Source organism: Pseudomonas sp. ACN5, from assembly GCF_002303975.1.
Taxonomy (GTDB): Bacteria; Pseudomonadota; Gammaproteobacteria; order Pseudomonadales; family Pseudomonadaceae; genus Aquipseudomonas; species Aquipseudomonas laurylsulfatiphila.
Window position 1 is genome coordinate 459,276 of record NZ_MRCP01000004.1, and the last position, 48,759, is coordinate 508,034.

Genomic DNA, 48,759 nt, shown 5'->3' on the forward strand with positions numbered 1-48,759 from the left:
GCGGATGGTTTCGCCGATGTCGATGCCGGCCCGACGGAAATAGTTCTGGTCGTAGTCGGTGGTGACTGCCTGAGCCGTCAGAATGTTGAATATCTGCTGCGAGATGTACTGGTTGGCGTGCTTTTCCATGGCATTGACATCAATGTTCTGGATATTGCCGTCATCGTTCTCTTCGGCGTAACGCATGATGTCGTTGGAAATCAGCATCATCGCGTTCCATGGGCGGATGCGACCCATGACGCTGGCTTCGCTGCTGTCTTCGTTGGCGAAGTTGTAGGAAAAATCCCACTCTTCCGACAGGTATTTGCACAGCAGGCGGCCGGCGTTGATGTGCAGCGCCTCGGACATTTCACTGCGGTGGTCGGAAATGTTCGGCAGTACACAGATGCCGCTGGTGAAGATCGGCTCGAAGACGAAGGAGTGGCCGCTCTTGCTGTCGTGCTCGTCCATCGGTTTGGTGTCGAACGTCTTGTTCATGTACGAGTGCTGCTGGGCCAGGCCGAATTCCGAGGCCATGCCGGAGCCGGTACCGCCGCCGGCACTGAAGATCGAGAAATACAGGCGCGACTGGTTGGCCTTGATGCCGCAGCTGTCGATCAGGTACGAGTGAATCATTTTCCAGTCAGGGCTGGAGAAACGCTGGGTGTCCTTGTTCAGGATGATCTTGGCCAGGTACTGGCCGAGGATCGGCGCGTTACCGGCGCCACCGGCGTGGACTTCCGACAGGTCCATGATTTTCATTTTGCTGTAGTCGCGCAGGAAACCGCTTTTCTCGCCCTTGCGCGAGAAGCGGATGCGTCCGGCGATGTCTTTGTCCAGGTCGCCAAGCATCACCAATGGCTCGACCAGAAACACCGGTTTGGTGTTCTTGTTCTGACCCAGGCGCAGGTTGTTGCGGATCCACTGGGCCGGGCTGTAGCCCTTTTCGGCAAAACGCTTGTCCGGTGACAGGCGATCTTCGTTGTTGAATTCGTTGAGGTAGAACTTGCGGGCGTTGTACACCAGTTCTGCCACGTCCAGCGCAATGTTCGAGCCGCAGCGGCCCAGGCCGATCAGGCACACCGAGGGGAATTCCTGGTCGCTGTGCTGCTCGCTGTCGCCTTCCAGATGCGGTGGACGCGGGAACACCATGTCGCGCAGGCCGTCGAGGTTGTCGAGGATGCGGTCGGTGTTGGTTTCGGTGAAGTAGAGGTATTGCTGGGTCGCCAACGGGCGGGATTGAATCAATGGCTTCGGTGATGACGGGCTGTTGGCCGCGGGGCTCAACGTCAGATCGGTTACCGCAGTGGCCGGGTTGTTTTTAGAAGTCATTGTTCGCCATCTACCTGGGCTGATTGGTTGGCCGACTGACTGTCGTCGAACCGTCACGGAATAGAGTCGCGTCTTTTTTCAGCGCGTACCTGGACCATGCCTTGGTCATTGACCTGAGCATTGCTCGGGGGGAATCCTTTCCCAAGTCATGATGAATCGGCCAGTATTTGGCGATCTTTAATCAAAAGGAGGCTAAATGATGTCAACGCTACCTTCACTAGGGTTTGCCGGGATCGGCCTGATGGGGTTGCCGATGTGCCGGCGGCTGCTGGCCGCGGGTTATCCGCTGGCGGTATGGAATCGCAATCCGGACAAGTGCAAACCACTGGTCGAGGCTGGCGCACGCCAGGTCGCCAGCCCGGCCGAACTGTGCCAGCACGCTGACGTGGTGATGATGTGCCTGGCGGATACGGCGGTCGTTCGCGAGGTAGTGTTTGGTCCGGCAGGCATTGTCGAGGGGGCAAAAAAAGGCCAGCTGCTGGTGGACTTTTCCAGCCTGGAGCCTAACGCCACGCGGGAGATGGCCGCAGACCTCGCCGGTAGAGCCGGCATGGGCTGGCTCGATACGCCGGTGTCCGGTGGCGTGGTCGGTGCAGAAGCTGGAAGCCTGGCGATCATGGTCGGCGGTGACGCACAGGATCTGGAACGGGTCCGGCCTGTCTTGTTGAACCTGGGGCAGCGTGTGACACACATGGGCGGTGTCGGGGCAGGGCAGGTGACCAAGGCGTGCAATCAGATGATCGTCGCCTGCAATGCATTGGTGATCGCCGAAGTGGTCGCGCTGGCGGAACGCTCCGGGGTTGATGCAAGCCTGATCGCCGAAGCGCTGGCCGGCGGTTTCGCCGATTCCAAACCCCTGCAGTTCCTGGCCCCGCAGATGGCTGAAAACCGTTTCGAACCGGTCAAGTGGCACGTGCGTACCTTGCTCAAGGATCTGGATGCCGCGGTGAAGTTTTCCCGTGAGCAGGGCTCGGCGACACCGATCAGCGGTCTGGCGGCGCAGTTGATGCGCCTGCACGGGAGTCAGGGTTTCCTTGAAAAAGATCCGTCTACATTAGTGCAGATGTACCGTGAGCCAGACCCAGCGCCGTGACCGTGTAGGCGTGCTTGCGCTGGTTGATTTCGTTCAGCACCGGGAGTAACTCGGTCAGCGGTACCGGCCGACTGAGCAAATAGCCCTGAACGAAGTCACAGCCATGGTCTTCCAGGAACTGGTATTGCTCGAAGGTTTCGACCCCTTCGGTGACCACTTGCAGTTGCAGGGTATGGGCCATGACGATAATGGCCTGGACAATTTCCATGTCCTGGGTCGCCTTGGGAATGTCCTGGATGAAGGAGCGGTCGATTTTCAGGGTGTTGAGCGGTAGGCGCTTGAGGTAGGCCAGGGATGAATAGCCGGTGCCGAAGTCATCGATAGACAGCGATACGCCGAGGGCGCGTATCTGCCGCAGCAACACCAGTGTGTTGGCAATATTGCCCATCAAGGCGTTTTCCGTGACTTCCAGCTCCAGCCGATGGGGCTCCACACCGGCGGCCCGCAACGCGCACTCGATCTCATCGGCCAGTTCTTCGCGCGCCAGGTTCAGGGGTGAACAATTCACGGCGATCTTGAGGTCTTCACAGCCTTGGCGCGACAGCTCGCCCAGATCCTCGCAGGCTTTGCGCAGCACCCAGTTATCCAGCTCGGCGATCAGGCCGTTGGCCTCGGCGATTGCGATAAAACGATCCGGTACGAGGAAGCCGTGGACCGGGTGTTGCCAGCGGATCAAGGCTTCGAGCTTGCTGACCTGACCGGTCTTGAGGTCATAGATCGGCTGGTAATAGAGCATCAGGCCGGTGTCTTCACGCAACGCGTGGCGCAACTCCTCTTCCAGTTGCAGCTCAAGCGTTGCGCGGGTTTTCAGGTTGGCACTGAAAAAACTCAACCCGTTGCGGCCGCTGCCCTTGGACTGATACAGCGCGAGGTCGGCGTTCTTCAACAGTTCCTCACACGTCTTGCCGTCCTCCGGAAACAGGCTGATACCGATGCTGGTGGTCATCACCATGCGCCTGCCGGCCAGTTCGATGGGCTCCTTCATTTTCAGCATGATGCGTTGGGCCAACTTTAGCGCTTCGTCACGATCATGCAGGTCGATGAGCAGGCAGAACTCGTCGCCGCCAAAGCGTGCGACCACATCCTCGTGACTGCGAACCGAGCTCTTGATGTGCGCGGCAAGCACTTTGAGCAGTTCGTCTCCGGCATCGTGGCCAAGGCTGTCGTTGATCCGCTTGAAATGGTCGATGTCCAGGAACAGGACTGCCAGCATCCCGCCCTCGTTGGTTTTCTCGATGAGTTTTTCGGCGAAGATCTGGTTGAACCCGCGACGGTTGATCAGGTTGGTCAACGCGTCGTAGTGCGCCACCTGTTGCAGCGACATGCGCGCCTGATCCAGTTGGCTGAGCAGGGAGTTGACCCGCTGCAGGTCGTGGTCCTTGTGTTGCAGTTTCTTGTCCGCCAGTGCCGCGCTGATGCTGCTCCCGATGATCAGCAAGGCGATGACTGTCACGGTCAGCGCCAGTTGCAGGTGGCTGTGTTCGCCGGTTTGCGCTGGCAGGCTGTCGCTGGGCAACACCAGATTGAAGGCGGCCATGGCCGTGAGGTGCATGCTCAGGATGCCTGCCCCAAGCAGCAGGCTGGCGCCGTATTTGAAGAGCTGATGCAGCATCCCGGCGCCGTTGCGCAGATACCATGCCAGCAACAAGGCTGCCAGCGCGGCACCGATCGCGATCGCGATGGAAAGGGCAAACAGGCCCGGATGGTAGTAGACAGAAGCGCTGGAGTGCATGGCCGTCATGCCCACGTAATGCATGGTCGCGATACCCAGGCCGATCCCGATCGATGCCTTGAGGCACTGTCGAAAACTCAGCTCGGGAAGGCTTAGGGTATGCATGGCCAGCCACGCGGCGAGCAGCGCGATGGTTAGCGAGAACACCGTGACGGGCAGTTGGTAGTGAAGGTCGACAGGCGCCTGGAATGCCAGCATCCCGACGAAGTGCATGGCCCAGATACCGCCCGCCAGGCAGCCGCTGCCCACCCAGCGCCAGCGCGTTTGGGACGCGGTTTTTTCAGCGTGGGCCACCCGTTCGGCCATGTCCAGTGTCGCGAAACAGCCGACACAGGCGACCAGATAAGCCAGCAGCACCAGAAAAGGGTCATGTGTGCAATTGAGTATGACCAGCCCACTCTCTGGTAGCTCGGTAATGAAATGCAGACCAAGCCACTCCATAGCACGCCCCATCGTTATTACTCAGGCCGGAGCAAGAGCGCCAGCGAATGTCATGGAGTATAGAGGGCATGGATGGAGTGCAAGGGGTGGTGGCATATCGATATCAAATATTTTGACATTAACCTGATAGCGATTGGTGCTATTACTCAGGCCATTTGCTTCTGAGGCGTCTCGAACACCGGTTGCAGGGCCGGCAAGCCGAATGCGGCACGGGCCGCGTCGCAATCGGGATTGGCCTGACCATCGACCCATGAAGCCTCGAACTCGCGGCAGGTGCTGGAGCGTTTTTCGTAAATCGAGCACTGCACCGTACTGCCCACGTCTCCGACCAGGCTGGTGCAGCGCACGGGTTTGCAGCCGGTGCCGATCATCGCGACCCGGCTGGGGCTGATCTGCTCGACAAGCTCATCGGGTACCGTTCCCCCGGAGGAGGCGCACTCACCCCAGAAGAATGACACGCGAAAATGAGAACAGCAGGCACCGCAGTTCAGACACGGACTGGCTTCGGACATGGGCGATTATCGTGAGGAGGAGTGGAGACACAGGGGGGAATCAAGGCCGCTATTCTAGGCTTCGGCAACGGCTTGGGAAGGGGGGGTGAGAGGTATTTTTCATCGACCGGACGAGCTGCGAAATACCCGCCTTGCGAAAGCTCCTACGGGTTGCCTCCCATGGGCAGGTATCAGCCTGGCGAATAATGAAAGACAGGTGCGTCCAGCCTGTCTAGATTGCAAAGTCCGGGGGCAGTGACGCCCCAAAAACAATAAAAGAGACGGACCCATGCAGAACTCGACCCAAGCGGCCAATGCCTGGCGCATCCTGTTCCTGTTGTTCCTGGCCAACCTGTTCAATTTTTTTGACCGCACCATCCCGGCCATCATCATCGAGCCCATTCGCATGGAATGGCACCTCAGTGATTTCCAGTTGGGGATCATCGGTACGGCATTCACCATCGTCTACGCCATTGCCGGCTTGCCGCTGGGGCGCATGGCCGATACAGGCTCGCGCAGCAAGCTGATGGGCTGGGGACTCGCGGTGTGGAGCGGGTTGACAGCCGTCAACGGCATGGTGGGCAGTTTCTGGAGCTTCCTGATCGTGCGCATGGGCGTCGGCATCGGCGAAGCCAGTTACGCGCCAGCCGCCAACTCGTTGATCGGCGATTTGTTTCCGGCTCACCGCCGGGCACGGGCCATGGGCATCTTCATGCTGGGACTGCCGTTGGGGCTGTTGCTGGCGTTCTTCACCATCGGCGCGATGGTCAAGGCCTTCGATAGCTGGCGCGCGCCGTTCTTTATCGCGGCGGTGCCCGGGCTGGTCCTGGCGATCTTCATGTTTTTCATCAGGGAGCCGAAACGCGGCGCCGCCGAGAGCGTTCAGGTTTCGCAGGAAAAGATCGATCGACCGATCCGTCGTGTACTGGCTGTCCCAACCTTCCTGTGGCTGGTGATGGCCGGCCTCTGTTTCAACTTCGCCACCTATGCCTGCAATTCGTTTCTGGTGCCGATGCTGCAACGCTACTTCCTCATGCCGTTGCAGGAAGCCGCAGTGGCGACCGGGGTTATTGTCGGTGTGACCGGCTTGGTCGGCCTGACCCTCGGTGGCTGGATCGCGGACAAGATTCACCAGCGGGTCGCTAACGGGCGGCTATTGTTTGCCGCCTTCAGCCTGGTGATTTCGACTGTCTGCACCGCGTGGGCGCTGCATTCCGGGCGAATCGAGATCGGTGTGTTCGTGGCCGTATTCAGTGTTGGCTGGCTGTTCGCCTACAACTTCTACACCTGCGTGTACACGGCGATTCAGGACGTGGTCGAACCGCGCTTGCGGGCGACGGCAATGGCGCTGTTCTTTGCCGGGCTGTACCTGTTGGGCGGTGGCCTGGGGCCGGTGGTGGTCGGGGCCTTGTCCGATCACTTTGCCCACACGGCGATGCTTGCCGCGGGTGCCGAGCAGATGACCGAAGCGTTCAAGGCGGTTGGCCTGCATGACGCGATGTACCTGATTCCGGTGGCGCTGTTGCTTACCGTGGTGTTTCTGTTCCTGGCTTCGCGGTGTTTTGTGCGCGATGCCAAGCGGATGAAGGAAGGGTTGGTGGCGGTGGGTGAGCCTGAAGGTTCTGTGGTGACTGCCTGATCGCTTTCGCGGGCAAGCCCGCTCCCACAGGTTTAGTGTTGTTCACGAGATTTGTATTCGACACTAACAATTGTGGGAGCGGGCTTGCCCGCGAAGAGGCCATTAGCAGCACTACTGAAATTGAAGTAAACAAAAAGGCCCGCATCGCTGCGGGCCTTCTTTATTTGTGAGTCGGGGAGGGGATTAACCCGCCACCAACACCCGAATCGCTTCCAGTCGCAACGCAGCCTTGTCGAGCATGGCCAGGCCTTGCTCGCGTTGTTTGCGCAGGGCCACCAGTTCGCTGTCGCGTACGGTCGGGTTGACCGCTTGCAGCGCGGTCAGACGTGCCAGTTCTTCTTCGGTATCGGCAGCCAGGCGACGCTGCGCCTCGGCGACACGTTCAGTGTGGCGCGGCAGGATCTTCGCCTCACCGGCGTTGATTCGCGGCGTCAGTTGGTCACGCTGGGCCTGGATGAACTTGTTGGCGCTGGCACGGGGCACGCTTTCGAGCTGATCGTTCAAGGTTTCGAACGACACGCGGGCCGACAGGTCGTTGCCGTTGGTATCGAGCAGGCAGCGCAGGGCGGCCGGCGGCAGGTAGCGGCCCAGTTGCAGCGAGCGCGGGGCAACCACTTCGCTGACATACAACAGTTCCAGCAACACGGTGCCCGGCTTCAGCGCCTTGTTCTTGATCAGCGCCACGGCGGTGTTGCCCATGGAGCCGGACAGCACCAGATCCATGCCGCCCTGCACCATCGGGTGCTCCCAGGTAATGAATTGCATGTCTTCGCGAGACAGCGCCTGGTTGCGGTCGTAAGTGATGGTCACGCCTTCGTCGTCACCCAGCGGGAAGCTGGCGTCGAGCATTTTTTCGCTCGGCTTGAGGATCAGGGCGTTTTCCGAATGGTCTTCGCTGTCGATGCCGAAGGCGTCAAACAGGGTTTCCATGTAGATCGGCAGCGCGAACTGGTCGTCCTGCTCAAGGATATCTTCCACCAATGCATCGCCTTCGCCCGCGCCACCGGAGTTCAACTCCAGCAAGCGGTCACGACCGGTGTGCAGCTCGGCTTCCAGGCGCTCACGCTCGGTGCGGGCTTCGTCGATCAGCGCTTGCCACTCGCCATCGTCGGCTTCTTCGAGCAGCGGCAGCAGGCGCGGGCCGAACTGGTGCTGCAAGGCGTTGCCGGTCGGGCAGGTGTTGAGGAATGCGTTCAGCGCTTCGTGGTACCACTGGAACAGGCGCTCTTGCGGGCTGGTTTCCAGGTATGGCACGTGCAATTCGATGATGTGCTTCTGGCCGATCCGGTCCAGTCGACCGATACGTTGTTCCAGCAGGTCCGGGTGGGACGGCAGGTCGAACAGCACCAGGTGATGGGAGAACTGGAAGTTGCGACCTTCACTGCCGATTTCCGAGCAGATCAGCACTTGCGCACCAAACTCTTCGTCGGCGAAGTAGGCGGCGGCGCGGTCACGCTCGAGGATGTTCATGCCTTCGTGGAACACCGTGGCCGGGATGCCGGAACGCACGCGCAGGGCGTCTTCCAGGTCCATGGCGGTTTCGGCGTGGGCGCAGATCACCAGCACTTTGGTGCGCTTGAGCATCTTCAACTGGTCGATCAGCCATTCGACGCGAGGGTCGAACTTCCACCAGCGCTCTTCTTCGCTGGCGTCCGGCTGGGCCTGGAAGCTGACTTCCGGGTACAGCTCGGCGTGATCGCCCAGCGGCAGTTCGAGGTATTCGTCCGGGCACGGCAGCGGATACGGGTGCAGCTTGCGTTCCGGGAAGCCTTGCACGGCGGCGCGAGTGTTGCGGAACAGTACGCGGCCGGTGCCGTGACGGTCGAGCAATTCGCGCACCAGGCGCGCGCTGGCTTCTGTGTCGCCATCGTTGACGGCGGCCAGCAGGGCTTCGCCTTCGTTGCCGAGGAAACCGTGGATGGTCTTGTGGGCTTGCGGCGACAGGCGTCCCTGATCCAGCAACTCCTGAACGGCTTCGGCCACCGGGCGATAGTTTTCGCTCTCGGCGCGGAAGGCTTGCAGGTCATGGAAACGGTTCGGGTCGAGCAGGCGCAGACGGGCGAAGTGGCTGTCCTGGCCCAGTTGTTCCGGGGTGGCGGTCAACAGCAGTACGCCAGGAATGGTTTCGGCGAGTTGCTCGACCAGCGAATATTCAGGACTGACCTGATCTTCGTGCCACACCAGGTGGTGCGCCTCGTCGACCACCAGCAAGTCCCAGCCTGCCGCGAACAGCGCATCCTGGGCTTTCTCGTCGTCCACCAGCCACTCAAGCGCGACCAGCGCGAGTTGGGTGTCTTCGAACGGGTTGCTGGCATCGCTTTCGATGAAACGCTCTTCGTCGAACAGCGCGACCTGCAGGTTGAAACGACGACGCATCTCGACCAGCCACTGGTGCTGCAGGTTCTCCGGAACCAGGATCAGCACACGGCTGGCGCGGCCCGAGAGCAACTGGCGATGGATCACCAGGCCGGCTTCGATGGTTTTACCCAGGCCCACTTCGTCGGCCAGCAGAACCCGCGGCGCGATACGGTCGGCGACTTCGCGGGCAATGTGCAACTGGTGCGCGATCGGTTGCGCACGCACGCCGCCCAGGCCCCAAAGGGAGGACTGCAACTGACGGCTGGTGTGTTCCAGGGTGTGATAACGCAGGGAGAACCAGGCCAGCGGGTCGATCTGGCCGGCGAATAGACGGTCGCTGGCCAGGCGGAACTGGATGAAGTTCGACAGCTGGGTTTCCGGCAGGGTGACCACTTCGTTCTGCCCGTTGAGGCCGTGGTAAACCAGCAGGCCATCGATGTCATCGACTTCGCGGACGGTCAGCTTCCAGCCTTCGAAGTGAGTGATAGAGTCACCCGGCGAAAATCGCACGCGGGTCAGAGGCGCATTCCGTAGCGCGTACTGGCGGGTGTCGCCAGTGGCCGGGTAGAGCACGGTCAACAAGCGGCCGTCCTGTGCCAGAACGGTGCCTAAACCCAGCTCGGCTTCGCTGTCACTGATCCAGCGTTGCCCCGGTTGATACTGCTGCGCCATGCTGCCTGACTCCCACCTTGAAAAAGCCGGCTATCTTAACGGAATGAGGGCTTCAGGGCCAAAGGACTCTCAGAAAAACTCACAGTCAAACGTTAGCCCACCTGTGCATGACGCGCCGCTCAGTGCACTAATGAGTGCCAATTGGGTCACAGTTTGCGACCGATGGCTCAAGTCGCCATCCCCGCAGCCGACAGCCTGCTGACAGGAGACCGAAAACCATGCTGCCACCGATGCTTCCCTTGAGTGCCGTGCCGATCACTTCACAGACTGATCCGATCCGCCAGCGCCCGGATATTCCACCGGTGGTGCCGGTGCAGGAAAGCTCCAGTGAAAGCACCATCGACCTGCAAAAGCGCAATCCTGAAGAGGACGGGCTGGTGCTGCGCGAGGAGCAGCGGCGCAGGCAGGAGCAGGAACGGCGTCGCCACGAGGCTGATAATGATCCCGAGGCACACCTGGCGATTCCCGGCGATGAACTCAATGCCGACAACACCGTGCCGGTGGCGCCGCTGATGGAAGATCAGCCGCGGCAGGGGTTGTGGGTCGACATCGAGATTTGAGTACACGGCTGGTCAGCGCGGTCGTCAGGCCGCATTATTGGCGCAGGGTTGCCGAACGCTACGGTGGCTGAAACTCATTTCAAGCGATGCACTGACTGCCATGAGCCAAGACGACAAACTGATTGACCTCAACGCGGAACGCGCCAAGCGTGTTCATGACCTCAATGACAAACGACTCAATGAAGTTCGCCAGGCGTTCGAACAAGCCATGCCGTTGGGCAAGGTGAAGAAAAAGCCGAAAAACAAACCGAAAAAACGCTGACCCTCCTCCCCCGCATTCATTGATGCGGGTCAAACCTTTCCCTTCCTCTTGCCCAGTCTCGGGCGACATTGATCCCGGTCAATATTCTCTCCTGCCCGTTTGGTTAACTTAGCCCTATCGCAACAGGGCAAGTGCAGGAGACGCGTCATGTTTTTCGACAACGTGGTGATCGCCGGAGTGCTGACTGTCAGCCTCATGTTTGTATTTTTTGCAGGTTTCGGACTTTTTATCTGGAAGGATTCGCACAAGCGGAAATAACCGTGGTTCTTTCTGGATGTAATGAGCACGCAAGGCATTTTGGGCAACTTCGGTTGCCCTTTTTTTTGCCTGTAAAACTCTATCGATACACGCAAACCCTGTGGGAGCGAGCTTGCTCGCGATGAGGCCATAACATTCAGCATCTATATTGACTGCAAGGCCGCTATCGCGAGCAAGCTCGCTCCCACAATGATTTGTGGTGTGGCGACAATTATGGCAATAAAAAAGGCGCGTTCCTTGCGGAGCGCGCCTTTTTCGTTTGGCTGCTTATCAGCTGCCAAGTGCCTTCGAGGCCAGCCAGAACAACCCGGCCGACAGGGCCACGGTGGCTGGCAGGGTCAATACCCAGGCCAGCAGGATGGTTCTGACGGTGCCGCCTTGCAGGCCGCTTTTATTGGCGACCATGGTGCCTGCCACGCCAGAGGACAGCACGTGGGTGGTGGAAACCGGCAGGCTGAAGATGTTCGCCATGCCGATCAGGCTGGCGGTGGTGATCTGCGCCGACATGCCTTGGGAGTAAGTCATGCCTTGCTTGCCGATCTTCTCGCCAATGGTCAGTACCACGCGTTTCCAGCCGACCATGGTGCCCAGGCCCAGGGCCAGTGCAACCGCCAGAATCACCCAGAACGGGGCGTATTCGGTGGTAGTGGTCAGGTCTTTGCGCAACTTGTCCAGGTCAGCCTTTTCACGGGCCCCGAGAGTTGGCAACTTGCTGACTTTCTTCGCTGTATCGTCCAGGCAGAGCAGGTAGCGACGGACTTCGATACGGCTTTCCGCCGACAGCGAATGGTAGTCGGCTACACCCTTGAGGGTGCCGAGCAGGGCGGTGATGGTCGGTTCGGTCTGTTGCGGGTTGCAACGGAATTTCTCCGGCAGATCGCCATCCAGGCTCTTGCCCAGGGCCAGGAATTCACCCAGGGTTTCGGAATTGCGCTGGTAGAACTGGCTCAGGTGCAGGGTCGCGTCGCGAGTCCGCTCGATCTGATAGGTCGTGCTGTTCAGGTCGAGGACGAACTGGGCCGGCACGATACCGATCAGGACCAGCATGATCAGGCCGATACCTTTCTGGCCATCGTTGGAACCGTGCACGAAACTCACGGCCATGGCCGAGATCACCAGTACCAGGCGATTCCAGAACGGCGGGTGTTTCTTGTCGTCGATCTTGCGGCGCTGTTCCGGTGTCTTGTGCATCTTCGACAGCGGGCGCCACCATTTAAGGCCGATCAGGATCAGCGCGGCGATCAGGAAGCCGGCCATTGGCGAGAACACCAGTGACATGCCGATATCGATCGCCTTTTGCCAGTTCACCCCGTCGGCCAACGGAATTTCGTTGATCAGGGCGTTGGCCAGGCCGACACCGAGGATCGAACCGATCAGCGTGTGGGAACTGGAAGCGGGAATACCGAAGTACCAGGTGCCCAGGTTCCAGGTAATGGCGGCGGCGAGCAATGAGAACACCATGGCCAGTCCGTGACCGGTGTTCACATTGATCAGCAGTTCTACCGGCAGCAGGTGGACAATGGCATACGCCACGCCGACCCCGCCCAGCAGCACGCCGAGGAAGTTGAACACCCCGGAGAAAAACACCGCCAGGTGAGGCGGCATGGCTTTGGTGTAGATAACGGTGGCCACCGCGTTAGCGGTGTCATGAAAGCCGTTGATGAACTCGAAGGCGAGGACAAAGGCCAGGGCGAGCAAGAGGCTCACAAGCACCCAAGCATCCAGTCCGCTGAATAAATCGATCATGAAGGTTTTCTGACCCGGTCATAAGGGGGCGCGATTATGCCAGAAAAGACTGCTAATCAATGCACTAGCTGCTCATCGGTAACATTCTTCAACGAATTTTTTTGCCGCGGCACCCAAAACCCAAGGGTTTTGCTGTGTTTTTTAACTTATTGATTTTGCTAGAAAAGATCGCCATAGCAAGGGAGGCGCACGGCTGAAGGATGGGGTCGAATGCCTGTGCGAAATATCTGAGAAATACATCAGATATCAAAATCTGCCTTCATCCGGGGAGGGCAGTGGCCGCTGCCCGCTCGTAGCGGGCGCGCAAGGCGACCTCCATACATCCCGCTTTTAACAGGTGCAGAGGCAGGTCCTTGTAAGGATCAGGCCGAAGCAGTCATGGCTCTTCGGCTTTGAGTTCCTTTTCCATTTTTTCAAGTTCTTGCTGGAAAACCTGATCCTGAACGGTGGCGCGTTTACGCCAGGGTTTGCGTTCCGGTTCGGGTTGAGCGGCGTAAGTGGTGACTTCTCCGCCGTAAACTTCCTTGTAGCGTTGTTCCTGGCGCTCTAGTTCCGCGCGCAGTTCGTCTTTCGTCACAGTGCTACCTGATTGAGTTGAGATAAATTCTGGTGAAAACGCGCTGCATCAAATCGATTGATCACGTCCGTCGAATGACAATGCCCGTCAAGGCATCGTTTTGGCAACAACCGGGATCAATACTTCCATGTCACAGGCGGCCACGGCACCAGAGATAAATAGCTGACGTAGCTTCAGTTTCCTGTTTCAGCAAGCGCACGGGCAAGGCGGTGCAATGCAGATCTGGCGCTTGCAACGAGCAACGGCGATGGAACATCGCATTGCCGGGCAGCAGCTCCGGCAAGTAAAAAAACCGGAGCGCTACTGAATTGTATTATAGCGGCCTATTTGAAGAACACTATATCCAAAGAGTTAAAAGCGGGTCTTGGGCGGGGCAGTTTTGTTGTGCGAAACTTTACATTCCACTAGAACGTCGACTGATCCCTGATTGCTGCGATGCCTTTCTGACGCCATTAAGTCGAACAAGTTACGGTATTTAGAATGCCTCATTAAGGCCTTGGGGCGATCGGCTGTAAACGCGTTCGTGATTCAGCGAAAAACAGATATCAGCGCACCCGGTGATTGATACGGTAGATTGCGATTATCGGTCGAGCGTTCGATAATCGCCCGGAGTTGGCGGGCCGGGCTTGAGCGTCAGGCGGTAGCCCTTTGTAATAGTCGCTGATCCGAGTGGGTAAAAGGACCTTGTATGAACGATCAAATGCGTAATTCCTTCGCTTCAGTGGCTCCCCCCATCGTTGCCTCACCGGCCAAACGGATCCAGGCACTGACCGGCGACCCGGATTTCATGACGTCCCTGGCCCGTGGCCTGGCTGTGGTGCAGGCGTTCCAGGAGCGCAAACGGCACCTGACCATCGCCCAGATCAGCCACCGCACGGAAATTCCCCGCGCCGCCGTGCGCCGTTGCCTGCACACCCTGATCAAACTCGGCTACGCCACCACCGACGGCCGCACCTATTCGTTGCTGCCCAAAGTACTGACCCTCGGCCATGCCTATGTGTCATCAACGCCGCTGGCGGTGTCCGCCCAGCCTTATCTGGACCGCATGAGCGAACAGCTGCACGAGGCCTGCAACATGGCCACGCTGGAAGGTGATGACATTCTGTACATCGCCCGCTCCGCGACCACCCAGCGCCTGATTTCGGTGGACCTGTCGGTGGGTGGGCGCCTGCCGGCCTATTGCACGTCGATGGGACGGATCCTGCTGGCCGCGCTGGATGACACGTCGCTGGGCGAATACCTGGAGCACGCCGAACTGCAGGCCAAGACGAGTCGCACGATTCACACCCCCGAGGCATTGCTCGAATGCCTGCAAGAGGTGCGACAGCAAGGCTGGTGCATCGTCGACCAGGAGCTTGAGCAGGGGCTGCGCTCGATTGCCGTCCCGGTGTACGACGCCTCCGGCCAGGTGGTCGCGGCCCTCAATGTCAGCACCCACGCCGGGCGAGTCAGTCGTAACGAGCTGGAACAACGCTTCCTGCCCGGCCTGCTGAGTGCCAGCCGCGACCTCAGTACCCAACTGTTCACCTAAGCTGTTCGATAAACGCACAGAGTTGCGTCTGGCGAATTGACGCTGTTTCCTGTGGATCATTACTGTCGCGTCTGCGTCAGCCTCCGCTGGCCCCTTTTCGACTGTGATCCACGGAATAAAAATAATGAACCAGCCCCAGTCTGCTGTAGGAAACTGCCTTGACGTGCAGTCCTTCATCAATGCTCAACCCATTTCGCGCTACCAGTGGCGTGTAGTCATCCTGTGTTTCCTGATTGTCTTTCTCGATGGCCTCGATACCGCGGCCATGGGGTTCATTGCGCCGGCTCTGTCGCAGGATTGGGGAATCGATCGCGCCAGCCTCGGCCCGGTGATGAGCGCGGCTCTGATCGGCATGGTCTTTGGTGCACTGGGCTCCGGGCCATTGGCTGACCGCTTTGGGCGAAAAGTCGTACTGGTCGGGGCGGTGTTGTTGTTCGGTGCCTTCAGCCTGGCTTCGGCCTACAGCACCAACGTCGAGCAATTGCTGGTATTGCGCTTTTTAACCGGGTTGGGCCTGGGCGCCGGCATGCCGAACGCCACGACTCTGCTGTCGGAGTACACCCCGGAGCGTAAGAAGTCCCTGCTGGTGACCAGCATGTTCTGTGGTTTCAACCTCGGCATGGCCGGTGGCGGATTTATTTCGGCCAAACTCATTCCGGCCTTTGGCTGGCACAGCCTGCTGCTGATCGGCGGAGTCCTGCCGCTCATCCTCGCCGTCGTTTTGCTGTTCTGGCTGCCGGAGTCGGCGCGTTACCTGGTGGTGCGTAACCGCGGTACGGATAAAGTGCGCAAGGCACTGGCGCCTATTGACCCGACGATGGTGGCCCAGGCGTCCAGTTTCAGCGTGCCGGAACAGAAAACCGTGAAGGCGCGCAATGTGTTTGCGGTGATCTTCTCCGGTACCTACAGCGTCGGCACCTTGCTGCTGTGGCTGACCTACTTCATGGGCCTGGTGATCGTCTACCTGCTGACCAGCTGGCTGCCGACGCTGATGCGTGACAGTGGCGCGAGCATGGAGCAGGCCGCCTTCATCGGCGCGCTGTTCCAGTTCGGTGGCGTGCTCAGTGCAGTGGGCGTGGGCTGGGCGATGGACCGGTTCAATCCGCACAAGGTCATCGGTACTTTCTACCTGCTGGCCGGGGTGTTTGCCTACGCGGTGGGGCAGAGCCTGGGCAACATCACAATACTGGCAACGCTGGTGCTGGTGGCGGGGATGTGTGTCAACGGTGCGCAATCGGCAATGCCGTCACTGGCGGCACGGTTTTACCCGACTCAGGGGCGGGCCACCGGCGTGTCGTGGATGCTCGGGATCGGCCGCTTCGGCGCCATTCTCGGGGCGTGGATGGGCGCGACGCTGCTGGGGTTGGGCTGGAACTTCGAGCAAGTGCTGACGGCGCTGGTGATTCCGGCGGCGCTGGCGACTGCGGCCGTTGTGATCAAGGGCATGGTCAGTCATGCGGATGCGACATGACCGCCTGATCTGGAATCTCGTGTTGGTTTGAGGACCCATTCGCGGGCAAGCCCGCTCCCACAGGGATACGCGGTCACCTGTGGGAGCGGGCTTGCTCGCGAAGCTTTTGATCTGGATTGTTAGTCGAGCAACAATATGTTCGATTATCGAACGGTTACTCGATTATCGGATTGTTTGGTGTTTTGCACAGGCTTAACCTTCAGTCATTCCGGCGCTGCGCATCGGCGCCTTCTTCCACTGTCGGTTAACAACAAACGGGAGCCTGCCCCAATGGCTGAAATTCTTTCGCTGCACGACGCGGTGAAGCAATTCGTGAACGACGGCGATACGGTCGCACTCGAAGGCTTTACCCATCTGATCCCGACTGCCGCGGGCCACGAAATCATTCGCCAGGGCAAGAAAGACCTGACCCTGGTGCGGATGACCCCTGACTTGATCTACGACCAGTTGATCGGTGCCGGTTGTGCCCGCAAGCTGATTTTCTCCTGGGGCGGCAACCCGGGTGTCGGCTCCCTGCATCGCCTGCGTGACGCCGTCGAGAAACAGTGGCCACACCCGCTGGAAATCGAAGAGCACAGTCACGCCGACCTGGCCAATGCCTACGTCGCCGGTGCTTCCGGCCTGCCGTTCGCGGTGCTGCGAGCCTACGCCGGTTCCGACCTGCCGAAGGTCAACCCGCTGATCAAGTCCGTTACCTGCCCGTTCACCGGCGAAGTGCTCGCCGCCGTGCCTTCGGTGCGCCCGGACATCACCGTGATCCATGCACAGAAAGCCGATCGCAAAGGCAACGTGCTGCTCTGGGGCATTCTCGGGGTGCAGAAAGAAGCCGCACTGGCCGCCAAGCGTTGCATTGTCACCGTTGAAGAGATCGTCGACGACCTCAATGCACCGATGAACGCCTGCGTGCTGCCGACCTGGGCCTTGAGCGCGGTTTGCCACGTACCTGGCGGTGCGCATCCGTCCTACGCCCACGGTTACACCGAACGCGACAACCGTTTCTACCAGGCCTGGGACCCGATTGCCCGCGACCGTGAAACCTTCACCGCGTGGATCAACGAATACATCCACGGCAGCGCTGACTTCAGCGAGTTCCAGGCCAAACTGGCCGCCGCTTCGGAGGCGAAGTAATGACTTACACCACCAATGAAATGATGACCGTCGCCGCCGCTCGCCGCTTGAAGAACGGTTCTGTGTGCTTCGTTGGCATCGGCCTGCCGTCGAAAGCGGCCAACCTGGCGCGCCTGACGTCTTCGCCTGATGTGGTATTGATCTACGAATCGGGTCCGATCGGTGCCAAGCCGAGCGTATTGCCGCTGTCGATCGGTGACGGTGAATTGGCGGAAACCGCCGACACCGTGGTCCCGACCGGCGAGATTTTCCGCTACTGGCTGCAGGGCGGACGCATCGACGTCGGTTTCCTCGGCGCGGCGCAGGTTGACCGTTTCGGCAACATCAACACCACAGTGGTCGGCGATTACCACGCGCCGAAAGTGCGTCTGCCAGGCGCCGGTGGCGCGCCGGAGATTGCCGGTTCCGCCAAGAGCGTGTTGATTATCCTCAAGCAGTCGGCGCGCTCCTTTGTCGACAAACTCGACTTCATTACCTCGGTCGGCCACGGCGAGGGTGGCGATTCGCGCAAGCGTCTCGGCCTGCCAGGCGCCGGTCCGGTGGGAATCATTACTGATCTGTGCATCATGGAGCCGGAAGCCGGCACCCATGAGTTCGTGGTCACTGCACTGCACCCGGGCGTGACCCGCGAGCAAGTGGTCGCCGCCACCGGTTGGGCAATCCGTTTTGCCGACAACGTTGAGCAAACCGCCGAGCCGACCGACGTCGAGCTGACCGCGCTGCGCGATCTCGAAGCCCGTACCGCAGCGGCCCACGGCCAAGCCCCCGGAGAAGCGTGATGCGTGACGTTTTTATCTGCGACGCGATTCGTACCCCCATCGGCCGTTTCGGCGGTGGTCTGTCGACGGTGCGTGCCGACGACCTGGCCGCCGTGCCGATCAAGGCCTTGATGGAGCGCAACCCGTCGGTGGACTGGAGCGCCGTGGACGAGGTGTTCCTCGGCTGCGCCAACCAGGCCGGCGAAGACAACCGCAACGTCGCGCGCATGGCGCTGCTGTTGGCGGGGCTTCCGCAAAGCATTCCCGGCGTGACCCTCAACCGCCTCTGCGCTTCGGGCATGGATGCCATCGGCACCGCGTTCCGCGCGATCGCCAGCGGCGAGATGGAGCTGGCGATTGCCGGCGGCGTCGAGTCGATGTCCCGCGCACCGTTCGTGATGGGCAAGGCCGACGCGGCGTTCTCGCGCAACATGAAACTCGAAGACACCACCATCGGCTGGCGCTTCATCAACCCGCTGATGAAAGCCCAGTACGGCGTGGACGCGATGCCGCAGACTGCCGACAACGTCGCTGACGATTACAAAGTCTCCCGCGAAGACCAGGACGCCTTTGCACTACGCAGCCAGCAGCGCACCGCCGTCGCGCAAGCCGCCGGGTACTTCGCCGAAGAAATCGTCGAAGTTCGGATTGCCCACAAGAAGGGTGAAACCGTGGTCAGCCAGGACGAGCATCCTCGCGCCGACACCACCCTGGAAGCCCTGACCAGACTGAAACCGGTCAACGGCCCCGATAAAACCGTCACCGCCGGCAATGCCTCGGGTGTGAACGACGGGGCCGCCGCGTTGATCCTGGCCTCGGCCGAAGCCGTGAAGAAACACGGCCTGACCGCCCGCGCCAAAGTGCTGGGCATGGCCAGCGCCGGTGTTGCACCGCGGGTGATGGGCATCGGCCCGGTGCCCGCGGTGCGCAAACTGACCGAGCGCCTCGGCGTGGCAGTCAGCGATTTCGATGTGATCGAACTCAACGAAGCCTTCGCCAGCCAGGGCCTGGCGGTTCTGCGTGAACTGGGGATCGCCGACGATGCCGCCCAGGTCAACCCGAACGGTGGCGCTATTGCCTTGGGCCATCCGTTGGGCATGAGTGGTGCGCGTCTGGTACTGACGGCGTTGCATCAGCTGGAAAAGACCGGCGGCAAGAAAGGACTGGCGACCATGTGCGTCGGTGTCGGCCAGGGTCTGGCTTTGGCAATCGAACGGGTCTGACACACCCTGTCGGCTAACAAGAACTGAGGAAAGAGTAATGACTGACAAGCCTGGTTACCGTCGCCCGCAGGAGGGTACTCAGCCGGAGTACCTGCATCCGACCTATCAATCCACCAACCTGCGCTCGCCGTCCAAGCCGTTGGTGTTTCTGCCCCATTCGTTGTCGGAAATCACCGGGCCAACCGTCGGCGCCGAGCGCGTCAACGAGAAGGACAATGACCTCACCGCTCAGCACGAAGGTCAGCCACAGGGCGAGCGCATCATCATTCACGGCCGCGTGCTGGACGAAAACGGTCTGCCGGTTCCGGGGATTCTGGTGGAGATCTGGCAGGCCAACGCCGCCGGTCGCTATGCCCATGCCCGTGACCTGCACGATGCGCCGCTGGACCCGAATTTCACCGGCACCGGCCGTACCGTGACCGACGCCGATGGCTGGTACCAGTTCCAGACCATCAAGCCCGGTGCGTATCCGTGGGGCAACCACCACAACGCCTGGCGCCCGGCACACATCCATTTCTCGCTGTTCGGGCCGAGCATCCTGACGCGCCTGGTGACGCAAATGTATTTCCCGGGCGACCCGCTGCTGGCGTACGACCCGATCTACAACTGCGTGCCCGATACCCGCGCCAAAGAGCGCTTGATCGCCTCGTTCGACCTGGAAAAAACCATCCCGTCCTATGCCCTCGGTTATCGCTGGGACATCGTTTTGCGCGGCCGCGACGCCACGCCGATGGAGAAATAAGATGACGCTGACTGCGACCACGTCCCACACCGTCGGGCCGTACTACCACATCGGCCTGACCTGGCTGAACCGCGAAGACCTGACCGTCGAACAAACCCTGGGCGAGCGCGTGGCGATCACCGGGCAAGTGCTCGACGGCAATGGCGACATCGTCAACGACGCAATGCTGGAAGTCTGGCAGGCCAACGCCGCGGGCAAGTATGACCATCCGGAGGACGACCAGGAAAAACCCCTGGACCCGAATTTCGAAGGCTTTGGCCGGGTGCCGGTGGATGCCGAAGGGCGTTTTCGTTTCACGACCATCAAGCCGGGAACGGTCGAGGGGCTCAAAGGCACGACTCAGGCACCGCACCTGGTGGTACTGGTGTTTGCCCGTGGTCTGGTGAAGCACCTGCTGACACGGATCTACTTTGATGGAGAGGTGGCCAACGTGAACGATCCGCTGCTGGAATGCGTGCCGGCCGAGCGTCGCGGTACCTTGCTGGCCCGGAAGGATGCGTCGGGTGTGTATCAGTGGAATGTGATTCTGCAAGGCACTGATGCGGAGACGGTGTTCTTCGATTATTGAATGAACACCGCAAAATCTGTGGGAGCGGGATTGCTCGCGAAAGCGGTATGTCAGGCAACATTTTTATCGACTGACACTACGCCTTCGCGAGCAAGTCGAATCGTCGCACCGCCGCTCCCACAGTGGATTTGTGTTGCCGAACTATCTGTGGAACGGGGCTGTTACGAGGCGTGTCTAGACTCTGACTGTCCCCATTGAGTGAAAAACAATGACAACGACCAGCGCTATACACCGGTGAGGAGCGCAGCAAGTGGATCTTCGCCATCGTCGGTGCCTCGTCCGGCAATCTGGTCGAATGGTTCGACTTCTTGCCCAAACAGGCGAAGTATCTGCATCACGATCTTTGATCTTCATGCGCGGGTCGCAAAGGCCCGCGCCTTCAGGAACTGCTTATGAACCAGCGACCGGGCAATCAATTGTTCGATGCCTATTTCACTACCCGCGATATGCGTGAAGTGTTCTGCGATCAGGGCCGGGTCCAGGCCATGCTCGATTTCGAAGCAGCACTGTCCCGGGCACAAGCGCGAGTCGGCTTGATACCATCGAGTGCAGTCGCGCCGATTGAGGCGGCTTGTAGCGTCGGGCTCTACGACTTTGCGGCGTTGGGTGAGGCGATTGCCACGGCGGGTAACTCGGCGATTCCGTTGGTCAAGGCGCTGGGCAAGCAGATCGCTGCGCAGAATGCCGAGGCCGAGCGTTACGTACATCTGGGCGCGACCAGCCAGGATGTGATGGACAGCGGCCTGGTGCTGCAATTGCGTCGTGCGCTGGAGCTGATCGAAAGCGATCTGGCGCAGCTGGGGCAGGTCCTCGCGTCCCAGGCCCGGCAATACGCGACCACACCATTGGCCGGGCGCACCTGGTTGCAGCATGCGACGCCGGTGACCCTCGGCATGAAAATCGCCGGTTGGCTGGGGGCGGTGACCCGCAGTCGCCAACGCCTGGCTGAATTGAAACCGCGTTTGCTGGTGCTGCAATTCGGTGGTGCGTCCGGCACCCTCGCGGCACTTGGCGAGCAGGCCATGCCCATTGCCCAGGCGCTGGCCGAAGAACTGCAACTGACCTTGCCCGAGCAACCCTGGCACACCCAGCGCGATCGTGTGGTGGAGTTCGGCGCGGTGCTCGGGTTGATCGCCGGCAGTCTTGGCAAACTCGGTCGCGACGTCAGCCTGCTGATGCAAACCGAAGCCGCCGAAGTGTTCGAACCTTCTGCGCCGGGCAAGGGCGGTTCCTCAACCATGCCGCACAAGCGCAATCCGGTGGGCGCGGCGGTGTTGATCGGCGCGGCGACGCGTGTACCCGGTTTGCTCTCGACACTGTTCAGCGCCATGCCCCAGGAACACGAGCGCAGTCTCGGACTGTGGCATGCCGAGTGGGAAACCCTGCCGGAGATTTGCTGCCTGGTGTCGGGCAGCCTGCAGCAAGCGTTGCTGATCGCCCAGGGACTGGAAGTGGATGCCGGGCGCATGGCGCACAACCTCGATCTGACCCAGGGCCTTGTGCTCGCCGAAGCGGTGAGCATCGTCCTCGCCCAACGGGTCGGCCGCGATACCGCACACCATCTGCTCGAACGCTGCTGCAAACGCGCGGTGGCCGAACAGCGTCACCTGCGTGCGGTGCTCGGCGACGAACCGCAAGTGACAGCCGAGCTGTCGGCGGCTGAACTCGATCATCTACTGGACCCTGCCCATTACCTCGGCCAGGCCCAAACCTGGGTCGAGCGGGCGGTGGCCGAACATTCTGCATTGACTGCCTGAAGGAGAATTGCTGTGGCTTTTGTACAACTCGCCGAGGGCGAACTGCATTATCAACTGGATGGACCGGTCGATGCGCCGGTGCTGGTACTGTCCAACTCTTTGGGCACCGACCTGCACATGTGGGACACGCAAATCCCGGCGTTCTCCAAGCATTTTCGCGTGTTGCGTTTTGATACTCGCGGCCATGGCCAGTCATTGGTCACGCCGGGGCCTTACAGCATCGAGCAACTGGGCCACGACGTGCTCGCCTTGCTGGATGCCTTGCACATCGAGCGCGCGCACTTCTGTGGCTTGTCCATGGGCGGACTGATTGGCCAGTGGCTGGGGATCAATGCCGGCGAGCGCCTGAACAAGCTGATCGTGTGCAACACTGCGGCGAAAATCGGCGATCCGTCAGTGTGGAATCCGCGTATCGAAATGGTCCTGCGTGATGGTCAGACGGCCATGGTTGCCTTGCGCGATGCCTCGATTGCCCGCTGGTTCACTCCGGACTTCTCTGCCGCCAACCCGGCGGCGGCCAAGCAGATTACCGACATGCTCGCGGCCACTTCGCCCGAAGGCTATGCGGCCAATTGCGCGGCGGTGCGTGATGCCGATTTCCGCGATCGGTTGTCCTCGATCAAGGCGCCGTTGCTGGTGATTGCCGGGACCGAAGACGCAGTGACGCCGCCATCCGGTGGGCATTTCATTCAGGAGCATGTGCGCGGGGCCGAGTACGCCGAGTTCTATGCCGCGCATTTGTCCAACGTCCAGGCAGGCGATGCGTTCAGCGAGCGCGTGCTGGCGTTTCTGTCGGCTGATTGAGGGGATTCTCGTGGACGAAAAACAACGTTATGACGAGGGCATGAAGGTCCGTCGCGCGGTCCTTGGAGACGCGCATGTCGACCGCAGCCTGACGACCCTGACCGAGTTCAACTCGGAGTTTCAGGAGATGATCACCCGCCACGCCTGGGGCGACATCTGGACCCGCCCGGGCCTGCCGCGCCATACCCGCAGCCTGATCACCATCGCCATGCTGATCGGCATGAACCGCGAGGGCGAACTCAAACTGCACCTGCGCGCTGCCGCCAACAACGGCGTGAGCCGTGGCGAGATCAAGGAAGTGATCATGCAGAGCGCCATCTACTGCGGCATTCCGGCAGCCAATGCGACCTTCCACCTGGCCGAGTCGGTGTGGGATGAGTTGGGGGTTGAGTCGCGGGAGTGATCCCGGCGACTTGCATTAACTGAACTGATGTCTTCGCGAGCAAGCCCGCTCCCACATTAGACCGTGTTTGCCATTGCGACTCGGTCAACTGTGGGAGCGGGCTTGCTCGCGAAGGCGATCGTTAGGTCTAGAGCAAACTGATCGGATAGCTGATGATCAACCGGTTCTCATCGAACTCGTTATTGCTGTAATCCCGGCGCATGGTCGAGTTGCGCCATTTCAGATTCAAGTCTTTCAGCACGCCGCTCTGCACGGTGTAGCCCAGTTCCGATTCACGTCCCCATTCCTTGCCGTCGGTGATGTTGCCGGTGTGCACATTGTCGCCGCTGATATAGCGGTTCATCAGGGTCAGGCCCGGTACGCCAAGGGCGGCGAAGTTGTAGTCGTGGCGTACTTGCCAGGATTTCTCCCGGGCATTGTCGTAGCTGGAGTTGTAGCTGTCGTTGGCCAGGGTGCCGCCGCTGGTACCGTTGACCCGCATCCAGGGGCTGTCGCCGGTGAGTTTCTGCAGGCCGACGTAGAAGGTGTTGCCGCCGTATTTGGCCGAGAACAAACCGTACAGGGTTTTGTTGTCCAGCTCGCCGGCCCGGGCGCTGCCGTCATCCTTGCCGTAGAAGAAACCCAGGTTGGCGCCCAGGGTCCAGTCGCCAAGCGGTTGGCTGTGGATCAGGTTGACGAATTGCTGGCTGTAGATGTCCTTGAGCTCGGCGTTCCACAGACCAATCTGGGTGCGCTTGTCATTGAACACGTACTCACCGCCCTGGAAGTTAAAGCGGTCGGAGGTGAACGCAGCTTTGCCGGTCATCGACATGTCGCTCATGCTGCTGTCGTCGCGCGGGCTGTTCTGACGGAACTGGCCACCATAGAGCGTCAGGCCATCGATTTCCTTCGACGTGATCTGACCGCCACGGAAGGTTTGCGGCAGCGAACGACCATCGTCCGAACGCAGGATCGGCAGCACCGGCATCCATTCGCCAACCTTCACTTCTGTCTGGGACAGCTTCGCTTTGAACGCCACGTTGGTGCGGCCGAAGTTGTCCGCCGGGCGGCCGTCATGGTCCAGCGGCAGCAGTTGCGTACCGCCGGTGCCTTTGCCGCCGTCGAGCTTCACCGAATACAAACCCAGCACATCCATGCCGAAGCCGACAGTGCCCTGGGTGAACCCGGATTTGGCATCGAGGATGAAACTCTGCGTCCACTCCTCAGCTTTGCCCTGGGCCTTGGTCGGGTTGGTGAAGTTGCGATTGATGTAGAAGTTACGCAGGTTCAGGTTGACCTTGGCGCCCTCGACAAAACCCGATTCCTCGGCGCTGGCGGGCAGGGCCGCGCAGGCCAGGGCAATGGCAATCAGGCTGGGAACGAAGTACGGCGCGGGAGTAGGCGTCATGGGCTCGGGTCTCTCTAATTCTTGGGGATGAAACGCGGTGATGCCGCAACCCGGGGGTTGCTGACGAACAGTCGAAATCATGAAAAGCGAAGCGAATCAGCCGGGGAGGGCAGGGCGCGGGGGCATGGTGTCGAACCTGTTGTTATTGGTCTTGTGCGACGAATGGTGCGGGGAATGTACTGGATGGTTCAATCAGCGAAAGCAGGTTTTGGGCGATTATCGAACGAAAGAATGAGCATTCGCGCAGGTGTGCTTTCGATTTGGCTAATAAGGGCGTGCAAGGGATTAAACGGAATGTTCTGACTTTGGCGTATGTCAGCCTAGTAGTTCTGATAGTTGTATAGGGGAAGGTTGTGGCATAGGTTTAAAGTGTTGTTTGGTTGTTAATGATCGCTTGAGATAAGGGTTGCTTATGGACGCCTTAAAGAAGAAGTCAAAGAAAAAGATAGTTGTTAAAGAAAATAATGGGCGGGTAGATGTTGAAGGCGGAAAAATTGCCGTGCTGAATATCCCCGCTGTGCGAGGGGTGATAAACGGAACTCTTAAAATTGACGATGGGGATGTTATCGGTATTGAGTTTCGCGGGGATAGTGAGCGCGAAGAGCTATATTTTTATTGGCAAAGTGAACCTCATTATTTTACTTTGCTCGCCAAGAAGGGCGGTCCATATACGGAATTGGCTTTTTGGGGGGATGAATTAAAGGTTGGCCGTCATCAAATAGGATGGGGCGAAAATGAGGTGCATGTAGAGTTTTTTAGGCACGGCAGTACAGGCTATCCTCAGTCGGAATTGCGTGGTTCGCTTACTGTTTTGTCCATTGAAGAGCAAGGTGAGTTGGATGTTGTTGAGGGGTATTTTAGTTTTGATTATATAGATAGCAGCGAGGATAAGCCGCGGAAGGTGGTTTTCTCAAGTCCGATTTTTCGATTGAGGGTTCCGAAGAAAAAACATTTGGAAGGGCGTGGCTAGGTGTGACAAGTGCGTGATGTGGTTGTGCTAAAGCTCTGTTCGAAAACCCATGTCATGGAGCACGGACATGGGTTTTTTCTTACTTGTGAAACAGAACCTCTTACACGCTATGACGAGGCTTTTACATCGGCTCGTTCGTCACCGTCTGGTGCTTATCGTACGTACGGCGGCATTACCGGCTTTTGCACGCTGTTCCTCAAGTTCGAATCGCAGAACCCCGGCGGTTCGATCAAAGACCGTATCGGCCTGGCGATAATCGACACCGCCGAACGCGAAGATCTCGCTCTGGTCGGCCGCGACCAGGCGCTGGCTCGAGTTTGACGTCAGGTCTGTACGCGATGCCTTTGGGACAGGCATAAAAAATCCGGAATCCTTTATGGGATTCCGGATTTTCGTGAGCCTCAAGGATCAGTCAATCATCCTTGTGAACGCATGCCGATCAGAACATCTTCATCTTCGGCGCTTCTTCTTTCAACGGCTCGTTCTTCGCCGTCTGCTCGTTCCAGCCACCACCCAGTGCCTTGTACAGGTTGACCTGACTGATCAGCTGCGCCAGGCGATCGGTGATCAGATTCTGTTCGGAGTTGAACAGCTGACGCTGTGCATCGAGGAACGTCAGGTTGCTGTCGACACCGATGCGATAACGACGCTCGGCCAGGCGGTAGTAGTCCTGGTTGGCGCTGACCAGATTACGCTGTGCCTGTACCTGGTCGGTATAGGTCCCGCGTGCGGCCAGGCCGTCGGCGACTTCCTGGAAGGCCGTTTGAATGGACTTCTCGTAGTTCGCCACACCAATGTCTTTCTGGATCTTCGAGTAATCCAGGCTGGCGCGCAGGCTGCCGGCGTTGAAGATCGGCAGGTTGATCTGTGGCTGGAACAGCCAGGTACCCGAACCGCCCTTGAACAGGCCGGACAGGTCCGGGCTCAGGGTCCCGGCGTTGGCGGTCAGGCTGATGCTCGGGAAGAACGCTGCCCGTGCCGCGCCGATGTTGGCGTTGGCCGCCTTGAGGTTGTGCTCGGCCTGGAGGATGTCCGGACGACGTTGCAGCAAGTCCGACGGCAGGCCGGCCGGTACTTCGGCCAACAGATCGTCGTTCAACGGTTTGGCCGCTGGCAGGTTGGCCGGGACGCCGGTACCCAACAGCAGTACCAGGCTGTTTTCATCCTGGGCGACCTGGCGGGTGTAACGGGCCAGTTGCGCACGGGCGTTTTCCACCGAGGTCCGCGACTGCGCCAGGTCCAGGGCCGAGGCGACTCCCACTTCGTTGCTGCGCGCGGTGAGCTTGTAGCTCTCTTCGAACGCGGCGAGGGTGTCCTGGGTGACTTTCAGCAGTTCCTTGTCGGCCTGCCAGGTCAGGTAGGCGTTGGCGACGCTGGCCACCAGGCTGAGCTGCGTGCTGCGCCGGCCTTCTTCGGTGGCGAAGTACTTCTGCAACGCTTCCTCGTTCAGGCTGCGAACCCGACCGAACAGGTCGAGTTCGTAGGCGTTGACGCCAACCGTTGCCGAGTAGGAACTGGTGATGCCGGCTTCGCCGGTCTGCGACGCGTTAGCCGGAAGGCGCTGACGGCTGCCGGTGCCGTTGGCCGAAACGGCCGGGAACAGATCGGCACGGGAGATGCGGTACTGAGCCGCAAAGGCGTCGATGTTCAGGGCCGCGACACGCAGGTCACGGTTGTTTTCCAGGGCGACCTGGATCAGCTGTTGCAGCGCCGGGTCGTGGAAAAACTGCTTCCAGCCCTGCTCGGCAGCGGCTTGCGCCGGTGCCTGGGCCGGCGAATACGCCGGGCCCTGCGGGTATTGCCCCGCCACCGGTGCTTCGGGCTGCTGATAATCAGGTATCAGCGAGCAGCCACCGAGCACGAAGGCGGCGACTGCCAGGGAGAGTAGCGACTTGCTCATTAGCCAGCCTCTTTAGGAGTTTCAGTAGCGTCATCCTGGTCGGCAATCTTACGCTGGCCAATGGACGACACGGTGACGAAGAACAGCGGGACCCAGAAGATCGCCAGCACAGTGGCCGTGATCATACCGCCGATCACGCCGGTACCGATCGCATGCTGGCTACCCGAACCTGCGCCCGTGGATATCGCCAGTGGTACCACGCCCAGAACGAAGGCGAGGGAGGTCATGATGATCGGTCGCAGACGCATGCGGCAGGCTTCGATTGCCGCGTCGCGCAGGCTACGCCCCTGTTCGTGCAGTTCCTTGGCAAATTCGACAATCAGAATGGCGTTTTTCGCCGCCAGACCGATAGTCGTCAACAGGCCTACCTGGAAGTACACGTCGTTGGACAAACCGCGCAGGCTGGTGGCCATCAGTGCACCGATGATCCCCAGCGGCACCACCAACATCACCGCGATCGGAATCGACCAGCTTTCATACAGCGCCGCCAGGCACAGGAACACCATCAGCAGCGACAGGGCGTACAGCGCCGGCGCTTGCGAACCGGACAGACGTTCCTCGTACGACAGGCCGGTCCAGGAAATACCGACACCGGCCGGCAGTTTCCTGGCAATGGCTTCGACTTCGAGCATGGCTTCACCGGTGGAGTAACCCGGTGCCGGGGCGCCGAGGATTTCCATCGCTTCCACGCCGTTGTAGCGGGCCAGTTTCGGCGAACCGTAGATCCACTCGCCCTTGGCGAATGCCGAGAACGGCACCATGGTTCCCTGGGCGTTGCGCACGTACCACTTCTGCAAGTCTTCAGGGCCCATTCGAGAGCCTGGCTGGCCTTGCACGTAAACCTTCTTCACCCGACCACGGTCGATGAAGTCGTTGACGTAGCTACTGCCCAGGGCAATCGACAGGGTGTTGTTGATGTCGGCGATCGTAATGCCCAGGGCACTGGCCTTCTCGTCATCGATTTCCAGTTGGTATTGCGGTTCGTCGTTCAGGCCGTTCGGACGCACCTGAGACAGGATCTTGCTTTGTGCGGCCATGCCAAGGAACTGGTTGCGCGCTTCCATCAGTTTTTCGTGGCCGATACCGGCGCGGTCCTGCAGGAACACGTCGAAACCGGTGGCGTTACCCAACTCCAGTACCGCCGGTGGTGCAAAGGCGAACACCATGGCATCGCGGAAGGTGAAGAAGTGCTGCTGGGCACGGGCCGCCACCTTGAACACGTTGTTGTCGGCGTTACGTTCGTCCCACGGACGCAGCATGATGAACGCCATACCCGAACTCTGGCCACGGCCGGCGAAGTTGAAACCGGTCACGGTAAACACCGAGTTCACCGCATCGCCTTCGCCGCCATCCTTGCCCGGGCGCAGCAGGAATTCACGCATTTCATCCACGACCACCTGGGTACGCTGGGCTGTGGAGCCGGCCGGGGTTTGCACCTGGGCGAACAATACACCCTGGTCTTCTTCCGGCAGGAACGCCGTTGGAATGCGGGTGAACAGCCAGATCATGCCCACCACGATCAGCAGGTACGCCAGCAGGTACGGGATCTTGCGCTGCAGGATATTGCCGACACCACGTTCGTAGCCGCGCACGCCGCGGTCGAAATTGCGGTTGAACCAGCCAAAGAAACCGCGCTTGGGTACGCCGTGCTCGCCTTTCGGAATCGGCTTGAGCATGGTGGCGCAAAGCGCCGGGGTGAAGATCAGCGCAACCAGTACCGACAGGGCCATGGCCGAAACGATGGTGATCGAGAACTGCTTGTAGATCACACCGGTGGAACCGCTGAAGAACGCCATTGGCAGCAGAACCGCCGACAGCACCAGGGCGATACCGACCAGTGCGCCCTGGATCTGACCCATGGACTTCTTGGTGGCTTCCTTCGGTGACAGGCCTTCTTCGCTCATCACCCGTTCGACGTTTTCCACCACGACGATGGCGTCGTCCACCAGCAAGCCGATGGCCAGCACCATACCGAACATGGTCAGGGTGTTGATGCTGAAACCGGCGGCCGCGAGGATCCCGAATGTACCGAGCAATACCACCGGCACGGTCATCGTGGTGATCACGGTGGCGCGGAAGTTTTGCAGGAACAGGAACATCACCAGGAACACCAGCGCGATCGCTTCGACCAGGGTGTGAACCACACCTTTGATCGACTCGGTCACCACCGGCGTGGTGTCGTACGGGAACACCACTTCCATCCCTTGCGGGAAGAACGGCTTGAGGCTGTCGATGGTCGTGCGCAGGGCCTTGGCGGTATCGAGCGCGTTGGCACCGGTGGCCAGTTTCACCGCCAGGCCGGAAGCCGGGGCGCCGTTGAACTGGGCGTTGATGCTGTAGTTCTCACCCCCCAGGCCGACTTCGGCAACATCTTTGAGGCGAACCTGGGATCCGTCCTTGTTGACCTTGAGCAGGATCTTGTCGAATTGCTCCGCGGTCTGCAGGCGGGTCTTGCCGATGATCGTCGCGTTCAACTGGGTGCCGGGCAGGGCAGGCAGGCCGCCGAGCTGACCGGACGAGACCTGGACGTTTTGCGCCGCGATGGCGGTCTTGACGTCGATCGGGGTCAGGTTGTAGTTGTTCAACTTAGCCGGGTCGAGCCAGATACGCATGGCGTACTGCGAACCGAACACCTGGAAGTCGCCGACACCGGCGGTCCGCGAGATCGGGTCTTGCATGTTCGACACGATGTAGTTGGACAGGTCGTCCTTGGTCATGCTGCCGTCACGGGACACCACGCCGATCACCAGCAGGAAGTTCTTCACCGCCTTGGTGACGCGGATACCTTGCTGTTGCACTTCCTGCGGCAGCAGCGGGGTGGCCAGGTTCAGCTTGTTCTGCACCTGAACCTGCGCGGTGTCGGAGTTGGTGCCTTGCTCGAAGGTCGCGGTAATGGTCATGGTGCCGTCGGAGTTACTTTCCGACGAGACATAACGCAGGTTGTCGATACCGTTGAGCTGTTGCTCGATCACCTGAACCACGGTGTCCTGTACCGTTTGTGCCGAAGCACCCGGGTAGGTCACGGAAATGGCGATCGCCGGAGGCGCAATGCTCGGGTACTGGTTGATCGGCAACCGCAGGATCGATAGTGCCCCGACCAACATGATCACCAGGGCAATCACCCAGGCGAAAATCGGACGGTCGATAAAAAATCTCGACATGGTTTACTCCCCTTTTCCGCCAGAGGCTTTATCAGCTGTCTGAGCGGGGGCCGGGCTCTTTACGGCTACGTTGGTCGCTTCACTGGCCTTGACTTCGATGCCGGGTTTGACGAATTGCAGACCTTCGGTGATCAGGCGATCGCCGGCCTTCAGGCCGTCTTCGATCAGCCACTGGTTGCCGACGGTGCGGTTGGCCTTGAGTTGACGCAGTTCGACCTTGTTGTCCGGGCCGACAACCAGAGCGGTCGGGGTACCCTTGAGGTCGCGGGTCACGCCTTGCTGCGGGGCCAGGATCGCCGCGCTGTTCACACCGGCCAGCAACTTGGCGTGCACGAACATGCCAGGCAGAAGGGTGTGGTCAGGGTTCGGGAAAATGGCGCGCAGGGTGACGGAACCGGTGGTCTGGTCAACCGAGATTTCGGAGAACTCCAGCTTGCCGTCCAGCTTGTACTCGCTGCCGTCTTCCAGGGTCAGCTTGACCGAGGCCGCGTTGTCGCCGGCCTTTTGCAGGCGACCGCTTTCCAGCTCGCGGCGCAGTTGCAGCAGCTCGACCGAGGATTGCGTCACGTCGACGTAGATCGGGTCGATTTGCTGAATCACTGCCATCGCATCGACCTGGGCATTGCTGACCAGCGCGCCTTCGGTCACCGAGGAGCGGCCGATGCGGCCGGTCAGCGGGGCATAGACCTTGGTGTAGCGCACGTTGATCTGTGCGGTTTGCAGTGCGGCTTCCGATTGCAGGCGGTTGGCCACGGCGGTGTCGTATTCCTGACGGCTTACAGCCTGCTCGTCGACCAGTTGCTTGTAGCGGTCGGAAATCGACTTGGTCGAGCGCAGGTTGGCTTCGGCGCTTTTCAATGTCGCTTCATAGACCGACGGATCGATCTGATAGAGCTGCTGGCCGGCCTTGACGTCGCTGCCTTCCTTGAACAGGCGCTTGAGAATGATGCCGTTGACCTGAGGACGGACTTCGGCAATGCGGAACGCACTGGTACGGCCAGGCAGATCGGAGGTCAGGGTGAATGATTGCGGTTGCAGAGTCACGACGCCGACCTGAGGCGGTGGGGCGGCCGGCGCAGCCTCTTCCTTTTTGCATCCGCTGAGTAGCGATGCCAGGGCGACGGCGGCGACCAGAGCGGTAACAGCTGGCTTGAATTGCATGAAAATCCTCGGGTCAGGCGCGCAACGTGCGCACTAGAAAGGTGGAAGGTTGAAATATGGTTGCCGAGTGGATAAGTAGCTTGCTAAGTAATATACTTACGTACATGGCTGTTTGTAAATACCCAGGCTGCGTATCAACGTCGTTACAAAAGCCGTTACACAAGCCGTTGAAAGGTTGGAATTGTAGGCCGGGGACGAACCCCCAGAACGTTCGCCCCACTTTTATTCAGCTGATGTTCAGACATCGCTGAAGCACCCTGATTGAGGTTGTACTGCCATGGTCCGTCGTACCAAAGAGGAAGCTCAGGAAACCCGCGCGCAAATTCTCGTGGCGGCCGAAAAGGCCTTTTACGAGCGAGGCGTGGCGCGTACGACCCTGGCGGATATCGCCACCCTGGCCGGCGTCACTCGTGGGGCCATTTACTGGCATTTCAGCAACAAGGCGGATCTGGTGCAGGCCATGCTCGACACCTTGCATGAACCGCTGGAAGAAATGGCCAAGGCCAGCGAGAGTGAAGACGAACTCGATCCCCTGGGCTGCATGCGCAAGCTGCTGATTCATTTGTTTCATCAAATTGCGCTGGACCCGAAAACCCGACGCATCAATGAGATTCTTTTTCATAAGTGCGAATTCACCGATGAAATGTGCGATCTGCGCCAACAGCGTGTGTCAGCCAGCCTCGAATGCAACGTGCGAATCGGTCTGGCCCTGAGCAATGCCGTCAATCGAGGGCAGTTGCCGGAAAACCTCGACACCGCTCGCGCCGCGATCAGCTTGCATGCCTATATTGACGGCATCCTGTACCAGTGGTTGCTGGCCCCCGACAGTTTTGAATTGCACACCGAAGCGGAACGATGGGTCGATACCGGGCTGGACATGCTGCGCTTGAGCCCCAGCCTGCGCAAATGAAACAAAATGAAAAACTGGCTCCCGGCAAGTCAACCGTTGAAATCCCCCCGAGGATCATTTTGCCTCATGCGCCTTTTTGTAATGGGGTGCTTTTATATATGGGCTCGTGTCAGGTTGACAGCTATCAAGCTACATAATTTGTAGGGATTTTGTATCGAGCTTGCATGGGGCATGAACTTCGAACGGATACCACCGCTCGTGAAAAAGAACCCCGGCTTTGCGAGTCGGGGTCTGGAATGTGGCGAAAAAAGACATCAGTAAGCTGGTCTGATACATTTTTTCATCGGCGTATTTTTTGTCTGATCGATATTAACCGACTATCAGGTCGACGCTAAAACTGAAGGGCGCCTCTTCATTCTTTTTCGCGATGTTGGCCGTGACTTTATATGGGCTGCTGCTGTTTCCGGATCGCGTTATTGTTTTTGTCCAGATTGGATTCAGGGTTGGATGCAGGAATCCGTAACCCACTGAAACTGTCAGCTGAATAGCTAACGTGCAAATTAATCCATCTTCGGTGATGTAAGAGAACTCTTGCAGGATCGGAGGGAACTTCCTTTTTTTGTAATGAATTCCATTACTGGAGAAGTCCCGAAAGTATGGAAGTTCGAGAGTTTGCTCATCGTTCATTTCGATTTCGAAGTCTGACAGCGACGTTCCGGTCAAATCCCAGCCTGCTTTCAAGAGCCGGATCGGGCCATTTGTGTTGTTGGAGATGTTGATGGTCATTACGGTGTACTTTTTAGGGAATGTGCTGGCTGAGGCAGAAAAGCTGAAATCTCCAGATTCATATTCTGTTTGTGCAATGATTTGGGGCGCATGTATCGGGCCGTTGTTGTCCATGCTGTTAATCCTTTAAAGTTTTTTAGGGGCTTTCCATAGCGCTCGATATGTTGTGACGAGGCGTTGTGAAGTATTAAATTGTTTTTTTGAGTTTGTCTGGGTTTTAGTTGTAAGTTTGTATGCAAGTGGGTGTGGGTGTGGGTGTGATACTGGTTTGAATGGCAGGTAAGTTGTCAGGGGTTTAAGTCTGGCAAGCGGGTTTTAGCTTATTTAAAGCAAAAAAAGCCCGGCGTCCGAAACGCCGGGCTTTTTGAGTTTGCGCAGTCTTACAATGTTGGATAGTCGATGTAACCAACCGGGCCCTTGGCATAGAACAGCTCCGGGCGTGCTTCGTTAAGCGGTGCATCGGCCTTCAAGCGTGCCGGCAGGTCAGGGTTGGCAATGAAGGGTACGCCGAAGGCGACTGCATCGGCCTTGCCGCTGGTGAGCAACGCGTTGGCGCTGTCCTTGGTGAAACGCTCGTTGGCAATGTAGGGGCCGCCGAAGGCTTCCTTGAGTTGTGGGCCGAGGCTGTCGGCACCTTCTTTCTCGCGCGAGCAGATGAAGGCGATGCCACGCTTGCCCAATTCGCTAGCAACGTAGGTGAAGGTTTCGGCCAGGTTGTCGTCGCCCATGTCATGCAGGTCAGCGCGTGGCGACAGGTGCACACCTACACGGCCGGCGCCCCAGACTTCGATGGCGGCGTCAGTCACTTCCAACAGCAGGCGGGCACGGTTTTCCAGGGAGCCGCCATAGTTGTCGGTGCGCTGGTTGGTGCTGCTTTGCAGGAATTGGTCGAGCAGGTATCCGTTGGCGGCGTGGATTTCCACACCGTCGAAGCCGGCGGCCTTGGCGTTCTCGGCACCGACGCGGTAAGCGTCGACGATGTCAGCGATTTCAGCGGTTTCCAGGGCGCGCGGCACCGGGAAGTCGGCCAGCGGACGAACCAGGCTGACGTGGCCCTTGGGCTGGATGGCACTCGGGGCGACCGGGGCTTCATCGTTCAGGTACAAACCGTGGGAAATACGACCCACGTGCCACAACTGCAGGAAGATCTTGCCGCCCGCGCCATGAATGGCCTTGGTCACGTTGGACCAGCCACGTACCTGATCGATGGACCAGATGCCCGGGGTGTCCGGGTAGCCGACGCCCATCGGTGTCACCGAAGTGGCCTCGCTGAGGATCAACCCGGCGGACGCACGCTGCACGTAGTACTCGGCCATCAGCGCATTGGGTACGCGGCCTTCGTCGGCGCGGCAGCGGGTCAGCGGTGCCATGATGATGCGGTTGGCCAGCTCGAGGTCGCCCAGTTTGATTGGATCGAAAATAGTCGTCATGAAGTACAACCCTCGTGAGGTTTCAGGTGATTAGTGGGTAGCAGGAGCCAGATCGGGATTGCCGCTCTGGCGGAAAGTAATCAGGGTCACCAGCAGGGCGAGTACCGCCAGTACGGCTGCCGCGAGCGGCACGCTGGTCAGGCCGAAGCCGTGGGCGATCACACTGCCGCCGACCCAGGCACCCAGGGCGTTGCCGATGTTGAAAGCGCCGATGTTCAGGGTCGACACCAGGTTCGGTGCGGCTTTACCGAACGTCACCACGTTCACTTGCAGCGCCGGTACGGCGGCGAAGCACGCGGTGGCCCAGAGGAACAGGGTGATTTCGGTCGGGATCAGCGCGACGCTGGTCCAGGTCAGCACGGTGGACACCACGGCCATGGTCACGAACACACCGATCAGGGTCGCGGCCATGCCTTTGTCGGCCAGCTTGCCGCCGATGATGTTGCCCACCGTCAGGCCCAGGCCGATGAGCATCAGGGTCCAGGTCACGCCACGGGGCGAGACCCCAGTGACTTCGCCCAGCAGCGGTGCGACGTAGGTGAACAGGGTGAACACCGACGCGGCGAACAGTGCCGTCATGCTCAGGGACAGCCAGATGCCAGCGCCCTTGAGCGCGGCCAGTTCGGCGCGCATGTCGAGTTTTTCTTCATCGCGCTTGGCCGGCAGGAAGCGGATCAGACCGATCAGCGCAATCACACCAATCACGGTCACGGCCCAGAAGGTCGAACGCCAGCCGGCTTCCTGACCGAGGGCGGTGCCTAGCGGTACGCCGAGGACGTTGGCCAGGGTCAGGCCGGTGAACATCAGGGCCACGGCCGAGGCACGTTTGTTCGCAGGCACCAGGCCGGCAGCCACCACCGAACCGATGCCGAAGAAGGCACCGTGGCACAGGGCGGTGACCACACGGGCAAACATCAGCACGTTGTAGTCGCCGGCCACTGCGCAGAGCAGGTTGCCGATAATGAAGATGCCCATCAACGCCACCAGGGCGGCCTTGCGCGGCAGCCTGGCGGTGGCCAGCGCCATGAACGGCGCGCCGATGGCCACGCCCAGGGCGTAACCGGTCACCAGCCAGCCGGCACCGGGAATCGACACACCGAGGTCGGCCGCCACGTTGGGCAGCAGGCCCATGATGACGAACTCGGTGGTGCCGATGGCGAAAGCGCTCAAGGCCAGGATGAGTAGCGAGAGGGGCATTGTTTAATTCCTTTTGGCTGACTGACGTGGGGGGCGTTCTCAATTGGTTTTCCCGGCGTTATGTGAAAATCAATTGAGAACGCCCCCACAGGGTCAGAGCTCTTTACTGAAGGTTTTGAGGAACTCCTGAATGGTTTCCTCATTGCGTTTGAAAAAATGCCACTGGCCGACTTTGCGGCTGCTGATCAGGCCGGCGCGTTGCAGGGTCGCCAGGTGTGCCGACACCGTGGACTGCGACAGGCCGCAACGTTGATCGATCTGCCCGGCGCAAACGCCGTGCTCGTTGCTGTGGGACTGGTCGGGAAATTCGACGGTCGGGTCCTTGAGCCAGTGCAGGATTTCTCGCCGTACTGGGTGTGCCAGGGCTTTTATTATTTCGTCGAGATTGATGGTCATGATGTGGGCTCGTGATGTTTAAAACGCTATATCGCGATGAGGCGAACTTTAAATCGGTATTTCGCGATATACAAATATGATTTGGCTCTGACCCGCTCACATTTCGGTATATCGAGTTATAACGATACGTCGAGTGTAACAAGACAAGGGGGCAGTGCTAAGCTGCGCCCATGAACTATCTCGCACATCTTCACCTCGGTGGCCAGCGTCCCGGCCAATTGCTCGGCAGTCTGTATGGCGATTTCGTCAAGGGGCGGCTGCAAGGGCAGTTCGCTCCGGACATCGAAGGGGCTATCCAGTTGCACCGCAGCATCGACGTGTTCACCGATCGCCATCCGCAGGTGGATGTCGCGTTGTCGCGTTTCTCCCTGACCCGTCGTCGCTATGCGGGGATCGTGCTCGACGTGTTTTTCGATCATTGCCTGGCCCGGGACTGGAGGCTGTATGCCGACCGGCCGCTGGAGCTGTTCACCTCGGACGTGTATCGCGTGCTGTCCAGCGAGCGGCAACTGCCGGAGCGGCTGGCGAAAATTGCGCCGCACATGGTGGCCAATGACTGGTTGGGCTCGTATCAGGAATTTGAAGTGCTGGAGCAGGTGTTGCGCGGGATCTCGCGGCGCCTGACCCGGCCGGAGGAACTGGCGGCGGCGATGCAGGAGTTGCGACGGTTGTATGAACCGTTGAGCGAGGACTTTCGGTTGTTCTATCCGCAGTTGCAGGATTTTGCGCGGAACTATCCAACACCCTAAAACCCCTGTGGGAGCGGCGGTTCGGCGCTCCGACTTGCTCGCGAAGGCGTAGTGTCAGGCGACATTGATATCGGCTGACACTACGCCTTCGCGAGCAAGCCCGCTCCCACATGGGATCTGTGTTTATGCTGCGATAGCAGGGCGCATCGGTGCTCGCTGAGGTTCAACGACAGTCCCAAACAACGCCTTCTGCACCGCCTGCTGCGCCTCGAACGCCAGTGCCGCGCGCTCCCGACCTTCACAGGCGATTGGCTTGAGCAGATGAATCTCCACGCCGCCACGGTCATTGGCGAACAGACGCATCAGGTGCGAGAGCAGATCATCGTCGCCAATGAACGGTGCCAGCGCGCAAGGCTGGCCGTCACGCACATAACGGATCGCCACCGGCTGCAGCGCCACTTCGGAGTCGATGGCGGCGGACAGCAGGCGACCATGGAAGGTGCGCAGCGAACGGCCATCGGTGGTGGTGCCTTCCGGGAACATCAGCAATGGGTAGGCCTGTTCCAGATGGCGGGTCATCTGCTTGCGGATCAACTGGCTGTCACCCGAGCCGCGACGGATGAACAGGCTGCCGGCTTTGGCCGCCAACCAGCCGGCCACCGGCCAGGTGCGCACTTCGGCCTTGGACAGGAACGACAGCGGCGTGAGCATGCCCAGCAGCGGAATGTCGGTCCAGGACACATGGTTGCTGACCCAGAGCATCGGTGTCTTCGGCAGCTCGCCGTGGACGGTCACGTCAAAGGGCAGGGCGTTGCCCAGGCGGGCCATGAAAAAGCGCGACCAGCGCTGACGGCGGGCCATCGAATGGGCCAGGCCCAGGCGTTCGAACACGCCGAACACACTGGCCATGCCCAGGCCCAGCGTCACCACCATCAGCACTCGCGCGATTCGCGCGTACACCCGCAACCGGCTCATTACACAGCCGCCTTGAAGTGTTTGGCGTAGCGCGGGCAAAGTTCATCGCGCTTGAGCAGGATGAATACGTCGGCGACCTGGAAGTCTTCGTCCCAGCAAGGCTCGCCGCAGATCTTCGCGCCCAGGCGCATGTAAGCCTTGAGCAGCGGTGGCATCTCGGCAATCACGTTGGACGGGATGTCCAGGCTTGGCAGCGGGTTTTTCGGCTCGGCGCGCAGGTGTTCGGTGCACAGGTAGCGTTCGCGCAGACGCTGCATGATCGCGTGGGCCTGTACGCCGCCATCCTGCATCGGAATGCTCGCGCAACCCATCAGGTAGCTGTAGCCGCCCTGGTTCAGGACTTCGGCCAGTTCGCCCCAGAGCACGGCGATGGTGCCGCCGTTGCGGTAGGCCGGGTCGACGCAGGTGCGACCGATTTCCAGGATCGGGCCTTGCAGGTGCACCAGACCGTGGAGGCTGAATTCTTCTTCGCTGTAGAATTTGCCCAGGCTGCTGGCAGCCGTGTGGTCGAGCAAACGGGTGGTCGCCACCAGGCGCCCGGTGTTCAGGTCACGCACGCCGATGTGGGCGCAGTGGACGTCGTAGTCATCCATGTCCAGACCCCGTTCAGCACCCTTGAGCTTGGCGTTGAATTCGCCGCTGAACACGTTGAAACGCAAGGCCTGGGCTTCCTGCAGTGCCTCGGCGCCCACCAGGCGTTCGGCTTGCAGGCGGCGTTCGTTGGCGGTGTCGCTGATGCGGGCGATCTGAGTCATGGCGAATCTCCGTGCGGGCTGCTCACCCGGCTTTGGGCTACAGCGAATCGACTTTCTTTGTCTAGCCGTGTTGTGCAAAGTCAGGCTATGTAGCCCCGGTGTCATCGCCATTAAGCTTTGGTGATGCTTATATGACAGCCCTCGAGGAGCCTCTTATGCCCTGGCAAACCCTGTTGAATCGCCGTGATCGCTTGCCCGCCAACCCGGACCTGGCCGAAGGTTTCGCGACTTTGTTGCAGCAGTTGGGCACGGTCACACCGTTTGAATTGGCCGTGCTGGGCGGGCGGCTGATGGCAACGCCGGGGCTGGCGTTTCTGATGGGGTATCAGGCGGCATTGCGCATGCTCTGGCCGAGCGCGCCATTGAGCCTCGGCGCCTTGTGCGCCACGGAACAGCGCAGCCTGCGACCGGCCGACATGCAAACCCGCCTGAGCGGTTTGCGTCTGAGCGGACGCAAGGATTTCGTCACTGCGGGCGATGCCGCCGACTGGTTGCTGGTGGCCGCACGCTGCGAGGAGCCCGGCGCCGACCCGCGCTTGAGCCTGGCGGTGATCTATCGCGATGAACCGGGCGTGCGGGTGGAAAAACTGGCGCCGATCCCGTTGATGCCAGATATCAGCCACGGCCGGTTGTTTCTGGATAATGCCTTGTGCGAATTGCTCGCCGGGGACGGCTGGGATGCATACGTCAAACCGTTTCGCACGCTGGAAGACATCTATGTACTGAGCGCCATGACGGCGTGGCTGTATGGGGTCGGTCAGGAATGCGATTGGCCGCAAGGCTTGCAACTACGTTTGCTGGCGGTGTTGGCCGGATGTGCGGAAACCAGTCGCCAGCCACCGACCCATCCGGCCGGGCATGTGTTGCTTGGCGGATTGTTTGCGCAGTTCGAAGGGCTCAAGGCTGAGGTGAATGAGGCGTTGGCTGAAGGGCCTCAAGAGTGGGCGGCTATGTGGCAGCGGGATCAGGCGGTGATGGAGTTGGCGGGAGGGGCGCGGGGGAAGAGGTTGGCCAAGGCATTGGCGGAATCTTCGTTGAATTGACTGGCCCCTTCGCGAGCAAGCCCGCTCCCACAATGGATCTTTGGTGTGAGTGAGATCCCTGTGGGAGCAAGCTTGCTCGCGATGGCGGCCTGATTGACAACATGAACTTCTGAACTGTCATCAACCTCGACTAGGCTCAGCAGGTTCAATCTCCGAGCCCCCGCCATGTCCAAAGGCTTGTCCCTGATTTTCCTGCTGTTGCTCAGCCTCACGGCCCAGGCTGAAAACTGGCCCGCCGAGCAATGGCCGACCGCCCCGACGCCGACCGGCCCGGCGCTTCAAGCTTTGGAGGCCTACGCCTTTCCGTCCCGCGATGACAGCACTCGCCAGGGCATCCGCACCGATGCCTTGTTGGTGATCCGCGACGGCCAGTTGATCTACGAACGCTACGCCGGCCCGACGACGGCCGAGACTCCGCACCTGACCTGGTCGATCAGCAAGAGCCTGATGGCCGCCGTCCTCGGTGTGGCCTACGGCGAAGGCTTGTTCAAGCTCGACGACCCTGTGGCGAAGTTTTATCCGCCCCTGCAAATATACCCCGACATGACCATGGCCGACCTGCTGCACTGGGCCTCGGGCCTGGACTGGCAGGAAGACTACGAATACGCACCGCTGAAATCTTCGGTGGTGGCCATGCTCTACACCCGCGGGCGCCACGACATGGCCGGGTTCACTGCGGCGCATGCTGCGTACGCCGCGCCGGGTCAGGCCTTTCGTTACTCCAGCGGTGACAGCAACCTGTTGTCCGCCGCGCTGAAAACCATTGTCGGCCCCGACCGCTATCCCGACTATCCATGGACTGCAGTGTTCGAACCGCTGGGCATTCGCCACGCCGTTTGGGAAACCGATGCCACCGGCACGTTTGTCGCGTCGTCCTATGCCTACCTGACGGCACGGGATCTGGCCCGGGTCGGTCTGTTGATGGCCCGCGAGGGGCGCTGGGGAGACAGGCAACTGCTGCCCAAGGACTGGGTGGCATTCAACCGCGAGCCATTCGCTCACTATCACGCCCGGCAAGACGATGTCGTCCCCGGCGGCCAGTGGTGGCTCAATCGAGCGGTTGAGGGCGCGCCACAACCCTGGCCCGATGCCCCCGCCGATACCTTCGCGGCGCTGGGGCATTGGGGACAGGCGATGTATGTGATCCCCAGTGAACAGCTGGTGATCGTCCGCTACGGCGATGACCGCGACGGCAGTTACCGGCATAACGAATTGCTCAGGCTCGCGCTCAAGGCCTTTGCCGGGAAGGTGCAGCCATGACCGGGTTCATCCGTCGTCGACCGGTCAGTTCGCTATTGCTGATTGCACTGATTGCCTTGCTCGGCTGGATCTGGCACGAGCGTGAGGCGCTGTGGGCGTTCCCCGGCATCATCAGCGCCTACACCGCCAAGGAATACTGTTCGTGCCGCTACGTGATGAACAATGACACCGAGTACTGCCACGGTTATGTGAAACAGTGGCTGCCCGCCAGCGGCTTTACCGATGACCCGGCCGGCAAGCGTGTCACGGTCAGCGGCATGGGCCGCAGCAACGGCGCGGTGTGGGTCAGCGAGCGCCAGGGCTGCCGCTTGCAGCCCTGATATCCCTTCAGGTTCCACTCTGTGGAACCACATTCGATTGTCCTGGCGCGCGACTCGCGGTTATCTGGCGGTGAGCGCGACCTGCCTTTGACGTGTCGCGAAATCACTGCGAACAACAAGAACGGGACTACACCCGGCCCGAGGACAATCGTCATGATCCGATATCAGCACATCCTTGCCTGGCTCAACGACGTGGCCAGCGATCTGCACGCCACCCGCCAGGACATTCACGCCCACCCGGAACTCGGCTTCGAGGAAAACCGCACCTCGGCGCTGGTGGCCAAATCCCTGGCGGATTGGGGCTATGAGGTGCACACCGGCATCGGCAAGACCGGTGTAGTCGGCGTGCTGCGTAATGGCAGTAGCCCGCGCAGACTCGGTTTGCGGGCGGACATGGATGCGCTGCCGATCATCGAGAACACCGGCGTAACCTACAGCAGCCAGCATCAGGGTTGCATGCACGCCTGTGGGCATGACGGCCACACCACGATGTTGCTGGGCGCGGCGCGCTACCTGGCGGCGACACGCCAGTTCGACGGCACCCTGACGTTGATTTTCCAGCCTGCCGAAGAGGGCCAGGGCGGTGCCGAAGCGATGCTTGCCGATGGCCTGCTCGAACGTTTCCCCTGCGATGCACTGTTCGGCATGCACAACATGCCGGGGCTACCCGCCGGTCATTTGGGTTTTCGTGAGGGGCCGATGATGGCCTCGCAGGATTTGCTTAACGTGACCATCGAAGGTGTCGGCGGCCACGGTTCGATGCCGCATCTGGCGGTCGATCCGCTGGTGGCGGCGGCCAGCGTGGTCATGGCCCTGCAGACCGTGGTTGCGCGCAACATCGATGCGCAACAGGCGGCGGTGGTCACGGTGGGCGCGTTGCAGGCGGGGGAGGCGGCCAACGTCATTCCACAACAGGCAATCCTGCGCCTGAGCTTGCGGGCACTGAATGCCCAAGTGCGCGAGCAGACCCTCGAACGCGTGCGCGCAATCATCGAAGCCCAGGCCCGGAGTTTCGGTTGCAGTTCGCGCATCGAACATCGTCCGGCCTACCCGGTGCTGGTCAACCATGCAGCCGAAACCGAATTCGCCAGGCAAGTCGGCGTTGATCTGGTCGGTGCCGATGCGGTCGATGGCAATACCCCCAAACTCATGGGCAGCGAAGACTTCGCCTGGATGCTGCAACGTTGCCCCGGCGCCTACCTGTTCATCGGCAATGGCGTGTCGCGGCCGATGGTCCACAACCCCGCGTATGACTTCAACGACGACATCCTGCTGACCGGTGCCGCGTACTGGGGCGCACTGACCGAGAGCTGGCTCAAGCCAGCCTGATTTCCTCACTTTCTACTGCCGCCGGACCGGGTGCGCGCTGCCGTGCCCGCCGTTACCCAACAGGTTTTTGGAGAGTTCCCCCATGCAGACTTCGAGCACCGGCGTTTCGCGCACCCGGCAGGTGGTCGCCGCGGTTATCGGCAACGCGCTGGAATGGTATGACTTCATCGTTTACGGCTTTCTGGCCAGCATCATCGCCCGGCAGTTTTTCCCCTCTGACGACGAATACGCCTCCTTGCTGATGGCTCTGGCGACTTTCGGCGTCGGCTTCTTCATGCGTCCGGTGGGCGGCATCCTGCTGGGGATGTATTCGGACCGCAAAGGGCGCAAGGCGGCGATGCAGATGATCATTCGCCTGATGACTGTCTCCATCGCACTGATTGCGTTTGCACCGAACTACGCCGCTATCGGCATGGGTGCGCCACTGTTGATCGTGGTTGCGCGGATGCTGCAAGGCTTCGCCACGGGCGGCGAATACGCCAGCGCCACGGCGTTCCTGGTGGAAAGCGCACCGGCGCACCGCAAGGGCTTGTACGGCTCGTGGCAATTGGTCGGGCAATGCCTGGCGGTGTTCTCCGGGGCGGCGATGGTCGCATTGTTCACCCACCTGCTGTCCCCTGAGGCACTGGAGAGCTGGGGCTGGCGGATTCCGTTTGTGCTGGGTTTGCTGATCGGCCCGGTCGGGCTGTGGATTCGCAAGCACATGGAGGAACCGGAGGCGTTTCTCGAAGCACGCAAACAGGCCAAAGGCGCGAGCCCAAGCCTGATGCAAGTGCTCCGCGAACACAGGCGCAGCATTCTGGTGTCCATGGGCCTGGCCTGTGGCGCGACCGTGTCGTTCTACGTGGTGCTGGTGAACATGCCAACCTTTGCCCACAAGAATCTCGGCCTGCCGCTGGATCAGGTGTTGCTGGTGCAAATGCTCGCGGTGGCGCTGATGACCGTGATCATTCCGTTGTCTGGCGCACTGTCGGACCGACTCGGCCGGCGCCCGGTGTTGATGGCCTTCACCCTGGCGTTTTTCCTGATGGTTTATCCCTTGTACGTGTGGGTGGCGGCCGCGCCATCGGTGGAGCGTTTGCTGGTGATGCAACTGTTGCTGTGCAGTGCGATCGGCGGTTTCTTCGGCCCGGCTCCGACCGCGCTGGCCGAGCAGTTCCCCATCGAAGTGCGTTCCACCGGTGTGTCGGTGGCTTACAACGTCACGGTCATGGTCTTCGGCGGGTTCGCGCCGCTGATCGTCACTTGGCTGAGCAAGGTCCTGGCGACTCCGGTGGCGCCATCGTTCTACGTGTTGTTCGCCTGCTTGTTGACGTTGCTCGGCACCTACTGCATGCAAGAAACACCACGGGCAAAAAGATCCGTTGAACTCAATCTTGGGGTGAAACCTTGAGCAGCAATCCGATTGTTGAAATGGACGCCGATGCGCTGTCCCAGGCCATTCATGGGCGGCAGGTGTCCTGTCGCGAGGTGATGCAGGCGTATCTGGCGCAGATCGAACGCTTCAATCCACAGGTCAATGCGCTGGTGTCCCTGCGCCCGGCCGAGGCATTGCTGGCAGAGGCCGACGAGTGTGATCGCCAACTCGACCGGGGCCAGTCCCGAGGCTGGATGCACGGCATGCCGCAGGCGGTCAAAGACCTGGCGGCCACTGCCGGTTTGCGCACCACGATGGGCTCACCGCTGTTCGCCGAGCAGGTTCCGCAACACGACGTCACCAGCGTGGCGCGGGTGCGCGACTGCGGGGCGATCATCATCGGCAAGAGCAACGTCCCGGAATTCGGCCTCGGCTCGCAAACCTACAACAGCGTGTTCGGCACCACCACCAACGCCTACGATCCGACCTTGATTGCCGGTGGCAGCAGTGGCGGGGCGGCGGTGGCGCTGGCGTTGCGCATGCTGCCGGTGGCCGACGGCAGCGACATGATGGGGTCGCTGCGCAATCCGGCGGCGTTCAACAACGTCTATGGATTGCGTCCGTCCCAGGGGCGTGTGCCGTTCGGGCCCGGACCTGAGATGTTCGTCCAGCAACTGGCCACCGAAGGACCGATGGGCCGCACGGTCACCGATGTTGCCCGTTTGCTCGGCACCCAGGCCGGGTACGATCCGCGCGTGCCGTTGTCGCTGACTGAAGATCCGGGGATATTTCACCAGTCGTTGCAGCAGGATTTCAGGGATGTGCGGCTCGGCTGGCTGGGGGACTACAACGGCTACCTGCCGATGGAGCCCGGCGTCATGAGCCTGTGTGAATCGGCGTTGCAGGACTTCGCCGCACTGGGTTGCAAGGTCGAGGCCTGCCAGCCGGATTTCTCAATGGAGCGCCTGTGGCAAACCTGGCTGGTGCATCGCCACTGGCTGGTGCAAGGCAGCCTCGGCGGGTTGTATGCCGATGCGCAAAAGCGCGAACACCTCAAACCCGAAGCCCGATGGGAAGTCGAGGGCGGGTTGCGTCTGACGGCGGCGGATGTCTATCAGGCCTCGGTCAGTCGCAGCGAGTGGTATCGAGCGCTGAACGAATTGTTCGATCGTTACGACTTCCTGTTGTTGCCCACCGCCCAAGTGTTTCCTTTTGATGCACAAACCCCTTGGCCGCGCGTTGTTGGCGGGCACGCCATGGACACCTACCACCGCTGGATGGAAGTGGTGATCGGGCCGACCCTGGCCGGGTTGCCGAGCATGAGTGTGCCGGTGGGATTCAACCCCGCCGGACTGCCGATGGGCCTGCAAATCATGGGGCGGGCCCAGGCTGACCTTGCGGTTTTACAACTGGCGTATGCCCATGAGCAGTTGACTCAATGGGTCAAGCGCTGCCCGCCCGGTTGTCTGCAAAATGCATGAGCCCAGCGGACAGGCCCGCATCTTGCTGCGCAAAGTGATCATCCATCTGCGCTTAGGGAGATCGAACCTATGGAGAGCAAGGCAGAAACCGGTAGCGTGCGTTCCGTCGAGCGCGCCCTGGCGATTGTCGAGTTGCTGGGTGAGCATCAGGCTTTGGGGCTGGAGGAGTTGCATTACCTGACGAGCCTGCCCAAGGCCACGGTGTCGCGCATGTTGCTGACCTTGCAGGAGCAGGGCTGGATCTATCGCGGCCTGAGCGACCGGCGTTATCGCTTGTGCGCCAAGCGCCTGTTTGGTGACAGCCAGCAGCGCTTCAAGCGGCGTCTGGTGGAAAACGCCGCGCCGCTGTTGCTGGCGTTGAGTGAGCGCACCGGGTTGGTGGCGGACCTGTCGTGCTTTGACGGCGAGCGGATCGAAGTCATGGAAAGCGCGATCCCCACGGTGCTGCGCAAGCGATACCCGAACAACTGCCAGATCGTCGGCCAGCACGCCAGCCTGTTCCATTCGGCCATGGGGCGGGCCTGCCTTGGCGAGCTGGACAGCCACGAGGTGGAGCGTCTGGCCAGCCGTGAGCGAATGACGGACGAGTCCCTGTTCAGCACCACTGAGCAGGCATTGCATCAAGGCTTCGGCCAGCGCACCGAGGGTTACTGGGAATATCCGGTGCGCCTGCCGTTCCTGATTCGCGCGGTGGCCCTGCCGATCCGCACCGATGGCCGCCTGGTCGGCAGCATGGCGCTGCACTGGCCGATGGATCAGGCGCCGGTGGAGCGAGTACTCAACCTGCACCTCAACAGCCTGGCCACGACCATTGGCGATGTGCAGCAGGCGATGGCCTGATTTGGAACTTGTGGCGGTTTAGAGACTCAAGGCAACACATTTCTTGCAACCTGTGGCAGGCCGGTTAAGGTTCAGCACAGGTTTCTCTGCCTTACGAGTCTCTATGTTCAAGCGCTCCGCCCTCCGATCCCTCGTTTTTCTGCTGCTGACGGGTGCTGCATTGTCGGCCCGCGCCGACTGGTACCTCGATGGCGAGTCTTCACGCCTGTCGTTTGTCAGCACCAAAAACGCCAATGTTTCCGAAGTGCAGCGCTTTCTGGTGCTGCACGGCAAGGTCGATCCCCAGGGGCTGGCGCAGGTGGAAGTCGAACTGGAGTCGATCAACAGCGGCGTCCCGTTGCGCGATGAGCGCATGCGCAAGGAGCTGTTCCAGGTCGAGCGGTTCCCCGATGCCTTGATCACCACGAAAATCGATCTGCGCCCGATCAACGACCTCGCTCCCGGTGCGCAGCTGGAATTGCGCCTGCCGCTGATGGTCGACCTGCACGGCAAACAACACCAATACCAGGCCGAACTGCTGGCCACCCGTCTCGATGACCGGCGCTTCCAGGTGGTGACGCTCGAACCACTGGTGATCAACGCCGAGGATTTCGATCTGGCACCGGGTCTGGAAACGTTGCGCAAAATGGCCGGCCTCTCGGCCATCAGTCTTTCGGTGCCGGTGGGTGCGGTGCTGATTTTCACGGCGCGTTGACATGGCCGGAGCGATTTTTCCCTGGCGCGAAGGCAACCACTTCGAACTGCTGATCGATGGCCCGCAGTTTTTCCCGCGCATGCTGGTGGCGATTGCCCGGGCTGAAGAACAGGTGGAGCTGGAGCTGTATCTGGTGGAGGCGGGTGCCTGTGCCGAAGCCATGGTCCAGGCATTGGTGCAGGCCGCCGAGCGCGGTGTGCGGGTGCGCTGCCTGTTCGATGATTACGGCAGCCTCGCCTTCACCCTGGCCTTGCGCCAGCGGCTGATGGCTGCCGGGGTGGAGCTGCGTTTCTACAATCGTCTGAGCTGGCGGCGCTGGGTCGGCAACTTCTACCGCGACCACCGTAAATTGTTGCTGGTGGACCAGAGTCTGGCCGTGGTCGGCGGCACGGGCGTCACCGATGAGTTCTGGACGCCGGGCGAAGACGTCAGCGAATGGCACGAAGTGATGGTGGAAATCACCGGCCCGCTGGTGCTCGATTGGCAGCTGCTGTTCGACCGCCAGTGGATCGCCAACCGCCATCGTCGCGCCTGGCGACCGGCCTCGCATTTCGGCTTGCCGCGCTTACCCCGTGTACCGGCCAGTGGCGAGGGTATGGGCCGGGTGGCCTATGCCGATGCCCGTCAACACCGGGACATTCTGCAATCGCTGGTGCGCGCCCTGAACAGTGGTCACCGACGGATCTGGCTGGCCACGCCGTACTTTCTGCCGACCTGGAAAGTGCGCCGTTCCCTGCGCCGGGCGGCTGCCCGCGGCGTGGATGTGCGCCTGCTGCTGACCGGCCCGCGTACCGATCACCCCTCCGTGCGCTACGCCGGCCATCGCTACTACCCGCGACTGCTCAAGGCCGGGGTGGAGATCTACGAATACCAGCCGTGTTTCCTGCACCTGAAAATGGTCCTGATCGACGACTGGGTGAGCATCGGTTCGTGCAACTTCGATCACTGGAACCTGCGCTTCAACCTGGAAGCCAACCTGGAAGCACTGGACCCCGGACTGACCCGAGCGGTAGCGGCGAGCTTCGAGCATGACTTCGCCCTGAGCCAGCAAGTCAGCCTGGAAGAATGGAGGCGTCGGCCGCTGTGGCGGCGGGTCAAGCAGCGGGTGTGGGGATGGGTGGATCGGGTGGTGGTGAATCTGCTGGATCGGAGGGGCTGATCTCGGGTTTCTGAACACCACAAACCACTGTGGGAGCGGGCTTGCTCGCGAAGACGGAGTGTCAGTCAACGATGATTTCGACTGACACTCCGTC

The 48,759-nt window shown here is 60.5% G+C and carries 43 protein-coding genes and 2 pseudogenes (1 of these 45 cut by a window edge); 29 read left to right on the top strand and 16 right to left on the bottom strand.

Going from position 1 to position 48,759, the window contains the following annotated elements; genetic code table 11:
- A protein-coding gene (locus tag BSF40_RS10765; protein WP_095965098.1) for a hypothetical protein crosses the window boundary here: on the bottom strand, positions 1-1,311 show its 5' portion. The gene continues 888 nt to the left of window position 1, outside the view; only the first 1,311 of its 2,199 coding nucleotides appear in the window; its start codon is at positions 1,309-1,311; the stop codon falls past the left edge of the window.
- A gap of 196 nt (positions 1,312-1,507) precedes the next feature.
- Between BSF40_RS10765 and BSF40_RS10770 the strand changes: the two genes are divergently transcribed.
- Positions 1,508-2,404, top strand: a complete 897-nt coding sequence (locus BSF40_RS10770; protein ID WP_095965099.1) for an NAD(P)-dependent oxidoreductase — start codon at positions 1,508-1,510, stop codon at positions 2,402-2,404.
- Here BSF40_RS10770 and BSF40_RS10775 read toward each other — a convergent pair.
- A complete protein-coding gene (locus BSF40_RS10775; RefSeq protein WP_305887518.1) occupies positions 2,361-4,577 on the bottom strand; it encodes a bifunctional diguanylate cyclase/phosphodiesterase in 2,217 nt (738 codons plus the stop codon). The genes BSF40_RS10770 and BSF40_RS10775 overlap by 44 nt on opposite strands.
- A gap of 146 nt (positions 4,578-4,723) precedes the next feature.
- On the bottom strand, positions 4,724-5,089 hold the full coding sequence (locus BSF40_RS10780) for a YkgJ family cysteine cluster protein (RefSeq protein ID WP_095965101.1): 366 nt from the start codon (positions 5,087-5,089) through the stop codon (positions 4,724-4,726).
- A gap of 268 nt (positions 5,090-5,357) precedes the next feature.
- On the opposite strand from BSF40_RS10780, the gene BSF40_RS10785 reads away from it, so the two are divergent.
- Complete coding sequence (locus BSF40_RS10785) at positions 5,358-6,707, top strand: MFS transporter (RefSeq protein ID WP_095965102.1); 1,350 nt, start codon at positions 5,358-5,360, stop codon at positions 6,705-6,707.
- 183 nt (positions 6,708-6,890) lie between these two features.
- On the opposite strand, the gene rapA is transcribed toward BSF40_RS10785, so the two are convergent.
- The gene (rapA, locus tag BSF40_RS10790; RefSeq protein ID WP_095965103.1) at positions 6,891-9,737 is read right to left on the bottom strand and encodes an RNA polymerase-associated protein RapA; all 2,847 of its coding nucleotides are present in this window, start codon (positions 9,735-9,737) and stop codon (positions 6,891-6,893) included.
- Positions 9,738-9,955: 218 nt separating this feature from the next.
- Between rapA and BSF40_RS10795 the strand changes: the two genes are divergently transcribed.
- From BSF40_RS10795 to ccoM, 3 genes are all read left to right on the top strand, one after another.
- Complete coding sequence (locus tag BSF40_RS10795) at positions 9,956-10,297, top strand: hypothetical protein (RefSeq protein WP_008054180.1); 342 nt, start codon at positions 9,956-9,958, stop codon at positions 10,295-10,297.
- A 100-nt stretch (positions 10,298-10,397) separates the two neighbouring features.
- Positions 10,398-10,559, top strand: coding sequence for a hypothetical protein (locus tag BSF40_RS32705; RefSeq protein WP_086776977.1), 162 nt, complete (start codon positions 10,398-10,400; stop codon positions 10,557-10,559).
- Positions 10,560-10,706: 147 nt separating this feature from the next.
- Positions 10,707-10,817, top strand: coding sequence for a cytochrome c oxidase subunit CcoM (gene ccoM / locus BSF40_RS33370; protein ID WP_007976669.1), 111 nt, complete (start codon positions 10,707-10,709; stop codon positions 10,815-10,817).
- Between the two features lie 270 nt (positions 10,818-11,087).
- Here the strand turns inward: ccoM and BSF40_RS10805 are convergent, their stop codons facing one another.
- Together BSF40_RS10805 and BSF40_RS10810 are read right to left on the bottom strand one after the other, a co-directional pair.
- Positions 11,088-12,563: an inorganic phosphate transporter gene (locus BSF40_RS10805; protein WP_057400798.1), complete on the bottom strand. Its 1,476-nt coding sequence runs from the start codon at positions 12,561-12,563 to the stop codon at positions 11,088-11,090.
- A gap of 376 nt (positions 12,564-12,939) precedes the next feature.
- Positions 12,940-13,140, bottom strand: a complete 201-nt coding sequence (locus tag BSF40_RS10810; protein WP_007976673.1) for a hypothetical protein — start codon at positions 13,138-13,140, stop codon at positions 12,940-12,942.
- A gap of 688 nt (positions 13,141-13,828) precedes the next feature.
- Here BSF40_RS10810 and pcaR point away from each other — a divergent pair.
- From pcaR to pcaC, 11 genes and pseudogenes are all read left to right on the top strand, one after another.
- Positions 13,829-14,671 carry a pca regulon transcriptional regulator PcaR gene (gene pcaR, locus BSF40_RS10815; RefSeq protein ID WP_095965104.1) on the top strand — a complete coding sequence of 281 codons (843 nt, stop codon included), beginning with the start codon at positions 13,829-13,831 and terminating at the stop codon, positions 14,669-14,671.
- A gap of 124 nt (positions 14,672-14,795) precedes the next feature.
- Complete coding sequence (locus BSF40_RS10820) at positions 14,796-16,142, top strand: MFS transporter (protein WP_095965105.1); 1,347 nt, start codon at positions 14,796-14,798, stop codon at positions 16,140-16,142.
- 270 nt (positions 16,143-16,412) lie between these two features.
- Positions 16,413-17,270: a CoA transferase subunit A gene (locus BSF40_RS10825; protein ID WP_007976681.1), complete on the top strand. Its 858-nt coding sequence runs from the start codon at positions 16,413-16,415 to the stop codon at positions 17,268-17,270.
- Positions 17,270-18,049 carry a CoA-transferase subunit beta gene (locus BSF40_RS10830; protein WP_015093847.1) on the top strand — a complete coding sequence of 260 codons (780 nt, stop codon included), beginning with the start codon at positions 17,270-17,272 and terminating at the stop codon, positions 18,047-18,049. The genes BSF40_RS10825 and BSF40_RS10830 overlap by 1 nt, the downstream gene beginning before the upstream one ends.
- Positions 18,046-19,251, top strand: coding sequence for a 3-oxoadipyl-CoA thiolase (gene pcaF, locus BSF40_RS10835; RefSeq protein ID WP_172435688.1), 1,206 nt, complete (start codon positions 18,046-18,048; stop codon positions 19,249-19,251). Before BSF40_RS10830 ends, pcaF begins: the two co-directional genes overlap by 4 nt.
- A 37-nt stretch (positions 19,252-19,288) precedes the next feature.
- On the top strand, positions 19,289-19,993 hold the full coding sequence (gene pcaH, locus BSF40_RS10840) for a protocatechuate 3,4-dioxygenase subunit beta (RefSeq protein WP_007976686.1): 705 nt from the start codon (positions 19,289-19,291) through the stop codon (positions 19,991-19,993).
- A gap of 1 nt (position 19,994) precedes the next feature.
- Positions 19,995-20,561 (top strand): protocatechuate 3,4-dioxygenase subunit alpha, encoded by a 567-nt coding sequence (pcaG, locus tag BSF40_RS10845; RefSeq protein ID WP_095965107.1) that lies wholly within the window; start codon positions 19,995-19,997, stop codon positions 20,559-20,561.
- A gap of 208 nt (positions 20,562-20,769) precedes the next feature.
- Positions 20,770-20,869: pseudogene (locus BSF40_RS33010) on the top strand (hypothetical protein); the annotation flags it as partial.
- Positions 20,870-20,953: 84 nt separating this feature from the next.
- Positions 20,954-22,318: a 3-carboxy-cis,cis-muconate cycloisomerase gene (locus tag BSF40_RS10850; protein ID WP_095965108.1), complete on the top strand. Its 1,365-nt coding sequence runs from the start codon at positions 20,954-20,956 to the stop codon at positions 22,316-22,318.
- Between the two features lie 12 nt (positions 22,319-22,330).
- Positions 22,331-23,122: a 3-oxoadipate enol-lactonase gene (pcaD, locus tag BSF40_RS10855; RefSeq protein WP_095965109.1), complete on the top strand. Its 792-nt coding sequence runs from the start codon at positions 22,331-22,333 to the stop codon at positions 23,120-23,122.
- A gap of 10 nt (positions 23,123-23,132) precedes the next feature.
- Entirely contained in the window at positions 23,133-23,525 is a 393-nt protein-coding gene (gene pcaC, locus BSF40_RS10860; protein WP_007976697.1) for a 4-carboxymuconolactone decarboxylase, read from the top strand.
- Positions 23,526-23,652: 127 nt separating this feature from the next.
- Here pcaC and BSF40_RS10865 read toward each other — a convergent pair whose 3' ends face one another.
- Complete coding sequence (locus BSF40_RS10865; protein WP_095965110.1) at positions 23,653-24,912, bottom strand: OprD family porin; 1,260 nt, start codon at positions 24,910-24,912, stop codon at positions 23,653-23,655.
- Between the two features lie 412 nt (positions 24,913-25,324).
- Here BSF40_RS10865 and BSF40_RS10870 point away from each other — a divergent pair, with 412 nt between their 5' ends.
- The gene (locus tag BSF40_RS10870) at positions 25,325-25,882 is read left to right on the top strand and encodes a hypothetical protein (protein ID WP_095965111.1); all 558 of its coding nucleotides are present in this window, start codon (positions 25,325-25,327) and stop codon (positions 25,880-25,882) included.
- A gap of 174 nt (positions 25,883-26,056) precedes the next feature.
- A pseudogene (locus tag BSF40_RS33015) lies at positions 26,057-26,158 on the top strand (hypothetical protein); the annotation flags it as partial.
- Between the two features lie 163 nt (positions 26,159-26,321).
- Here BSF40_RS33015 and emhC read toward each other — a convergent pair.
- The 3 genes from emhC to BSF40_RS10890 are packed head-to-tail and all read right to left on the bottom strand — an operon-like array spanning position 26,322 to position 32,104.
- Complete coding sequence (emhC, locus tag BSF40_RS10880; RefSeq protein WP_015093854.1) at positions 26,322-27,782, bottom strand: efflux RND transporter outer membrane subunit EmhC; 1,461 nt, start codon at positions 27,780-27,782, stop codon at positions 26,322-26,324.
- Positions 27,782-30,943 carry an efflux RND transporter permease subunit EmhB gene (gene emhB / locus BSF40_RS10885; RefSeq protein WP_095965113.1) on the bottom strand — a complete coding sequence of 1,054 codons (3,162 nt, stop codon included), beginning with the start codon at positions 30,941-30,943 and terminating at the stop codon, positions 27,782-27,784. Before emhB ends, emhC begins: the two co-directional genes overlap by 1 nt.
- A 3-nt stretch (positions 30,944-30,946) precedes the next feature.
- On the bottom strand, positions 30,947-32,104 hold the full coding sequence (locus BSF40_RS10890) for an efflux RND transporter periplasmic adaptor subunit (protein WP_007976706.1): 1,158 nt from the start codon (positions 32,102-32,104) through the stop codon (positions 30,947-30,949).
- Positions 32,105-32,381: 277 nt separating this feature from the next.
- On the opposite strand from BSF40_RS10890, the gene emhR reads away from it, so the two are divergent.
- Positions 32,382-33,014: an efflux system transcriptional repressor EmhR gene (emhR, locus tag BSF40_RS10895; protein WP_015093857.1), complete on the top strand. Its 633-nt coding sequence runs from the start codon at positions 32,382-32,384 to the stop codon at positions 33,012-33,014.
- A 309-nt stretch (positions 33,015-33,323) separates the two neighbouring features.
- On the opposite strand, the gene BSF40_RS10900 is transcribed toward emhR, so the two are convergent.
- The 4 genes from BSF40_RS10900 to BSF40_RS10915 all read right to left on the bottom strand — a co-directional run bounded on the left by BSF40_RS10900 (position 33,324) and on the right by BSF40_RS10915 (position 36,763).
- Positions 33,324-33,854: a hypothetical protein gene (locus BSF40_RS10900; protein WP_095965114.1), complete on the bottom strand. Its 531-nt coding sequence runs from the start codon at positions 33,852-33,854 to the stop codon at positions 33,324-33,326.
- A gap of 266 nt (positions 33,855-34,120) precedes the next feature.
- Positions 34,121-35,170, bottom strand: a complete 1,050-nt coding sequence (locus BSF40_RS10905; protein WP_095965115.1) for an alkene reductase — start codon at positions 35,168-35,170, stop codon at positions 34,121-34,123.
- Between the two features lie 30 nt (positions 35,171-35,200).
- Complete coding sequence (locus BSF40_RS10910; protein ID WP_007976713.1) at positions 35,201-36,367, bottom strand: MFS transporter; 1,167 nt, start codon at positions 36,365-36,367, stop codon at positions 35,201-35,203.
- A gap of 93 nt (positions 36,368-36,460) precedes the next feature.
- Positions 36,461-36,763, bottom strand: a complete 303-nt coding sequence (locus BSF40_RS10915; RefSeq protein WP_007983055.1) for a helix-turn-helix transcriptional regulator — start codon at positions 36,761-36,763, stop codon at positions 36,461-36,463.
- 170 nt (positions 36,764-36,933) lie between these two features.
- On the opposite strand from BSF40_RS10915, the gene BSF40_RS10920 reads away from it, so the two are divergent.
- Positions 36,934-37,512 carry an ACP phosphodiesterase gene (locus BSF40_RS10920; RefSeq protein ID WP_095965116.1) on the top strand — a complete coding sequence of 193 codons (579 nt, stop codon included), beginning with the start codon at positions 36,934-36,936 and terminating at the stop codon, positions 37,510-37,512.
- A gap of 123 nt (positions 37,513-37,635) precedes the next feature.
- Here the strand turns inward: BSF40_RS10920 and BSF40_RS10925 are convergent, their stop codons facing one another.
- On the bottom strand, positions 37,636-38,427 hold the full coding sequence (locus BSF40_RS10925; RefSeq protein WP_095965117.1) for a lysophospholipid acyltransferase family protein: 792 nt from the start codon (positions 38,425-38,427) through the stop codon (positions 37,636-37,638).
- Positions 38,427-39,182, bottom strand: a complete 756-nt coding sequence (gene olsB, locus BSF40_RS10930; RefSeq protein WP_015093862.1) for an L-ornithine N(alpha)-acyltransferase — start codon at positions 39,180-39,182, stop codon at positions 38,427-38,429. Before olsB ends, BSF40_RS10925 begins: the two co-directional genes overlap by 1 nt.
- 155 nt (positions 39,183-39,337) lie before the next feature.
- On the opposite strand from olsB, the gene BSF40_RS10935 reads away from it, so the two are divergent.
- The 9 genes from BSF40_RS10935 to BSF40_RS10975 all read left to right on the top strand — a co-directional run bounded on the left by BSF40_RS10935 (position 39,338) and on the right by BSF40_RS10975 (position 48,665).
- On the top strand, positions 39,338-40,225 hold the full coding sequence (locus tag BSF40_RS10935) for an acyl-CoA dehydrogenase family protein (protein ID WP_095965118.1): 888 nt from the start codon (positions 39,338-39,340) through the stop codon (positions 40,223-40,225).
- A gap of 165 nt (positions 40,226-40,390) precedes the next feature.
- Positions 40,391-41,485, top strand: coding sequence for a serine hydrolase (locus BSF40_RS10940; RefSeq protein WP_095965119.1), 1,095 nt, complete (start codon positions 40,391-40,393; stop codon positions 41,483-41,485).
- Positions 41,482-41,805, top strand: a complete 324-nt coding sequence (locus BSF40_RS10945) for an amidase (RefSeq protein WP_095965120.1) — start codon at positions 41,482-41,484, stop codon at positions 41,803-41,805. The genes BSF40_RS10940 and BSF40_RS10945 overlap by 4 nt, the downstream gene beginning before the upstream one ends.
- 153 nt (positions 41,806-41,958) lie before the next feature.
- Positions 41,959-43,134, top strand: a complete 1,176-nt coding sequence (locus tag BSF40_RS10950) for a M20 aminoacylase family protein (RefSeq protein WP_095965121.1) — start codon at positions 41,959-41,961, stop codon at positions 43,132-43,134.
- 82 nt (positions 43,135-43,216) lie between these two features.
- Positions 43,217-44,527, top strand: coding sequence for a citrate-proton symporter (locus tag BSF40_RS10955; RefSeq protein WP_095965122.1), 1,311 nt, complete (start codon positions 43,217-43,219; stop codon positions 44,525-44,527).
- Entirely contained in the window at positions 44,524-45,972 is a 1,449-nt protein-coding gene (locus BSF40_RS10960; RefSeq protein WP_256589457.1) for an amidase, read from the top strand. The genes BSF40_RS10955 and BSF40_RS10960 overlap by 4 nt, the downstream gene beginning before the upstream one ends.
- 69 nt (positions 45,973-46,041) lie before the next feature.
- A complete protein-coding gene (locus tag BSF40_RS10965) occupies positions 46,042-46,812 on the top strand; it encodes an IclR family transcriptional regulator (protein ID WP_008000154.1) in 771 nt (256 codons plus the stop codon).
- A gap of 103 nt (positions 46,813-46,915) precedes the next feature.
- Positions 46,916-47,506, top strand: a complete 591-nt coding sequence (locus BSF40_RS10970) for a YceI family protein (protein WP_095965124.1) — start codon at positions 46,916-46,918, stop codon at positions 47,504-47,506.
- 1 nt (position 47,507) lies between these two features.
- Positions 47,508-48,665 (top strand): phosphatidylserine/phosphatidylglycerophosphate/cardiolipin synthase family protein, encoded by a 1,158-nt coding sequence (locus BSF40_RS10975; protein WP_095965125.1) that lies wholly within the window; start codon positions 47,508-47,510, stop codon positions 48,663-48,665.
- The last annotated feature ends 94 nt before the right edge of the window (positions 48,666-48,759 follow it).

What these genes read in the sequence shown, in the direction of transcription:
- BSF40_RS10770 (WP_095965099.1), top strand. Translation starts at nt 1,508, where the DNA reads ATGATGTCAACGCTACCTTCACTAGGGTTTGCCGGGATCGGCCTGATG.
- BSF40_RS10775 (WP_305887518.1), bottom strand. Translation starts at nt 4,577, where the DNA reads ATGGAGTGGCTTGGTCTGCATTTCATTACCGAGCTACCAGAGAGTGGG.
- BSF40_RS10780 (WP_095965101.1), bottom strand. Translation starts at nt 5,089, where the DNA reads ATGTCCGAAGCCAGTCCGTGTCTGAACTGCGGTGCCTGCTGTTCTCAT.
- BSF40_RS10785 (WP_095965102.1), top strand. Translation starts at nt 5,358, where the DNA reads ATGCAGAACTCGACCCAAGCGGCCAATGCCTGGCGCATCCTGTTCCTG.
- rapA (WP_095965103.1), bottom strand. Translation starts at nt 9,737, where the DNA reads ATGGCGCAGCAGTATCAACCGGGGCAACGCTGGATCAGTGACAGCGAA.
- BSF40_RS10795 (WP_008054180.1), top strand. Translation starts at nt 9,956, where the DNA reads ATGCTGCCACCGATGCTTCCCTTGAGTGCCGTGCCGATCACTTCACAG.
- BSF40_RS32705 (WP_086776977.1), top strand. Translation starts at nt 10,398, where the DNA reads ATGAGCCAAGACGACAAACTGATTGACCTCAACGCGGAACGCGCCAAG.
- ccoM (WP_007976669.1), top strand. Translation starts at nt 10,707, where the DNA reads ATGTTTTTCGACAACGTGGTGATCGCCGGAGTGCTGACTGTCAGCCTC.
- BSF40_RS10805 (WP_057400798.1), bottom strand. Translation starts at nt 12,563, where the DNA reads ATGATCGATTTATTCAGCGGACTGGATGCTTGGGTGCTTGTGAGCCTC.
- pcaR (WP_095965104.1), top strand. Translation starts at nt 13,829, where the DNA reads ATGAACGATCAAATGCGTAATTCCTTCGCTTCAGTGGCTCCCCCCATC.
- BSF40_RS10820 (WP_095965105.1), top strand. Translation starts at nt 14,796, where the DNA reads ATGAACCAGCCCCAGTCTGCTGTAGGAAACTGCCTTGACGTGCAGTCC.
- BSF40_RS10825 (WP_007976681.1), top strand. Translation starts at nt 16,413, where the DNA reads ATGGCTGAAATTCTTTCGCTGCACGACGCGGTGAAGCAATTCGTGAAC.
- BSF40_RS10830 (WP_015093847.1), top strand. Translation starts at nt 17,270, where the DNA reads ATGACTTACACCACCAATGAAATGATGACCGTCGCCGCCGCTCGCCGC.
- pcaH (WP_007976686.1), top strand. Translation starts at nt 19,289, where the DNA reads ATGACTGACAAGCCTGGTTACCGTCGCCCGCAGGAGGGTACTCAGCCG.
- pcaG (WP_095965107.1), top strand. Translation starts at nt 19,995, where the DNA reads ATGACGCTGACTGCGACCACGTCCCACACCGTCGGGCCGTACTACCAC.
- BSF40_RS10850 (WP_095965108.1), top strand. Translation starts at nt 20,954, where the DNA reads ATGAACCAGCGACCGGGCAATCAATTGTTCGATGCCTATTTCACTACC.
- BSF40_RS10865 (WP_095965110.1), bottom strand. Translation starts at nt 24,912, where the DNA reads ATGACGCCTACTCCCGCGCCGTACTTCGTTCCCAGCCTGATTGCCATT.
- BSF40_RS10870 (WP_095965111.1), top strand. Translation starts at nt 25,325, where the DNA reads ATGGACGCCTTAAAGAAGAAGTCAAAGAAAAAGATAGTTGTTAAAGAA.
- emhC (WP_015093854.1), bottom strand. Translation starts at nt 27,782, where the DNA reads ATGAGCAAGTCGCTACTCTCCCTGGCAGTCGCCGCCTTCGTGCTCGGT.
- emhB (WP_095965113.1), bottom strand. Translation starts at nt 30,943, where the DNA reads ATGTCGAGATTTTTTATCGACCGTCCGATTTTCGCCTGGGTGATTGCC.
- BSF40_RS10890 (WP_007976706.1), bottom strand. Translation starts at nt 32,104, where the DNA reads ATGCAATTCAAGCCAGCTGTTACCGCTCTGGTCGCCGCCGTCGCCCTG.
- emhR (WP_015093857.1), top strand. Translation starts at nt 32,382, where the DNA reads ATGGTCCGTCGTACCAAAGAGGAAGCTCAGGAAACCCGCGCGCAAATT.
- BSF40_RS10900 (WP_095965114.1), bottom strand. Translation starts at nt 33,854, where the DNA reads ATGGACAACAACGGCCCGATACATGCGCCCCAAATCATTGCACAAACA.
- BSF40_RS10905 (WP_095965115.1), bottom strand. Translation starts at nt 35,170, where the DNA reads ATGACGACTATTTTCGATCCAATCAAACTGGGCGACCTCGAGCTGGCC.
- BSF40_RS10910 (WP_007976713.1), bottom strand. Translation starts at nt 36,367, where the DNA reads ATGCCCCTCTCGCTACTCATCCTGGCCTTGAGCGCTTTCGCCATCGGC.
- BSF40_RS10915 (WP_007983055.1), bottom strand. Translation starts at nt 36,763, where the DNA reads ATGACCATCAATCTCGACGAAATAATAAAAGCCCTGGCACACCCAGTA.
- BSF40_RS10920 (WP_095965116.1), top strand. Translation starts at nt 36,934, where the DNA reads ATGAACTATCTCGCACATCTTCACCTCGGTGGCCAGCGTCCCGGCCAA.
- BSF40_RS10925 (WP_095965117.1), bottom strand. Translation starts at nt 38,427, where the DNA reads ATGAGCCGGTTGCGGGTGTACGCGCGAATCGCGCGAGTGCTGATGGTG.
- olsB (WP_015093862.1), bottom strand. Translation starts at nt 39,182, where the DNA reads ATGACTCAGATCGCCCGCATCAGCGACACCGCCAACGAACGCCGCCTG.
- BSF40_RS10935 (WP_095965118.1), top strand. Translation starts at nt 39,338, where the DNA reads ATGCCCTGGCAAACCCTGTTGAATCGCCGTGATCGCTTGCCCGCCAAC.
- BSF40_RS10940 (WP_095965119.1), top strand. Translation starts at nt 40,391, where the DNA reads ATGTCCAAAGGCTTGTCCCTGATTTTCCTGCTGTTGCTCAGCCTCACG.
- BSF40_RS10945 (WP_095965120.1), top strand. Translation starts at nt 41,482, where the DNA reads ATGACCGGGTTCATCCGTCGTCGACCGGTCAGTTCGCTATTGCTGATT.
- BSF40_RS10950 (WP_095965121.1), top strand. Translation starts at nt 41,959, where the DNA reads ATGATCCGATATCAGCACATCCTTGCCTGGCTCAACGACGTGGCCAGC.
- BSF40_RS10955 (WP_095965122.1), top strand. Translation starts at nt 43,217, where the DNA reads ATGCAGACTTCGAGCACCGGCGTTTCGCGCACCCGGCAGGTGGTCGCC.
- BSF40_RS10965 (WP_008000154.1), top strand. Translation starts at nt 46,042, where the DNA reads ATGGAGAGCAAGGCAGAAACCGGTAGCGTGCGTTCCGTCGAGCGCGCC.
- BSF40_RS10970 (WP_095965124.1), top strand. Translation starts at nt 46,916, where the DNA reads ATGTTCAAGCGCTCCGCCCTCCGATCCCTCGTTTTTCTGCTGCTGACG.
- BSF40_RS10975 (WP_095965125.1), top strand. Translation starts at nt 47,508, where the DNA reads ATGGCCGGAGCGATTTTTCCCTGGCGCGAAGGCAACCACTTCGAACTG.